Source organism: Calothrix sp. CCY 0018 (assembly GCF_963920925.1).
GTDB lineage: Bacteria > Cyanobacteriota > Cyanobacteriia > Cyanobacteriales > Nostocaceae > Rivularia.
The window spans coordinates 1-57,671 of the sequence record NZ_CAWUDI010000014.1 but is presented as its reverse complement, the minus strand read 5'-3'; the positions used below and the strand labels follow the sequence as shown (position 1 = coordinate 57,671).

Genomic DNA, 57,671 nt, shown 5'->3' with positions numbered 1-57,671 from the left:
TTGTTAACTTGGAATTGGCAGCGTTGGGTAACGGTAAATCCGCGATTTGCTCAAATATTGAATCGAATGTTGAGTCACAAACCCGGAGGGCGCTATCAAAGTGCTAGCGAAGTTTTAGAAGTATTAGACAGTTTGAATCAACCTACCGTAGCAAAACCCGACGTATCAAGAATGCAAACAGTCGCTGTCGGTGGCAAACCAGAACCAGTACAGCCGCCACAACCGCCACCCCGCCGCCGACCAGAGCCAGTAATTCCACCACCACAGAAAGACCCAATTATAGATAGTCCGATATCAGTAATAGTAGTCGGTGCGGCGGTAGTATTATTAGCGGGATTGGGTTCCTGGGCTTTAGTTACAAGTATCAAAAATTCATCTAATTCGCGATCGGAATCACCTCCCCCAGAAACCTTTGCAACTCCATTTCTTACGCCAACACCAACACCCAAACCAGGTGAACCAGATGTTTTTAGCAAGCGGTTGAATTTTGGACTTTCCGATACAGTTACCGTTAAAGGTAATTTAAATGAAAATCAAACCGTGCAGTATACCTTTAGAGGTGATGAAGGGCAGGTACTGACAGCGGTTTTGGTTGAAGAAAATGGTGTTTCGTTAACGGTATTAGGCCCCAATAAAGAAATTATTGATAACGTAGCGCGGCAGGTAAGCTCTTATAAAGGCGATTTAGCTTTTACTGGTAGATACACTATTGAATTAAATAATCTTCCAGAAATTAAGCAAGCCGAATATACCTTAAAAGTCAGTTTGAAAGATCCAGTTACAATACCAGAAATAGAACCGACACCAACACCCGACGAAATAGAACCTACACAACCACCTGTAGAAGAGACACCAACACCATCCGCAGAGGAAAAACGCAAGCGACCTAATATAACTATTCCAACTAGTTTTCCTACTAGTATTCCCACTAGCATTCCAACTAGTATTCCAACTAAAATTCCCGACGTAAAACTACCACCAATAAAGTTTCCTTCCATCAAAAAACCAACTCCTTCTCCAGAGGAAGTAGAGCCAGCACCGGAACCTGAATCTAATTCTGAGGGAAATTAGGAGTGGGGGAGTGGGGGAGGCTCGCAACTCATAACTCCTAACTCCTACTCCCTACTCCCTTGTCATGTAAGATAATTGAAAATCTTGTTAAAATCTAAAATTGCTTAAGACATTATTTATAACTGGAACCGATACCGACGCGGGTAAAACTGTTTTTACCACAGCCCTTGCTGCTTATTTACAAAAATATCGTCCCCAACAAAGCTTGGGAATCATGAAACCAATTCAGTCGGGAGTGGGCGATCGCCAACTTTACCAAAAGTTATTTTCACTATCGCAATCGGAAACGGAAATTACACCTTTATATTTTCAGGCACCTCTGGCACCTCCCCTCGCAGCAGCCAAAGAAAATCGAGAGATAGATTTAGGTGTGGTATGGCAAACTTTTACTCAGCTACAGCAAAGCCGCGATTTCCTTTTAGTGGAAGCCTTGGGAGGTTTGGGTTCTCCGGTAACAGATGAATTTACGGTAGCCGATTTAGCCGGTGAATGGCGTTTACCTACAGTATTAGTTGTGCCCGTAAGATTGGGAGCAATTTCTCAAGCGGTGGCGAGCGTGGCTTTAGCAAAACAAGCCAAAGTGCAGCTTTTAGGAATTATTTTAAATTGCTGCTCGGAAATGACACCAGAACAAATCGCCGATTGGGCACCAGTAGATACAATCGAATCCTTTACACATATTCCCGTATTAGGTTGCTTACCCTATTTAGAAAACCCCGAAGATTTAGATAAGTTAGCGCAAATCGCATCCGACTTAGAATTAGAAAAATTGTTTAATTAAGTTAGGAGTTAGGAGTTAGGAGTTAGTAATTATTTTATCTTCCCCATCTCCCCCCTCTTCCCCCTCTTCCCCCTCTACTCCAACTGTTCACTGCTCACTGCTCACTGTTTAAATCATGGTTTCCACATTTCCCAATGCATCTGCCGATTTATCTCAGGTTCGACTCGATATTCGTTCGTTACATCCGCAAATTATAGAATGGCGCAGGTTAATTCATCAAAAGCCAGAATTAGCTTTCAAAGAAGAGATTACCAGTAAACTAGTTTCCCAAAAGTTAACAGAATGGGGAATCGAACATCAAACTGGCATCGCTAAAACGGGTATTGTTGCATCTATCAAAGGTAGTAAACCAGGCGAATCAAATCATCAAGTATTGGCAATTCGTGCGGATATGGATGCTTTACCAGTTCATGAGATGAATGAAGTATCTTATAAATCGCAACATGAAGGAGTAATGCACGCTTGCGGACATGATGGACATACTGCGATCGCGCTGGGTACGGCTTATTATTTACAGCAGCATCGCCATAGTTTCGCAGGTACTGTCAAAATTATCTTTCAACCCGCAGAAGAAGGGCCAGGTGGTGCTAAACCGATGATTGAAGCGGGTGTATTAAAAAATCCTGACGTAGATGCAATTATTGGTCTTCACCTGTGGAACAATTTACCTTTAGGAACTGTAGGTGTTCGTAATGGTGCCTTGATGGCGGCGGTAGAATCGTTTCGCTGTACAATTTTGGGTAAAGGTGGACATGGTGCAATGCCCGATCAAACTGTTGATTCGGTGGTAGTTGCGGCTCAAGTTGTCAATGCTTTACAAACTATTGTTTCTCGTAACGTTAGTCCAATTGAATCTGCCGTTGTTACCGTAGGAGAACTTCACGCGGGTACAAAGGGTAATATAATCGCCGATACAGCCAGAATGAGCGGTACCGTCAGGTATTTTAATCCAAAATTTGCAGGCTTTATTCAAGAGCGAGTTGAGAAAATAATTGCCGGTATATGTGAAATTCACGGTGCAAATTACGACTTAGAATATTGGGGACTTTACCCACCCACAATTAATAATGTCGAAATGGCAGAATTAGTACGAAGCGTAGCAGAAGAAGTAGTAGAAACCCCTTTAGGAATAGTACCCGAATGTCAAACAATGGGTGGCGAGGATATGTCCTACTTCTTGCAAGAAATTCCCGGTTGTTACTTCTTCTTAGGTTCGGCAAATCCCCAAAAAGACTTAGCCTATCCCCACCATCATCCCCGCTTTAACTTCGACGAAACAGCATTAGCAATGGGTGTTGAAATGTTCGTGCGTTGCGTCGAGAAGTATTTTGACAGGGAGTAGGGAGTAGGGAGTAGGGAATAGGGAATAGGGAATAGGGAACAGTAAGAATATTAAGTAGTGTTCCCCTTGTCCCCTTGTCCCCATCCCCTACGGAACCTTCATCCCCCGCTGCACTGCTGGACGATTTGACACGGTGTCGTGCCATCTTTTTAGGTTGGGATGGTTATCGAGTGTCATTCCTTGCATTTCGTAGATTGTCACCCAAGGATAGGTGGCTATGTCGGCTATGGAGTAGTCACCACAAATATATTCGTTGTCTGCAAGCTGTTTGTCTAATACTCCATAGAGTCGGAGGGTTTCTTTTTCGTAGCGTTGAATGGCATAGGGAATCTTTTCGGGGGCATATTTCTTGAAGTGATTTAATTGTCCGAACATTGGTCCTATGCTACCCATTTGCAGCATTAACCATTCTATTACTTGATAGCGGGGTTTTTGCTCGGTTGGTAGAAATTTGCCGGTTTTATCAGCCAAGTACATCAATATTGCACCCGATTCAAATACAGTTATATCCGTATCTTTATCTACTATGGCGGGTATTTTACTGTTGGGGTTAATCGCTACATATTCAGGTGTAAATTGGTCGTCTTTAGTGATATCAATTGTATGGACGTTGTAGGCAAGTTCAATTTCTTCCAACATTATGGAAGCTTTGCGTCCGTTTGGTGTGGTAAATGTATAAAGGTCAATCATGCACGTATATCCCGGTATCTACCGAAAAGAGAACTACTTCATATTTAATTAAAGTAGTATTTTTGCGGCTGTATGTATATAAAAGTTTTCTTCATAACATAAATATACCCAAATTGTGTAGGGTCTAAAGATTAATCTTTAAAAAGAGGATAATAAGTATTTTTGTTTAGTAAAAACTACGGATAAAACCTGTGAATTATGGAAAAGGTTATGCCAATATTGACAAACAATCAACAACATCTTTGAAATCAACGTTTATATCGGTTGTGTCAAAAATATTATTTAGCACGCACCATTCCCCTTCATGGGGTTGCGATCGCGTAATTTAGCATCATTTCATAAATTAATAAATTTTAAAATTAGGAATTAATATGCGCTCTAGAATCCAAGCTCCCGGAACAAATATTTCTGTTTGGACTCCTGGTAGAATTATACTTAGTACTGCAATTCTGACTTTATTTATAGTTGGTGGTTCTTGTACGGTAAACTCTATAGTATCTTTGTTTCTAAAATCTGCTTCGGTATTTCCCACATCAATTCCTTAGATTCACCAAGAATCTGAATGCAATCATACGAATAGAACCTGGGAAGATGGTAAATGCTGGGATTACGAACATGGTATTACGTTTTAGGAGTTAGGAGTTTAAGGATTTTAGATTTTGGATTTTGGATTATTTTCCTATGCCCAATGCCCAATGCCCTATTCCCAATCTTAATGAAGAGACAGCTAATTTAATTATTTAATTAATTTCAATTTCAAGAAGGTAAGCACAAATGGTGGCAAGCACCCTGGTAATTAAAATGAATTAAACGAATTAAACATTAAAATGATGTGCCAGGAAATGGTAGATGGATGCAATTGCGGCGAAAATTATTAACGATTAGTTTAATATTCGCCCATAGCGATTTTTTGCAACTGCGGCTGTATATTTTTGGCTCCTTTAAGGATTGTTCCTTCAAGATTTACGGCGTAGCAGTCGCTTAAGGAAAGATTCGCAGCTGTTAAGTTGGCACCACTAAGGTTAGTTTCATAGAGAATGCATGACTGAAAATCGGTTCCCATCAAGTTTGCTCCGGAAAGATCCGCCTCTCTTAAGGAAGCTCCTGAGAAGTTAGCAAAAAAGACTTCTGCGTGTTGAAGTTTAGCTGCATTAAGGTTAGCTTGTCGCAAGTTAGCTCCATTAAGGTTAGCTTGCTGCAAATTGGCTCCAATTAAACCAGCTTCGTGCATTTTAGCTTTGTCAAGCTTTGCTGACTGTAAGTTTGCCAGAAATAGTTTTGCTCCTCCTAAGTTAGCTGCTTTGAGGTTAGCCCCCATCAAATTAGCTTTATATAGGTTAGCCCCCATAAAATTGGCTCCTCGTAATGATGCTCCCGCTAAGTTGGCATCTCGGAGATTCGCACCATAAAACAAACCTTTATTAGCAATCGATCCCGCTAAATTAGCACCACGGAGGCTTGCTTCTTGCAGGATAACTTGATAAAGATTGCACTGTGCAAGTTTAGCACCATCGAGGTTAGCTTTAAAAAGGTCGGTACCTTGTAAACAAGCTCCACACAAATCGGAATTGCTTAAATCTGCTCGTTGTAGGTTTGCATTACTAAAATCTACTCCCCGAAGTTGAGCATTCCTTAAATCAATTTTTTTATCTGAAGGATCTTGAGAAGTATTTCGTCTACCAATTACAGTTACTGCTGCTTGAATATCCGTGGGAACTTTAATTTCTTCGGTACTTACCTTGAATTTTGTCAATTTCGGGGTAACACCATTTTCTCTTACAAAAGCTGTAAGAATTTCCATAATTGTCCAATGCTCTTGGGGAGAGTCTTGAGCAACTCTTTCTAAAACATAAATAGCTCCGGTGCGAGTCGCAATACTATCGTGCCCAAGTTGGGTAATTGCGCTCATAAAACGTTCAGCTAGCAGCCTTTGCTCGTTGACTTCTATATTTTTTTTATTTATTCGGTTATCTTTCTGAGCTGCTAACAAGGTTTTTTCTAATAATACAGCACGCTTGGCTCCATAATAAGCATTGATAATTATTGCCAATCCAAGAAACAATCCGCCAGAAGTCATTAAGCCTTGACTTTTGTATTCGATTCTTTCTTCATTTGACAATCCTTCTATTTTTGAAATCGCTGTGAAAATAAGAATTGGTGAAACAGAAAAAAAGATTGTTATTCCTATTAACCAATTCGTTAATGCGTCTGTGTTTTTAGCAGACATAGAATCAGTATTCCTCACAACACAGAATTATTACCGATACGATCGGGATTAAAGAGTATACCATTTGTCAAAAAAATGCAATATCTGTCTCAAGTTGCAGTTACAATCTGTAATGCCAGTAGATAGCTAGTAAATAGTCTCTAATATAATACTAACTTTATATTCTACGGCACGGTAATATTACTTAGATGACCCCCAGACAGTGATGTAGAAACACCGTCTTTTCATGATAAATGTAAATACTACGATTTTTAATTTTAAGCTTCAGGAGTAGCCTTATTACCGCTAAATTCGGCTTCTCTTAAATTAGCCCCATTCAAGTTAGCACCGCTGAGATTTGCTTTTTGCAAATTAGCTAAAAACAAGTTAGCACAACGCAAATCGGCATGGGTAAGATTTGTTCCATAAAGATTTGCTGCATTTAATATAGCACCACATAAGCTAGCCCAAGCAAGATTTGCACCTTTTAAATTCGCTGCACTTAATACCGCACCAGTTAAATTAGCATTTTCTAGGTTTGCGTCAATTAAGTTTGCTCGATAAAGAATCGATCGCCGTAGATTAACTTTCTTTAAATTAGCCCCACAAAGATTTGCTCCTCTAATGTCTACATAACTTAAGTTAAATCTATCTCTACGCAAGTATCGATCAATATCCGGATTAGTTATGATATTCAAAGCAAGTTGAACATCACTATTAATTTCGCTTATGGGATTAATATCAGAATCCTTTAAATTATTCAATGACCGTTCTTTTATTATAAAGTTAGTCATAATTAAAATAATATTATCGTATTGTTCGGGATATTTGCTACCTAATTCTTTCAACTCATTGATTGCTATTAATCTCTGTTCTATTTGAGATACACTTAATTTATCGACGGCATTTTTTAAAAACTTATTTATATTTTTATATTTGGGTAAATTCATTGTTCTTGTTAAATAAGTATATAATCGCAAAGTTTTATTGACAGCTAATCCTTTTTCTGCTTTTTATAAAGGATATGAAAAGTACAGCATTAGTTTTACATTTACTACAATAAACATTTTTATTATTTGATATATGTATTTTAGAAAGCAAAATAACTATATTTCTTGGAATAAATATATAAGTGATAGGAGAGGGGGAAGAGGGGGAAGATGGGGAAGATGGGGAGATGGGGAGAAATAATTAATAACTCGCTACTCCTAACTCATAATTCTTAACTCCTAACTCCTAAGAATCCAAAATCCAAAATCCAAAATCGATAAGATGCAGCAAAATATACAGCCTTTTCTCAAAGACCTGGTGTTGATTGGTGGAGGACATTCTCATGCCATCGTGCTGAAGATGTTTGGTATGAAGCCTTTGCCGGGTATCCGAATAACTTTAATTACGGCAAATAGCAATACTCCATATTCAGGAATGCTACCAGGACATATTGCTGGATTTTATACTCATGATGAGTGCCATATCGATTTGCGGAAGCTGGCGAGTTTTGCTCAAGCACAACTATATATAGATAAAGTAAATGATATTGATTTAGAAAATAATCGAGTTATTTGTGCAAATCGTCCTGATGTCGGTTTTGATTTATTATCTATTGATATAGGGTCTACTCCTGCTACTATTTCTGTACCGGGTGCTACAAAATATGCAATTCCAGCAAAACCTGTAGGGAAGTTGCTGCATCATTGGGATGAATTGCTTGAGAAAATTTTATATAATCCTCAAAAAGCGGTAAAAATCGGAATTGTTGGTGGTGGTGCTGGTGGTGTTGAGTTAGCGCTATCGATGCAGGGCAATTTGCAGCAATACAATCTAAATTTAGATATTCATCTATTTGGAAGAGATAATCGATTAATGCCCGATAGTAATCCTCTTTTAGGAAATCTGTTGCGGCGCATTTTGATTGAGCGCGGTATAATCTTGCATTTGGGTGAGACAGTATGCAAAGTTGCACGGGGAGAAGATATCGAAAAATATATTGTTATATGTGAATCGGGTAAGACGGTTGAGTGCAATTATATATTTTGGGTAACGCAAGCATCTGCACCGAAATGGTTAGAATCAACGGGAATTACAACGGATGAGCGGGGATTTATTTTAGTAAACGATTATTTGCAGTCGTTATCGCACCCCCAGGTGTTTGCTGCTGGTGATATTGCCACAATGAAAAATCATCCTCGTGCGAAAGCTGGGGTATTTGCAGTACGTCAGGGAAAACCTTTATTTGAAAATTTAAGACGTAGTTTGTTGGGAAAAAATCTCAAAAAGTATGTACCGCAGAAAGATTATTTAAGTTTGATAGGTACTGGAAATGGAAGTGCGATCGCAACTCGCGGATCTTTAACTTTACCACCCAGTAAACTATTGTGGCATTGGAAGGATTATATTGACAGGAAATTTATGTCAAAGTTTCGGGATTTACCGGAAATGGGGCATGGGACATTGGGCATTGGGCATTGGGCATGGAATAATAAAGAGACAATCCAAAATAATTTTTGCTCTGGATGTGGTTCTAAGGTTAGTGGTAATGTTTTAGAAGCTGTTTTACGTCGGATTCAAGTATCGCAAACGGTTACGGAAGGGGAAGATATTATTATCGGCTTGGATTCTCCCGATGATGCTGCTGTGGTGAAGGTACCCACGGGAAAGGTGATGGTACAAACGATTGATTATTTTACTAGTTTAGTTAATGACCCCTATATTTTTGCACAAATTACTGTAAATCATTGTTTAAGCGATATTTTCGCGATGGGTGCGCTTCCGAGCAATGCTTTGGCTTTGGCTACTATTCCCTACGGTACAACTTCCACAATTGAGGAAACTTTATTTCAATTATTATCGGGTGCGGTAAAGCAGTTAAATCAAGCACGAGTATCTTTGATTGGTGGACATACTATTCAAGGGCATAAATTAGCATTTGGCTTATCCTGTAACGGTTTAGCTGATGAAAATAAACTTTTACTTAAAAGCGGAATGCAGGAGTCTGAGGTTTTAATTTTAACTAAAGGATTGGGTACGGGAATTTTATTTGCTGGTGAAATGCGCCGTCAAGTAAAAGGAAGTTGGATCGATAATGCTATAAAATCAATGTTGTTATCGAATCAAGCTGCTGCTGAATGTTTTTTGCAATATGAAGCGACTGCTTGTACTGATATTACAGGTTTTGGTTTAGTTGGGCATTTATTGGAAATGGTAAAGGCTTCTCAAATCGGAGTTGAGTTGAAGTTATCTGAAATTCCGATTTTGGATGGTGCTAGGGAAATTTCAGCAAAGGGAATTTTTAGCTCGCTTTATCCGGATAATTTACAAGCTTCGAGCTATATTAGGAATTTAGAAGAATTTGAATCTGATAGTAGTTATCCCTTATTATTCGATCCACAAACTTCTGGTGGTTTATTAGCTGCGGTTTCTCATGAGCAAGCTGATGGTTGTGTGGAGAGGTTGAAGGAGCTGGGTTATGAAGAAGCTGAAATTATTGGTAAGGTAGGAGGAGAGGGGATAAGGTTGGTTTAGAAACGCAGAGTGTCGCGGAGGTAAGCGCGGAGTATCGCGGAGTTTTTGTCAGTTATAGGCGATGGCCAAAAGTATCAGATTCTTGATTTAACAGCTTCTGTTTTCGTTCAATTCCCCAACGATAACCACCAAGACTTCCATCATTTTTAACTACGCGATGACAAGGTATAATCAAAGCGATCTGATTAGCACCGCAAGCTTTACCAACTGCACGAACAGATTTTGGTTTATTAATTTGATTTGCAATATCTTTGTAAGTACAAGTTTCACCGTAGGGAATTTTTTGCAATACTTGCCAAACTTGTTTTTGAAAGGTTGTTCCTCGTACATCTATAGGTAAATCGAGATGAGGTTGATTGCCATCAATGAAGTTGAGAATTATTTTTACCCAATCTTGATGGATATGGCGATCGCAAACTAACTCCCCTCGATCAAACTCTTTGTAAATAATCTTTTCTAATTCTTGCTTTGTATCTCCCAATTTTACAGTACAGATTCCTTTTTCGGTTGTCGCTACTAATATGTTACCCATCGAGCAGGGAATTATCGTGTAATTTAAAAGCATAATTTGATCTTATTTTTATCCCAGCTTACCAATATTTATCTGGTTTCCTAATTTTTGGGATTAATTTTAATCATGATTTGTAGCACCACTCTAACGCACCAAATACTTGTTGATGGTGCCCTGCTGGCTTCCCCACAGCTAAGAGTGATAATTAATTCCTTTATATTTAAGGATAATTCTATGAATAAAATCGCTTCAATACTCCATCACAATGAAGATGAAATATGTTTTAAAGTTGATTATGTAGAAGTTTTTAAAAACCTTTTGCCCTTACAAAGTTGTTTTAAACAGTTAGAAAAAAAATGAATTCGTCATTAATTGCTTTTAGTCACGAAGATTATTTTCAAGTTGTCGAACAATCTAAGAGGGTGTTTGTAAAATAATTCTTTCATTAGGGTGTGTTATGGCTACCTTCGTATTTGAAACTTCGAGTCAATCAGGATTTGCCATAACGCACCAAGCCCTCTTATGGTGCTGCCTTACCGATTCAATATTATCATAAAAATCCGATTTAATCGTAGGTCTAACACACCCTACAAGAATTTTATTTTTTATTTATAAACACGCTCTAACAAAAATATTCTGGAAGATGCGCGCTCATTTATATTCCCTTGTAAACGTCGTGCATCAAGCTTTTGCAGAGTATCGTCCTTTAATTATAACTCAGTACGGCTATCTGGATGGCGATCGCGATCCGGTTTTGCTCAACATATCAATTTACCAATTACCAATTACCCATTACCAATTCCCCCTTACTTTTTCTGCGGAATCCGCAATCTCTCCTTCATAAAATAAACCTCCGTCACACTTCCTAAAACATCTTGCTCATCACTTCCTACATTCACCAAAATATGAGCGGGATTGATTTTCGGTAAGGGAGTGGGATGTTCGAGAGTAATTTTATTGTTGATAGATATCTTATTACCTTCTTCCTTCCACTTTCTAATCGAGTAAACGGTAGCATCGCCATTCTTATAACAGAGTCTACCAAAAGCCAAACCCTTAGCACCCTCCGGGACTTCGAGTAAATAAAAATAATCCGGACTCAACCATTCTCCCAAACTCTTACCATCTCCCCCCTTACCAAGAAATTTAATTGCCGATTGGGGAACTTTTGACCATCTTTTTCCGTCTAAAGCTTCCGGAAATATTACTACTGGAACTACAGGCTTAGATTTAAAAGACACTTGTCGATAAAACGTTCCTTCCCGCTCTTTCAGTCCGTTTTTATCGTATTTTTCCGGCTTTACTTGAGTTAGCTGTGTACTTTTACCGCATAATTCAGCGCGTTTAGCCTTTTGGGCTTGATTATCGGTGAATAACTTCAAACTAGTTCCAATTACTGCGACTAATGTCGTTAATAATAATGCCTTAAATATTAAGCCAGATTTCATTTACCGATACAAGTATAGTAGTTATAAGTACGTTATAGCTCGATCGCTCCGGTTCCATACAAGTATGTTTCAATACTTCCATATTTTTTGTTAACTATTCAAGTGCTGAGGGTGGTAGGCGATCGCACTAATTCAAAATACTTCGTTTTCCTCGTTCACTGTAGGTGCGGCTCAATCTGGAGACATAGCAGTGCGGAAGTCTCTACATCTCATCTGGCAGAAATTAATCAAATTTTAAATTGAACTATTTGCAGCATTTTTTACAAATCATATTTATATAAACCCAGCTTTTTCTCAATATAAATACTATTTTTTTGTTTTCAGAGTAAAATACAATACTGAAAATATAGCGTATCGCGAACAAAATTATTTACTGCAATTCCGAGAAATACAGCTTTGATTAATATCGGTTTTTTTCAGTTAAAATACGGTTGAAATATTTTTATTACTATCTAAAACACTTTAGATACTGAGAAAAAGCAACAATTCGACATCTGAACGCCAAAAAAATTCCGTATTTTGCTATAAGAATTAACAAAAGTACATTTAACTTAAGATATTACTAGCTACTAATGAGAATACTGTCAATAAACTTACGAAATTAGGTTGTTTTTTTTATGTTATCTAAGTCACTTTTAATGTAAAATATTTTTTGGATATAATCTGTTTGGACGTATTTTAGTTACTTTACAAAGATAATTTTAAGAGGTGAGTGAAAACGAAAATAGTAAATTAAATTATAAAATTAAGTTACAATTATTTTTGTTTTGAAGTGATTTGATGAAAAGCAGCGTTTGGAAAACTATCTTAAATAATATCAAGCAAAAAAGACTCACCTTGAAGAAATTTAGGAATGTGTTTTTGAGCTACATATTTAACGGTATTTGAAAGCCATTCATGTTCCTTTGGATTGTTGGCATGAAAAGCGAAAACCTCTATAGATGCCATGATAGAAAATCCTTCTGTTATTTGTAGATAATTATCGGGTAAATTACGAATAGTTTGATAACCTGCAAAAAATGAGCTTCTGATTTGGGGAAGGAAATGATCGATAGATTGAGCAAGATCGTAAAGGTAATATCCAAAGCCGCAGCGAGAAAAATCAATTGGTCGAATTTGTTGGTTGTCAAATAGATAGTTGCTTTCATGTAAGTCAGCGTGAATTAATCCCCAATGTTGCGATCGCCCCAAAGTTTTCATTGTGGTTTCAATATAATGGGTAGCTGTTGTAAGTAGCTCGTAATGCTCTGCTGAAATTAAGTTATTAGATACTGCTGGGTAAAGTGCTTCAAGTGCTGCATGGAGACGATTTTCATCATATGTTGGACGGATAAAATTTTGTGGTAACTTCCACTGACTGCTGTGTTGATGTAGTTGAGCGATGATTAAGCCGAGTTGATGAGCTTGTTGTGATGTTCTTCGAGTTTCGGAAATATTGCCATCAATCCAACGTAGCAACGAGCAACAAAATATATCTTTATTATCTGCTAAAACTTGAGTTACCCATTCACCTTGTTGATTTTGGATTGGTTTTTGGACTACAACATTAATATTGCGATCGCGATGCAAAGCAGCAAGCCATAAAAGTTCTGATTCGATAATATCTGGTTGTTGCCATATATCATCTTGTGACGCGGAAACTGGTTGATGAATGCGGAGGAGGAATTTTTCTGCTGCTGCTTCTACACAAAAGGTAACGTTTTCGCTATGACCTAGAAATTGAATTTTTTCATCAGCTAGATCGTATTGATTAAGTGCAGCTTTAGCAATTGATTTATAAGCGTAAATTTGTGTCATTGTTGTGGGAAAGAGAGTAGGGAGTAGGAAATTGATAATTGATAATTGATAATTGATAATTGATAACTGATTAACATAACTCTTCCCCCTTGAGATGTAAACTACTTTTACGAAGGTTGATAAAGGATGGGGCTTTGGAAAAACTATTAAAAATATCGCGAATCATTGATGCTTTGAACGAAATTATCGGTAAAATTACCAGTTGGCTTGTATTAGTATTGGTAGTTGTGGGTGGATGGAATGTTGTCGGCAGATATCTAGGACGCTTAATTGGCACTAATTTGAGTTCCAATGCTTATATTGAAGCTCAATGGTATATTTTCGATTTAATATTTTTCTTTGCTGCTGCTTATGCACTCAAATATAACGAACACGTGCGGGTTGATGTATTCTACAGTAAATGGAATCCCCGCCGTCAAGCACTTATAGAAATTTTAGGTACTCTACTCTTTTTAATTCCTTTTTGCGGTTTAGTTATCTTCTATTCGTGGGAGACTATTGTTAATTCCTGGTCAATTTTAGAAAATTCTCCAGATCCAGATGGTTTACCAAGATATCCGATCAAAACTACGATAATTATCTCTTTTGCTCTGCTGATATTGCAGGGAATTTCTCAAATTATCAAAAACGTAGCTATTTTAAAAGGTTTACAACCCCAGGAGGAAAGCGGTGATTATTGATTGGTTAGGGCCATTAATGTTTGCTGGTGCTTTGGCTTTATTATCCTTGGGTTATCCGGTAGCATTTTCTTTGGGTGGGGTTTCGATTCTTTTCGCTTTGATTGGAAGTGCATTAGGAATTATCGATCTGCAATTATTCGGTTTAATGCCACTGCGAATTTTCGATATCATGAAGAACTATACCCTATTAGCAATACCCTACTTTATCTTCATGGGTTCGATGCTGGAAAAAACGGGTATCGCCGAACGACTTTTGGAAACGATGGGAATTCTCCTCGGAAGAATACGGGGTGGTTTGGCTTTGGCTGTGATAATTGTTGGCGCTTTATTGGCAGCAACTACCGGAGTTGTAGCAGCGACAGTAGTTGCAATGGGTTTGATATCTTTACCAATTATGTTGCGTTACGGTTACGATAAAAAATTGGCAACTGGGGTGATTGCCGCATCGGGTACCTTGGGACAAATAATTCCCCCATCGGTAGTATTGATAGTACTTGCAGATCAATTAGGGATATCGGTAGGAGATTTATTTATTGGTTCGATAATTCCCGGTTTGATGATGGCGGGTGCTTTTGCTTTATACGTGTTGATAATCGCATTCTTAAAACCAGAAATTGCTCCACCATTGCCTCCCGAAGTTAGAAATATTGGTGTTTCGGCTTTAATAGCGAAGATTTTTCAGGTAATGTTACCGCCGTTGATTTTAATATTATTAGTATTAGGAAGCATCTTTTTTGGATTTGCAACACCCACCGAAGCGGGAGCAGTAGGTTGTGTAGCAACAATAATTCTTGCTGCTGTATATGGCAAACTGACGTTAACAACCTTGAGTCAAGTTTGTAACGCGACTATGCGAATTACCAGCATGGTGATGTTTATATTAATTGGTTCAACTGCCTTTGCCTTGGTGTTTAAAGGATTGAATGGTGGCATTTTTATGGAGAATGTTTTAAGTAATATTCCCGGCGGACAAGTAGGATTTATGATAGTGAGTATGACAGTAGTATTGCTGTTAGGCTTCTTTATCGACTTTTTCGAGATTGCCTTTATTGTCGTACCATTGTTTGTTCCAGTAGCGCAACAGTTTGGCATTGATTTGATTTGGTACGGGGTTGTTTTAGGAGCGAATTTACAAACTTCGTTTTTAACACCTCCCTTTGGTTTCGCTTTATTTTATTTACGCAGTGTCACACCCGAAGAAGTGAGTACGGTAGATATTTATAAGGGTGTGATTCCGTTTATTTTGATTCAGTTATTGGTATTGGGATTGATTATTGTATTTCCGGGGATTGTCAATTTCTTACCTTCCTTGATGAAGCCAGTGCCGATTGAAGTAGTGAGTTCGTTCGTAGTTGCGCTTTAGCGCCTCCGGATTCCAGATGCGAGTACAACGCGCTACTACAAACCCGTCAAGGTTTAAGAGCCGATTAATTAAGAGTTAAATTATTCGTTTGACTGCTTCCAATCTGCTCTATTCAAACGATAAACAAAGCAGTCATCATCACCAAACCATCGGTGCTCAATAAATTGAAAACCAAGACGTTTGTAAAAGCGGTGAGCGCGGGTATTACTGGCAAGTGGATCGATCAATATAGCCGTTACAGCAGCATCTGCAAAACATCGCTCAATTGCCATCTGCATCATTTTCGTTCCATATCCTTTACCTAAATCAGTTTCTTCCCCAATCCAGATGTCAATAGCGCGAAGATTAGCTGGTACATCACCCCAATAATGGCTATCCTCCCGTGCCGGATCGATAATCTGGATAAATCCAATGGGGCGATGACCAATTTGGGCAATCAATTGTTCTCTCCAATCAGGGGTGCGTTGAAGTTCTACTTCCCAGCCCCAGTCATCGTTAGGATCGGATAAAATTACATGAGGTTGCTCATCCCAGTGTTGCAGCAATTCTAAATCATCGTAAGTAGCAAAGCGCAAGTTAATCATCAGGTTGCCTATAATTAAACACTTTTACTCACACATCCTTAATTCCATCCCAAATCTCAGCAGCAGGAATAGTTTTTCCGCTCATAGCTTCACTCCAAGCTTGACGAAAATTCTCTTTAATTACCTCTAATGGTGTATCATCTTCATCTATTTCCACCTCTTCCCGAATCAAGACAATCACTTCAACTTGACTATTTTTATCTGTAGTTATCGGATTATCTAAAGTAAGTTGTCTATCTTCATCAATATTTCCCATCATTTTTATTGCTTTCATTATTTCTCCCAATCATTATCTTAAAAATACTTTGATATTATCCTTATGAACAACCGCTTACCAAACATCCACCCTGGTGAAATCTGACAGCTAGAATTTCTCCAACCAATGAACATTAGCGCTTACCGTTTGAGTAAAGATATAGATGTAACTCAAACAAGAATTAGCGAAATCTTATCTGGAAAACGCAGCATTACAGCCGATACAGCTTTGCGTTTATCACGTTATTTCGGTAATAGCGCTCAATTTTGACTCAATTTACAAACACAATACGATTTACGTCAAGCTATTAATGAAAATGCTCAAATTTACAATCAAATTGCTTTAATTAGGTTTAATCAAGTTGGAAATTAAATTAAATAAGTCGGCGCAAACAAAACGGCGCTATGTAACGAAAGGTAAAAAGCTCGAAATGACTGGGATTGCTTCCTCGTACCTCGTCGCAATGACAAAGCATAACTATATTTAATCCACAACATCTCTCATCTTCCGTCTACGCTTTCTCTTGGCAATAAACTTGAGAATACGACGAATACCGTAAATTAGCAGAAAAATAACCAGCAGCGTTGATAAAATAGGTAAAGTAATTGCCAAAATCGAGATAACAATAGAAGAAATCGCTTCGACAAATCCAATAATTGGACTACCCATACCAGCCGTTGATACAGATGCAGCTAACCTGGTGACAGATGTGGTTAATTCCACAGTTTCCGCAGTAGCTCCCCCAACAATAACCGTCAAAATCCACCAAAGAGTAGGATCGAAATCTCCAGCCATTGATAAAGTGGATGCAGTCATAAACATTCCAGCTATGGGAGCAACAGCTATTTCGATAGAATCAAGAGAATTGCTCACCCAAGGAATAAAGTAAGCAAATACTTCAACTGTTGCAGCAACACTTAAAATAGTAATTGCGTTTTGAGTTGCCAACCATTGCCACTCAGAAGAAAGAGTAAGCATTCCACCATGAGCAGCCATACTCAGCGCTAAAGGTGGAATAAACACTCGAAACCCACAAGCAGCGCTCAAACCAATACCCAAACACAATGCCGCAATAATATTCATGCTGCTGCTACCGATATTTTCATGTATTGTAGTGATTCAACCGATGAATTGAGCAATTACAGTTGAATCATCTTATTTTTAACTTAACTTTTAACAGATATTGCAAATCTAGTATTTCGCTAACTCAAAATTGCCCGATGAGTTAGGAGTTAGGAATTATTTATTCTCGCTATTACCAATTACCCATTACCCATTACCCATTACCTATTTTTGAATAAATGCAAATCTCTAAAAACGTAATTATTCCCGACAGCGAAATAGAAATCAGCGCAATTCGTTCTCAAGGTGCTGGCGGACAAAATGTAAATAAAGTTGCTACTGCTATTCATTTACGCTTTGATATTCAAGCTTCTTCGCTACCAGATTATTATAAAAATCGACTTTTGAAATTAAAAGATAAACGGATTACCCAAGATGGGATTATTGTAATCAAATCTCAAAAATACAGAAGTCAGTTACAAAACCGAGAAGATGCGGCTTCTAGATTAAAACACTTGATTAAAACTGCGATGCTAGTTAAAAAGAAACGTAGAGCTACTAAACCTACAAAGAATTCGCAAAAAAGGCGTGTTGATAATAAGAGAAAGAGGAGTCAGGTTAAAAATAATCGGAAGAAGGTTGTTGATGAGTAGATTTTGGGTTGAGGTTTCTGTGACTATGTTACCCTTTTAAATATAAATAAGTATTCAACTGCTTGAAGAAATGGATATCACAGCGACCTTAAACGAAATAAACGCTTTAAAAGTTGAAGATAGAATTCCTCTAGTACAAGCAATCTGGGATAGTATTGCAGCCGAAGAAGCATATCCCGAACTCTCAGAGGAGCATAAGCAAGAACTTGATAATCGAATTGCTGAAAGTGAAGCGAATGCTGATAATGTAATGACATGGGAAGATGTTAGAGATTCTATCGGCAAAAGATGAATTATGTATTGGTATTTCGTCCGCAAGTTCGCGATGAATTAGACGAAGCGTATAATTAATTGGTATGAAAATCAGCAATCGGGGCTTGGTGAAGATTTTTTAGATTGCATTGATGAAAAACTAAATGCTATTTGCTTGCTTCCGGAATCGTATCCTGTTGTTTACCGCGATGTGAGACGAGCAGTTGTGAAACGTTTTCCCTATGCAGTGTATTACAGAATTGTATCAAGTAGAATAATTGTTACGGCAGTTTTTCATAGTAGTAAAAATCCCAAAGGATGGCAGAAGCGAAATTGATAATTTTCTTAATTTAGATGTTAAATTATTTGGTTTAGAAGCAGGGTATGAATTAGACAGTCTTTCTCAATCGGTTCTAGAAACTGTCAATATATATGTAAACTACTAATAATAAATATTAGTTTCACTAAAAACAATGACCGCTATACTTAAGATATCATTTTCCTGCTACTTAATTACAGCCATTGTCTCTATTATATTTGGGATTATTTATCTAACCCGCTCGGAATTCATGCCTTATCATGCAGTAGCATTAGAAAGAGAATGGACGGAATTAGATATAAGAATGCAAACTTTAATATTGGCATTAATGCGAGTTGCTGGAGGTGGCTTTCTTGCAACTGGTATGGTAGTGATTTTATTAATGTATTTATATATAAAAACAACGGAAGAATGGATAATTTTTATCATTCCAACTATAGGTTTTGTGACTTCATTATCTTCACTTTATGCGACACTTCTTGTGAAAAATCGGACACCAGGATTACCTCCGGTTAACTTAACTTTACTATCGATAGATTTGATGTTAACCGGGTTTATTTTGTCGCTCGGCGCTTGAATTTTTGCTACTGCTATGAATTTATTTATGAAAATTAACTAAGGCTCAATCCCAGCATCTCTCAATCGTTGCTCCAATTCTTCCAACCGCTTCAAAGTATTTTCCTTCGCTTCTCTTTCCTGCTCTTTAGCTTCTCTTTCTTGCTCAACTAACTCAGTTCCCATAACAGCAAATTACCTGCTTCATCCCACCACCTTAACCAGTAACCTTCGCGATTTTCTCGTCTTCCCTGCCAAACCCCGATAAATAGCTGCATCTCATCCAACCAGTAACAATTATTTTCCGAAGGCGATCGCAAATCATATTTACCCGATTCATCCAATTGATGCACTTCCAAACAACCGCTTTCCGGCTCAAAAATAATATAGTTAGGGATTTGCAAAATTTGCTCGTAATAAAACCACTTTCCGGGGGGATAGGTGCGTTTGCTAGAATATTCCGTTCCTTCCGCATCCGAAAGAAATTCCATTACCACAACTGGAATATCACCTTGTAAATTGGGGGTATAGCTGCGTTTAACTTCTTCTCTAGCCACGTTTATTTGCGGCACGTAAGCCCAATCGGGAGCTTTTACGATAACTTTGTCATTTACAGTGGCGCAAATGCCGTAATTCGTCGTAATCAAAGCAGTGGACGGTAATCTACCAGCTAATTCTAAACTTTCAGTAAGTGCCGCAGCAATAGGTGGTTGATTGACATTATCCACAGGTTCATCGTCTAAAATGAAATCTTCGGGTAATAATTCCCAAGTAATATTATAGGGACGAACGGTAGCAATCATGGTAACTGCAAGCGAAGGGATTGAATTCTAGTATAGCGATATTAGTTAGTTGTTAGTCGCTAAGAATAATTTTCTACCCCCTCTCCTCACTCTACCCCCTCTACCCCCTCTCTCCCTAAGAAAGCGCTTGCGGCCGACTATACTCAGTAATATCATCAGATGGCAACGGAATAAATTCGTCTTCTCCAGGTACTTTACTAAACTTTCCTTCCTTCCAATCTTGTTTTGCTTGCTCAATTCTTTCGGGGCTACTGGAAACCAAGTTCCACCATTTGTAGCGATCGCCTACTGGTTCTCCACCGAAAACTATACATCTTGCTTCTGTATTTGCACGGATTTTAATTTCACTACCGGAATTCAATACCGCTAGCTGATGTTGTTTTAAAGATTCTCCATCAATGCTCAAACCGGAAGTAATGCTGTAAACTGCTCTTTCGCTATACAAATCGGGTAATACAAACTCTGTATTCGGCTGTAGCTGCACGTCTAAGTAAAACATCGGCGAAACAGTTTCAACTTTGGAAGCACGATTGAAAGCTTCTCCCACAACTAAGGTTATCGTCACACCATTTTCATTCCAAACGGGTAAATTATCTTTTGGATAATGACGAAACCAAGGTTCGGTTTCTTCGTGTTCGTTGGGGAGAGCAACCCAAATTTGAATTGCGTGTAAAGTTGCTTCGCGATTTCTAAAGCTATCGGGGGAGCGTTCGGAATGTACAATACCCTTACCCGCACTCATCCAGTTAACAGCACCGGGTTGAATTTCTTGAACCGTACCGACACTATCACGATGCAGTATTTCCCCTGACAATAAATAAGTTACAGTTGCCAAATTTATGTGAGGATGAGGTCTTACATCTACACCTTTACCAGCAGGAAACACGGCAGGCCCCAAATGATCGAAAAAAATGAAAGGGCCAACCATTTGACGCTTATCGTGAGGAAGACAGCGACGAGCTTCAAAACCGCCTAAATCTTTGAGGTGAGGTTGGATAATTTGACTGATGCTAGACATACAATTCCTGTGGTAGATGCTTCAAATAAATATTACTAAATAAAACGTACATAAAAAAAAATTTATGGTTGTTTCGCGATCGCACCTGATGTATCCAATTCGTATATTACAGGAGCATTTTGTTTAACATCCACAGCTACGTTCCAATAAGTTCCCCGACTTGAATCAATTTGTTCTGCACTTAAAATATAAAGGCAAAATTAATTACAACAAACTTTTTTCGTAGCAATCTATATTTTGCTGGATTTCTTGCCAAGAAAGACCATAAGGTGTCGGATTTGGAATCTTTTTCATCAACTGACGAGCAGCATCAATGCGTCCGGCTTTTGCATAAAATTCCGCAGTTGAAATCATAAGATAAAGGTTAGGTTCCTTTTGGTTATTAATATATTTTGCAACTAGATCGAGGATTTTAATTGCTTCTAGGGGACGATCGCGATCGAGGTAAGCTTTGATAAGTAGGGATGTTGGATCTATAAATCTTAACTGTTCTTTGTAAACATCTCGTAAATCAAACGCTTGTTGAGCGATGGATAAGTTACCAGTCTCTAAGGCAACAGATACCCAACTATCAATGTGCAAGTTTTGATAAATTTCACTATCTCTAGGAATTTCCTGCAAGGTTTTCCAGGCTGCTTCAACTTGGTTGGCATCCAAAAACTGTTGCGAGATCGACAACAGCATATTGTTAGCAGTAACGGTAGGCAAGGATGAAGCCCATTTGACAGCGGTTTGACGAGATTTTTCCGCAGCGGCAGTTTCTCCAGCATTGGTATAAGCGCGGGCAATTGCTGCGTAAGCTTGAGCGCGGGTATCTACTTCTTTGATACTTGATGACAAGTTTGAAGCTCGATCGAATATCATAGTAGCTTGAGTTTTTTGTCCGCTTTTTGCAAATACTGTAGCAACCTTTGCCAATGTATCAATGGCAGAAGAATAATCTGGGCTTCGACGCGGAATTTTTTGGGCAATAGAGACAGCTTTATCAGCTTGCTGCTGTTCGGCATAAGCGATCGCTAAAGATTGGAGCAATTCAATGCGGCGATCGGGGTTTTTCGATCGTTGAACAAAGGGTGCGATCGCATCTAAGGCATTGATTTGAGCCGCAAAGTTAATCGGTGGTTCAATTTTTGTGAATGCGTTCCCGGCAAGCAGTTGCTCAAAGGCTGTTTTAGCTTCTGGGAGATAGCCATTCTTAATCGCTGCCATGAGAACGGTTTCAAGATCCACATTTTTAGATACTGCAAGCTGTACAAATTGCGCGATCGCTCTTTGGGCTTTTTGAGGTTGGTTGCGTCGGCGATATTCACCCGCAGATCGTAATAAATATTTTTCGCGCAGATCGATGATTCCAACACCCTCAAGCGTCGGCAGCCCTACGAAAAGGCGATCGGGATTGCCTCCAGCTTTTAAGTAGCCGGACAAAAAGCGATCGACAAAAAGCGCACGAGCTAACGGATAAAATCCTTCTTTAAAAAGTTTGTCAGCAATAGCTGGTTGTTTAGCGCGATCGTAAGCAGCAACTAAGCGCCCGTAGGAAGCATCATCATCGGGAGGAAATCCTTTGAGATAAACACTGGCTCGTGAGGGTTGATTGAGTTGCAGGTACAAACGGATTAAGTTTGGGGAATTGAGGTCTTTTGTGGGTGTAGCTTTGGCAACGCGATCGGCTTCTAAGAGCGCTAGTTGCAATTGATTGGTGTCGGCATAAGCGCGAGCTAAAGATAAAGTTGGAGTGTTTAAGAGTGCGGCTTTAATTTTGGGTAACTGTGGGGCAATAGCTTTGGACAGTCCAAGCTCCACAACTGCATCAAGGAGCTTGGTTAATTGAACGGTACGGGCTTGCACATTGGTAGATTTTAATGCCAAACCGATCGCACGGTTGAGAAGAAGGGCAGCGCGATCGGTGCGTTCTAACTGTTGATAATAATCTGCTAATCTGCCAGTTAACAGCGCCCTTTCCATACGCGATGGCAATCGTTCAATCCGATTTGCCAATTGGTCAAAAATAGCAATGAGTTGAGGTTTCTGGCTGTTGGGTAATATTTTCAGCAATTCATTCATTTGAGCCGCTCTTCCGATGTCAGCCCCACCTGGATCTGGCTTTTCTGTCAGCCACAGGATTAACCTTTCCTGCACGGCTAAATCTAAGGAACTGGGCGATAGTGCGATCGCTTCAAGTTCGTTTAGCTGGCGTGCCACTGGATCGGTTGCAACAAATTCTGATAAAGGCTTTACCGGATACCAGTTGAGATTGTAGCGATCGTTCTCTAATATAGTTTGGCAGGTTTGATTGGGGACTTGTGCTTGTACCAATGTTAAGGGTAACAAAGCAGCAAGCGAATAACTGAAAATCGGAACTACTTTAAACAAAGGGTGCATTTAAGCCTGACTTTATATAGGTATAAAATCGATTATCACCATAAATTATTTAGTGATAATACGTAAGCTCTGCATCATACCGAAGATAATCAGCCATGTCCGGATAAAGTAGCGGTTATTAACTTACAAAATTTTCAGTTTTTTTTGTAAAGTATTATACGTTTATGTTTAAGTAGTAAAGCAGGTAAAGTCAAAGTAACTAAGGTTCAATCCCAGCATCACGCAATCGTTGTTCTAATTCTTCTAACCGCTTCAAAGCAGCTTCTTTGGCTTCTCTTTCTCGTTCTTTAGCTTGTCTTTCTTGTTCTTTAGCTTCCCGCTCTTGCAAAACTAACTCAGTTCCCCATAGCAACAAATTACCCGCCTCATCCCACCAACGCAACCAGTAACCCTCGCGGTTTTCTCGTCTTCCTTGCCACACTCCGATAAATAACTGCATCTCATTCAACCAATAACGGTTATTTTCATCGGGGGGACACAAATCATATTTACCTGATTCATCCAATTGATGCACTTCCAAAGATCCGCTTTCTGGTTCAAAAATAATATAGTTGGGTATTTGCAGAATTTGCTCGTAATAAAACCATTTTCCAGGGGGATAGGTGCGTTTACTCGAATATTCTGTCCCTTCTGCATCCGAAAGAAATTCCATTACTACAACTGGAATCTCACCCTGTAAATAAGGGGTGTAGCTGCGTTTGACTTCCTCTCTAGCTACGTTGATTTGCAACACGTAAGCCCAATCGGGAGCTTTTACGATAACTTTTTCATTAACGGTAGCGCAGATGCCGTAATTCGTCGTAGCTAGAGCAGTAGACGGCAATCTTCCCGCTAATTCTAAACTTTCAGTAAGTGCTGCTGCGATCGGCGGTTGATTGACATTATCCACAGGTTCATCGTCTAAAATGAAGTCTTCGGGTAATAATTCCCAAGTAATATTATAGGGATGAACGGTAGCAACCATAGTAGCTCTAAGGAAAGGGTTTAATTCTAGTATAGCGAAATCGTTGTTAGTATGAATTTACTTAATTATCAATCACTTTTTAACAATCCCCAACAAAGAACATCAAATAAACCATTTCGAGTTTTGGTATGTTGTCTCAAACATCCTTCTAATGTAAATTTATTCTTTTCTAAAACTCTTGCTGAAGCTTTATTAAAATCAAGAGTATGAGCGGTAAGACGAGTTACTTCCAGATTATTAAATGCATATTCAATAAAAACACCGAGCGCATCACTTATTAAACCTTTACCTCTATAAGCTGGTGCTAACCAATAACCAACTTCTGCTCGATGTGTTCCTGCTATATCTAAGTCATCCACACCCATTGAACCAATTAAATAACCATTCGGATTGCGAAGCGCGAAAGATATTTCCTTTGCATTCCGATGAAAAAAATCTATGCGTCGCTGTATCCACCAAACTGCCATAGATTCGGTATAAGGGTACGGCATAAGTGGAATTGTATCTGAGATAGTTTTATCATTAAGATGCTCTAGATAAGCAGCTTTATCATTTTGACGAATACTGCTCAAATAGAAACCATCACGAACCTTGAGTTTCATTTCACCAGATTAAAAGTTGATAAATCAAATAATAAATCAAATAATAAATTAAATATCTAATTCAATTCAACATTTAAAACAAAAACATCCGTTGTTAAAATTTAAAATCTAATATTCTTAACTCCTAACTCCTAACTCCTAACTCCTAACTCTTTGAGCTACTCCATACCACCTCAGAACCTTGTCCCCAGAAGCCATCATACTTAGTAACGCGAACATCTCCTAAAACTTTAGTTTGACAAGATAAACGGCGTAAGCTATTACCAGAATGAGGAGGAAGCCCCAATCTTGCTTTCTCTTTCCAACTAGCTTCTGATACTTCCCCTTCTACTCCAACAGCACAAGTACCGCAAGTGCCAAGCCCCCTACAATTAATGGTTTTTGCGTTGCCGTTATAAACGTCAATATTGTTATCTAATAAGACTTGACGCAGATTGCTACCGGATTCGCATTCAAAAGTTTTCCCTTGAGCAGTTACTGTAGGCATTGGTAAATGTCCCCTGACTAAAAAAAATTACAAATTAATACCCATCATAGAGTAAACGATTAGTTATGGGATAGGGATACCGTTATTATTGCACTCTACAATTATTACAGTATATTTCTGCTGCAAGGTTTCAAGTTCTTTTCTTCTTTGCTGTAAAATTTCTTGATTGAATCCCGCACCTCCACATGATTGAAGGCGATCGCTAAAGACGATTTCTGTACCTTTTGCATCTACAAGCCGATTATTTGGGCAACTTGCTTGTAATTCTCTGAGTTTGTCAGATATAGTAACTGTTTTCAAATTGTTACCAGAATCTTCTGCCACAATAACATCTGTTAGCTGTCTTGATTTCGGTAAGCAGGTGTTTAGGGTTGATCGATCTCGACGACAAGCACCGACAAGAGGTAGCGATATAAATACAATTACCAATATCTTTAATACGAATCCAGTTTTACTGCTAAAATTTTTCATCTTACTTGTAGCCTTAACACAATGTACTAACTATTTTTCCGTAATTTCAGTAGTAGGTTCAAAAGAATACAGCTACAGCATATTTAATTAAAGTGAGGTGTATTTGGACGGGCAGGGATGCCCCGCCCCGCAGTCGCTACAACGGGGGGAACCCCCGCAACGCGCTGCTCTCCATCCCACAAGAGATTTCTAATTGATGGCTGTACCTCATTTATCTGCAAAGTGCTGTATCTTCAAATTATTAAAAAATTAATTAAGTCTATAAAATACTATGTTTCGCTTCCACAAAAAATATTTTTACTTGACGCTGATACTCTTTTCTATCGAGGTATTTATTGCTGTGTTTATCAATGACAACTTTATACGCCCTTTTATCGGAGATGTTTTAATAGTTATTCTAATTTATTGCTTTATCAAGGCTTTCTGCAATATCAATTCATTCATCACGGCTTTATCAGTTTTTGCATTTGCTTGTATCGTCTAAATTCTCCAATATTTTAATCTGGTAAATCAATTGGGATTGCAAAACAATAAGATTGCTACTGTAATTATCGGTAATACATTTGATTGGAAAGATATTTTTGCTTATGCAATAGGTACTCTAATAATCATTATTTTGGAGCATATAAAAAATAAGTAACTGATAACTGCTCACTGTTAACTGATAACGGCTTCTACTGCACGACGAACATATTCTTCCCAAGATTCAGATGTCGGTGGAAATATCAACCCATAAAGCATCATTCCACTCATTACATCAAATACAAAATTGGCATCTAAATCTACTCGAATTTCATTTCTAATTTTCGCTCTCTTAATTACCACAGCAAAAGCTTCTCTTCTTGGCTGCAAATATTTTTCAGCATAAATCCGAGCAAATTCAGAATTACTTGATGCACTACCAATAATCGTAGCTACAGCTTGTCTTCCTAAAGGATTGAAAGTAATTTTTGCGGCATTTTCAATCAAAGCATCAATATCACCCCAAAAATTCCCCGTATCTGGAATTACAACTTCTTCCCTAATGCTTTCAATTGCATCGGCAACTAATTCTTCTTTTCCCTTGTAGCGTCGATAAATCGTGCTTTTCCCAACTTTTGCATTTTGGGCGATCGCCTCAATGCTCATCCGCTCGTATCCCACTTCTGCAAGCAATTCCAAGGTTGCTTTCAATATAGCTTGATGCGATATCAAACTTCTAGGTCTTCCTTGCGATTTATTGTCTTTATTCATAAATATGATTATAACTTACGAAACGCTACTGTATCGAAAATAAGAACAAAATGAAAAAACGTCCTAACTACACGAATAAAAATAGCACTCAAACAGTTAAAGAGGGATTAGAAGAATACTATAAAATTAATTACGATTTAACCAATCCAAATACACAACCAGATGATTTCGGTAAAATCCTGTTAGCTCACGATGTCGGACATATTATATATGGCTGCGACATCGATATGTACGACGAATTAAAACTGCTACCTTTATCTTGGTGGACGAGCGAATGTACTTTTCAATAATATCTGAAAATGCGAAAAAATCCCGCTGTTGATGTAATGTACGAGGATTTAATTAAGCGTCACGGTGTAATTTGGCTGTATTTATCAATTTTTACAGTTTTACCCAGATTGCTTCCAGAATTGATTTTAATTTACTTTAAAACTCGTAATCGTAGTGATAGAGTTCCCTTTCTAGAATTTGAATCATTGCTGAATCGTCCGCTTCTAGATATTCGTCAGGAATTCGGAATTTTAGATTTGATCAAATAGGTAAAATTGAAGAGAAACTAATATAGTAAGAAAAGAAAATAAAGTAATGGTAGATGTCTTTTGAAAAGTTGATTAATCTGACTGACAACTAACTATGCAGCAAAAAAAATCGCATTTTGTTAGTTTTTATCTATACTATCAGTAAAGGAAGATTCAGTATAAAAGTTGCGATTTACACCTAAATTTCCGTATAGTTTTGCTTGTTTAGGCGATCGCTAGTTGCTTGATGCTCTGAAATATTTAGCTTTGTAGAAAAATTCGCAGTGGCGATCGTATGTCTACATCCAAATCATACCTCGATTCGGAAAAGGTATTTTGTCGTTTTTTGAGAAACCTATACTTCTAACCAAACTTTCGGCTAGTTTCTCAGAGCTTGAAAAAGGGATATTAGGAATAACAGCCAAGAGGTTATAGATCAAACAGTATCATGAATTTCCCAATTATTGCAGCAGGTACTCGAAGCATCTTTGCATTGCTAAGTGGGTATGCAAAATTATTTGTGTCATTGCGTTAGCGCAGCGTGTCCGATAGGACATACGACAGCGTTAGCGCAGCGTCTCCCGAAGGGAGACGCTGCGCTAACGTTTCACTCCGTTCCACTCGCAATGACAAATGTACAATTAATTTTGCCTAAGTACTTACAGGTTTTTTTTAGCTGGGTTAGTTGTTTCTGCACGATTTAAAGATAAAGTCGGGATTGGAGATGGAGGAAATGGAAATTTAATTGAAAATGCGCCGATTTTATTGATTTTACTAACTCTTTTGGAACTTAACGGTATTAATGAGACTACAGTAGCTATTTTGGGTGGAATTATCATTTGAGAAAAATCTGACATTTTTAGACTTGTGCCTCCGGAATAAGTACATTCAATAGTGGTATTAATTATGCACTTACTCAAATATGGAATATTAAAAATGCAATTAACTATGAACACCACTTCTGTATTGCTTAAAAAAGGTTCAAAAGGTACAGAAGTAACTAAGCTGCAAGAAGCTTTGAAAAAGCTGAATTTCGATCCAGGTATTATTGACGGTATTTTTGGCTCAAAAACCGAGTCAGCTGTGATTAATTTTCAAAAATCCCAACAACTAATTGCCGATGGCATTGTGGGAGAGAAAACTTGGTCTAAATTAAATGCAGCATTACAAGAAAGCAATCCACGTTCTAATTTTCGAGTAGTTAACGTACAAGAGTTTATCACTTCTAATCGAATTAAAGATTTTAACCCAAAATCCGTAGCTGTACAATTGTTTAGCAGTGTAGAGGAAGGAGAAGGAAGACGCTCGGAGGAAATTTCACTTACCTATCCAACTGGAGAAACGGCTGTAATCGTACACACCATAGTAGGTTTGGCTGATGATTCAGTGAATGGAATACGAAATCGCCTCGAATTAAAATGCAACCAAAATAAATGGGAAATTATCTGGGTAGGCATGCAAACCAAGTGTCACCAAAATCGAGGACATCAAAACTGGGCTGACGGTGTTTGCTCTTAATCGAGTTTTTTAATCTTTTTCGAGACATCATTATTTGGTTGGGTATAGGGATATCGGATTATTGTGAGGATGAGGTTCAGTTTGTATTCCGCTATAAACCCGGTTTCTATTCGTGAAAGCATGAATGAATCTTTATGCAACCGACAAGAAACCGGGTTTATGATATTGCCCCAAGATGTAAATAAGTCGGCACTTCAGAGAATTTATTCTACTAAAAACGAATTTTAATTAGTATTTATAGCAGTTCTTTATCTTGAATAAACTGATAATTTATTGCTGCTTCATAGAAAAATAATATGGCTTTAGTTTAAATACATAGAGACAAAAAATATACATAATCTTCATGAAAAGGCTATATAACGAATTGATTAATGTTGTTATAATCACTGATGTTATTATCTGCATCTAATCAAAGATTTATGTTTAGCTTTCGTGCATTGACAATTGTTGTTAATTTGCTGGGGAGGCTCTGATATTTCTACCTTTAAAAAATTTAACTAATTATTTTTTAGTTAACTTTAGAGGTTGAAATTCCGATTAGCTCCGATAAATTTAATTGCCGATTCGACATTTGAGCCTGAGAAACGTTAGCACTCAACTATTTTTTATTTGCAAAGTACTATGGATCGAAATACTATCAAAATAATGACTTTAGGAGATTCCATTACTCAAGCGGAGAATGGACAGAATTCTTACAGAAAAGAACTTTGGGAACAATTAACTGTAGCTGGATATAACGTTGATTTTGTCGGTTCTGAAAATAGAAATAAAGATAATAATAACTTTGAAGATAGAAGTTTCGATCCCGATCATGAAGGTCATTGGGGATGGCGAATAGATGAAATAATCAATGGTAGAGGTGGAGAAGGTAAACTATCAGATTGGTTGACTGGTTATACTCCAGACGTGGTTTTAATCCACCTTGGCAGTAATGATGCTATTCAAAATAATTCTGCCATCACTTCTGTAGAGGAACTTAATCAAGTTATAGATATCCTCAGACAAGATAACGAAGACGTGACTATTTTTCTGAGTCAACTTATTCCAGCAGTTGATGGGGGTTTCAATAGTAGAATACAAGATTTAAATAACCGAATTCCCGGAATAGTTGCAGATAAAAATCAAGCTAATTCCCCTGTTATCTTAGTCGATCAAAGCTCTGGATTTAATGCCAGTACAGATACTTATGATGGGGTGCATCCCAACGATACAGGTGAAGCCAAGATGGCTCAAAAGTGGTTTAACGCTCTGAAAGATTATTTAGATCCTGTTGATGTTAATCCTCCACAAAATAAACCCCAGGCTATAGATGATAGTGTCACGACTAATGAAGATGCCCTTCTGAGCATAAATGTCTTGGCAAATGACAGCGATGAAGATGGAGATAATTTAACTGTTAGCTCGGTAAACTCCGGAAATAAGGGAACTACGGCAATTGTTGATAATCAAATTGTCTATACTCCGGCAGCTAACTTTAATGGAATACACAGTTTCAGCTACGAAATAAACGATGGCAATGGTGGAACTGACACAGCTACAGTTACCGTTAACGTTGTTCCTGTAAACGATTTACCCGTAGCTAAAAACGATACTGCCACTACTAATAGCGATACAGGTGTAAGCATCAATGTTTTAGCAAATGACAGCGATGTCGATGGGGATAACTTAACTATTGCTTCAATTACACCAGGGAGTAATGGAAATACAACAATTATCGACTCGGAGATTGTTTATATTCCCGAATCTAACTTCACTGGAGAAGATAGTTTTACCTACTCTGTAGATGACGGTAAGGGTGGCACAGATACAGCACAAGTCAGCGTCAAAGTTATAGATTCCGGTTCTAATAATAACCCTAGCGCTAGAGTAAGCACCGGTTTGCTGGCTCTCTACAACTTTGATGAAGGCAGCGGCAATACAGTATTTGATGTATCTGGAGTTGGTACAGCCTTAAATTTAGAGATAAATAATCCAGCCAGAGTTAATTGGGGAGACGGAGTACTTAACTTAAATTCTCCAAGTTTAATAGCCTCCGTTCAAACCGCCGATAAATTAATTGATGGTATCACTGCAACTCAAGAAATTACTCTGGAAGCTTGGGTAACTCCAGGCAACACCAGTCAAAATGGCCCTGCTAGAATAGCCACACTTTCAAGCAATACTGCCAACCGTAACTTTACATTAGGGCAAGCCGGGGATGATTATAACGTCCGCTTGCGTACTACCACAACTGGTAACAACGGCGTAGGAACAAGCGTTTCTTCCCAGGGAGGATTGCTGAAAACACAACTCACCCATGTAATTTACACCCGTGAAGCTGATGGTGATGCTTTCCTCTACATTGATAACAATTTAGTTGCCAGTGAAACAATCGGCGGAAACTTCTCAAACTGGGATGACAGCTATCGCCTTGGTTTAGGAAACGAATTTAACGGCTCGCGCCCTTGGTTGGGAAGTTTAGATTTATTCGCTGTTTACAATCAAGCCTTTGATGCAACCGAAGTAGAACAGAATTTCTTAGCAGGTGCATTATACTCTCCATCTCCCGCAACTCCACCTCCAGCAGGTAATATACCAGTTGCAGTCAATGACAGCATCGTTATTGATGAAGATACGCAGATAAACATAAATGTGTTGGCAAACGATCGCGATGAAGATGGAGATAATTTAACTGTTAGCTCGGTAAATCCTGGAAATAACGGAGCTACGGCAATTGTTGATAATCAAATTGTCTATACTCCCGCAGCTAACTTTAATGGAATAGATAGTTTCAGCTACGAAATAAACGACGGTAACGGTGGAATTGACACAGCTACAGTTTCCGTTAACGTTGAAGGTGTGAATGACTTACCATTCGTTCAAAATGATACTGCTACTACTAACGAAGATACACCTTGGAGTATAAATGTCTTAGCAAATGACAGCGATGTCGATGGGGATAATTTAACTGTTAGCTCGGTAAATCCCGGAAATAATGGAACTACAGAAATTATTGATAATCAAATTATCTACACACCCGAAGCGAACTTTATTGGAGAAGATAGTTTTACCTACTCTGTAGATGACGGTAACGGTGGAACAGATACAGCAGAAGTCAGCGTAAAAGTTACACAATCCAATTCTAATTCTAATTCTGGCGAGCGGGTAAATGCAGGATTGCTCGCTCTCTACAACTTTGACGAAGGCAGTGGCGACACTGTATTTGATGTTTCCGGAGTTGGCACAGCTTTAAATCTGGAAATAGATAATCTAACCGGAGTAAGTTGGGGAGATGGAGTACTCAACGTAAATTCTCCCAGCTTAATTGCTTCCAATCGAGCAGCCGATAAATTAATTGATGGTATAACTGCCACTCAAGAAATTACTCTGGAAGCTTGGGTAACTCCAGGCAACACCAGCCAAAATGGACCTGCAAGAATAGCCACACTTTCAACCGATATTGGCAACCGTAACTTTACATTAGGGCAAGCAGGTGATGATTATAACGTCCGCTTGCGTACTACCACCACTGGTAATAATGGCGTAGGAACAACCGTTTCTTCCCAGGGAGGATTGCTGAATACACAACTCACCCATGTTGTTTACACCCGTTCATCAGATGGGGAAGCTTCTCTCTACATTGATAATAATTTAGTAGCCAGTGAAACCATTGATGGAGATTTCTCAAACTGGGATGAAAATTATCGTCTTGGCTTAGGAAACGAATTTAACGGCGATCGCCCTTGGTTGGGAAGCTTAGATATGTTTGCCGTCTACAATCAAGCCTTTGACGCAAGCGAAGTAGAACAGAATTTTCTGGTAGGTTCTGATTTTTAATTAGATTGTAGAGACGCGAAATATCACGTCTTAATAGTCAATTGTATTAATTTTGACGGGTTCGTTTTTATCGCAACCGTTGGGAGACGTAGCACTGCTACGTCTCTACATTATTTTTTCCCAATTACCAATGCCCAATTACCAATTACCAATTCCCTATTTCTTAGTCACAAAATTAGCAAAACTATACTCATTAACGCGATTCCAGTTGTAAAGCTGCTCTCTAAAACCTTTCCACTGTTCGTAAATTTTCTTAAAAGTTGGATCTTGACTAGCGCTGGCTTCTAATTCTTGGATGGTGGCTTTTTGTGCTGCTTGTAAAATCTCGTCACTGTAAGCAACTAATTTTGTACCGCTTCGAGTTAAGTTAGTTAATGCTTCTCCATTCAAAGCTTCATACCTTGCAAGCATATCCATATTCGCTTCATAAGCCGCAGTTTTAAAGATTTGCTTGTATTCTTCGGGTAATTTTTCCCAAGCGCCACGGTTAACTAATACATCCAAACTTGAACCGGGTTCCCACCAACCGGGATAATAGTAAAATGGAGCGGCTTTATTTAAACCCAGTTTCTCATCATCATAAGGCCCAATCCATTCCGCTGCATCAATCGCACCCCTTTCCAAAGCTAAATAAATTTCTCCTCCCGGCAATACCTGCACGTTAACACCCAAACGCGCCATTACTTTTCCACCCAATCCGGGAATCCGCATTTTTAAACCTTTCAAATCGGCTACAGATTTAATCTCGCGCTTAAACCATCCTCCCATTTGAGTTCCGCTATTACCAGCAGGGAAATAAACAATATTAAATTTATCGTATATTTCCTGTATCGCTTTTTGTCCGTCACCGTAATACAGCCAAGCATTCTGCTGCTGTGCGGTTAAACCAAAAGGTACGGAAGTTGCAAAAGCCAAAGCGGGGCTTTTACCAATATAAAAATAACTCGCCGTATGTCCGCACTGTATGGAACCAGTTTGTACTGCATCGAGAACTTCAGTTGCACCTGCTAACTCTCCAGCAGCAAAAGGAGTTATAGTAAAACGTCCGTCAGTCATCTCCTTGACGCGCTTGGCGATCGTCTCCGGGCCGGTGTAAATTATTAGAGACTTAGGCCAACTTGTCGCCATTTTCCAGCGCACGTTAGGTAAACTTTTACCTGCCGCAGTTGTGTTACTACCACCACCACTACAGGAAACAATAGTTGCAGCAGTCGCACTTGTAATAGCAGCTTTCTTAATGATTTCTCTACGTTTCATATGGCTTATCTAAAAAAACCTTCCCAAAGTTATAGTTGTTGCATTTTAGAACAGATTTAGTGGGAAGATAAGCAATTTTTACACAACAGAATGGGGAATTGGAGATGGGGAGATGGGGAGATGGGGGGATGGGGAGACAAGGGGAAGATAACTCTTAACAATTACCAATTACCAATTACCAATTACCAATTACCAGTGCCCATGCCCAATTCCCTATGCCCAATCCCCCATGCCCTATGCCCTACTCCCAATCAAAAATCTAAAACCCATCAAACCAAAAAGACCAAATATCAAACTTGGTTCGGGTACGGATTTAGTTGGATTCATCGCAGAAGCAATCGGAAGTTGACGAATTGTAAAGGAATTATAGAAATCCTTTCCATCTAAATCATCGGGAACACCTAGCGAAAACGTAAAATCAACGCTTTCACCGGGTGCGACAGTACCATCAGACCAGTTAAGATTAAATGAACCATCGGGGTTGACTTGAGAGAATTTTGACGAAGTAAGTTGAACGTTATTAAAAGTAGGAATTGCAAAGCCGGGTGGAACTAAAATTACCGCAGGAGATGCAAAGTTATCTTCACCAAAAGGATTATCAGATTGAAACCCAATTTCAAAATTAAAGCCATTCCAAATTGAATCGGTACTATTTACAACTGTTTCGCTCAGTAAATACTCTGTAGTTCCACCAGAAGCTTCAACGAATAATTTGGTGTCAATGGGGGCTATTTCTTGGAAGGTTTTAGGAGTACAGGATAAACCGGGAAAGTTGTTAATTTGATTTCCATCACTATTGGGAAAAGCAGTATCCACAGGAGTTTGCACCTGCGTACAGAATACATCTCCTTGACCTGCACCCCCCGGAGGACTGATGCTAGTAATTATCCGAGCTTGTGCCGTGCTGCTAAAAGCTAGAGATATAGTTAAAGTCGTTGCCAGAGTTTTAATAATTTTTTTCATGAATGATGAAGTTTATCTTCAAAATCGGTTTGACTTTCATGGTATTCGCTGAGTCTAAAAAATACCACTTAATTCGGTATTTACTTAATAATTCGTCTAATAAACATGAAGCAAAGATCGAAAGGTATGGCTCCGCTAACGTAGTAAGAACTAAAGTTCTCTGAGGGTTAGAGCCACTTACTACAAACAAAAATCAAACAAGGCACAGATTTAGAAAAATGAATTTAAAACAACCGCTTACTGAAGAAACATTTACCCTGGGTTTAAAAGAACTTGCTACCAAAGACAAAGATTTTTTGATGGTGATTAATAAATGGGGAAATCCGCCAAAGTGGGAAGAAGATGCGGGTTTTTCGGGATTGGTGCGGACAATTTTAGGGCAACAGGTTTCCGTAAGCTCTGCAAGCGCTACCATGAAGCGTTTGTGTGAAACCGTCATACCCTTAACACCAGAAAACTTACTTGAATTTGATGATGCTCAATTAAAAGCCTGTGGAATCAGCCGTCAAAAAATAACTTATATAAAAGAGTTGGCGATCGCCCTTAGTCGTGGGGATTTAGATTTACAAAAATTAGCTGTTGCTGACGACACAACCATCAGAAACCAACTCAAGCCTATTAAAGGAATCGGCGATTGGACAATTGATATATATTTATTAATGTCATTACAACGCCCAGATGCTTTTCCCAAAGGCGATTTGGGAGTAATTCTTGCATACCAAAAGCTAAAAAAATTAGAAAAACGTCCCACAGCAGATCAACTTGAAATCATAGCCGAAAACTGGCGACCTTGGAGGGCGATCGCTGCTAGGATTTTATGGCACTATTATTTGAATGGGGAATAGGTAACTGATAACTGATAACTGATAACTGATAACTAATGATAATTAATCCTGAAGAAGTACCAATTGAAAATAGTACAGACTATCCAGATGAATTTAAGTCGATAGTAGCAGGAAGATTTCGGCAACGTTTGGGGAATTTTGCCGGGTTAAAAAACTTTGGCGTAAATCTCGTTAAGTTATCTCCTGGAAGCGCTTCTGCATTAAGACACTGGCATTCACATCAAGATGAATTTATTTATATTTTAGAAGGTGAACTTACATTAATAACCGATGCGGGGGAAGAAGTTTTGACACCGGGAATGGCTGCTGGATTTCCGGCGAATGAAGCCAACGGACATCATTTAGTAAATCGCTCAAATCGAGATGCGGTTTATTTAGAAGTTGGCGATAGAACATCAAATGATACTGTAAACTATCCCGACAAAGATTTAATTGCTAAACCTGGTGATGATGGGGAATCTAGTATTTTTACACGTAAAGATGGTACTGATTACTATTAGTGATTATTGATTATTGATACAATATCAAACTTTAGAACGAGGATAATGCAAATTAAAAAAAATATTATAAATATAGTAATCCAAAACAAAACATCCGTTGTTAAAATCCAAATGACTTATCCTCCCGCACCTTGGAATCTCAAAGGTTATGCATTCCAAACCTTACAATTAGTTGATATCGAGCAAGCTTCTAAGTTTGTTCCTTCAGAATTAGAAATAGTTTCGCTGTTACCGGGAAAAACTTTAGGAAGTATCTATATATCTTCTTACGAAAGCGGTTCGTTATTAACATACAACGAATTGATAGTAGTTCCAGGATTAGTACGCTATCAGGGAAAAATTGGCGGTTGGATTTCTCACATTTATGTTGATAATCCAGATTCAGTAGCTGGAGGTAGAGAAATTTGGGGATTACCTAAAGAAATGGCAGATTTTTCTTGGAATAACGGTAGTGTAAGCGTTAGTCAAAATAATCGCGAATTATGCAGTTTAAGCTATCAAAAAGGTTTCTTAAATCTTTCTACTTGGTGGCAACAAGAATTAAGTGTTGGTAGCTTTGCTGGTTTGGGTGAGGAATTACTCTATTTTGAAAATCAGTTTAAAACGCAAGTTGCTTTGATGGAAGGTAAATTAGAAATTCATCAAGACAGTTATTTTGCATCTTTGAATTTAGATAAACCGCTGTTTACTTTGAATTTACAAAAGCTAGAATTAATCGCTGGTGTTCCCAAAGTTGTAGGAGAAAAAGCACCAGAGTTAAGTTTTAACCGATAATAAAATATGTTTGTATTCGTTATCTGAAATTTTCACTAAGCAAATCATGAAACTCAAATACCCAATTAATCTGCATAAAGGATCAACATCTATATTTGTTCTAGCATTAATGGTAATCTATCAAAATTTTACTATTGGTGCTTGGGTTTATTTAGCACTTCACGGAACTTATGGGATATTATGGCTGTTGAAAGATCGAATTTATCCAGATAAACAATGGGAGCAAGAAGTTTCTCTAATAGCTGGAATATTTGGCTTTTTCTTTGTAAGCCTATACTGGGTAGCACCATTTATCTTAATAAGTAGCGGTACAATTCCTTCGCCACCATTGATTGCTGCGGCAATTTCTATCAATATATTAGGAATATTCCTCCACTACAGCAGCGATGCTCAGAAATACTACACTCTTAAATATAAATCTGGCTTGATAACAGAAGGGTTTTTTGCTCGCTGCCGCAATACTAATTATTTAGGAGAAATTTGTATTTATCTTGGTTTTGCTTTATTAGTTCAACATTGGCTACCATTTGCAATCTTAGGATTATTTGCAACGGTAGTTTTCGTTCCCAATATGCTTAAAAAAAATAAATCCTTATCTCGCTATCCAGAGTTTGAAGAATACAAAGCTAATTCTGGATTATTGTTACCTCAAGTTTAGGGAGATAATTCTCAAGCAGATACAGCAGAGGTTCAAGGTTAAAAATAATAACAAAAGTCTTGTTACAAGGCTCTGCTTTGTAATGATATTATAAGAGGCTCCGCCTCATTTTAAACTTAATTATTGAAGCTTGTATGAATATTAAAAATAGTTTCGATATCACCGTTTCAGAAACTTTGATTCAACGCTTGCAGCAAACTAAAAAAGCTGCAAAAGAAAGCCTAAATCATTTTACCGATAAAGCACAGCAAGTTAGCGATGATTGGCAGCAAACAGCAACTCAAAATACTGAAAATGCTGTAGATATATTTAATAATACTATAGAAAAAACTAAAGATTCTTTAGCAGAACATTTCCCACAAGTATCAGTACAAACTGCTGTGAATTCTTCGATAACAAATTGGTTTGAACAACATCCGGCTTTTTTAGGAATTATCAAATCGTTTAATTGGGCTGAAAATCATCCTATTATCAGTTTAATCCTTTTTATAGTTGGTTTAGCTATATTATGGACTGTTATAAAAGCAATCGGTCGTTTAATTGAAAAGGCGAGTTTATCAGTACTGCAAATACCTTTAAAATTGCTCGGCTCTTTAATTAAATATGGTTGGCGATCGCTCAGTCGGTTTAGTGTTTTTGCAGCTAAAAAATTTACCAGCAAAAAAGCGATTATAGAAAAACCAGAATTGCAATTAGAACAGCATACCGCCTTTGAAATAATTTCTTATAATAAGCAGCAAAGATTAAAAGATATTTCTGCAAGATTAGAACAAATTCAGGTGGAGCAACAAGAACTTTTAAAAGAAGCCGCAGATATTCTTGATTTAGAAAAAATAAGTACTATTACCTCACTACATTAGATATCTCCGGAAAACATTTATATGCTTTTAAATTTAGACGCAGAACCTAACCCCCAGCCCCTTCCCTGCCAGGGAAGGGGGGGTAATAAAGCCTCTCTCCCTATGGGGGAGAGGTTTGGAGAGGGGTCTTTTTTCATTTCCGGAGATGTCTATTAAATCTCTGAGTTCGTAGTAGCGCTACTACGAACCTTTATTACCCTCTTCCCCTTTTTATATTAAGTTTTGTAAAGATTATCGTTTTCATCCCGAAAACTCCAGATATAAAATTGTAGCTTTCAAATATAAGCGGTTACGCATAGTTTCAGATAGGTTCAACCGTGAAATTACCGTAAAAATGGATGACATTCAACAGTAAGCAGATTAAAGATAATAGTTAAACTGCAACTATTGACGTTGACTTTAAAGTTGGATACAAACAAACAATGATGAACTTATTCGTAGTTGCTCTAATTGCAATTGCTATCGGTATATTTTGCGGTGCTGTTATCGTCTTACTGATAGTCATCCAGCGTCGCCGACAAAAAGTAGATAGTATGCGTTCTACTAATAATTTAATCGGTCTTTATGGCACGGTAGAAGTTCCTTTTGATAATACTTGTAAAGGGAAAATTAGAGTAAATATACCGGGACAAGGTTCGACAGTTGATTTTATAGCCTGTACTGATGATTCTATAAGTTTTCAGCCAGGAGATAAAGTTTTTATTGTGCAAGTAAAGAAGAATCAATTATGGGTTATTAGCGAACAGTCTCTGAATAATACTTAGCGATTAAATATCTTTCAATACAGGGAACAGGGAACAGAAGAAAATCAAAATATTAATATTGATTATTTTTACTAACTTAGTACCGATCTGATACTTTTTGATTTATCTATCAAAGCTAATAAAATTATTGTAGCTTTTAGACTTTAATTGTCACTTTATTTAAGCTTACACTGCGGAGGACACAAGATATAATTTGCTACTAACTACTAACCACTAACAACTAACAACTAATAACTAACTTACAAAAATGTTTAAATCAGTCTTAAAGCAAGATGTTAAAAGCTTGCAAATCGCGCAAGTTGAAGCAAATCGTCCGGTAGAAATTCAGCAAAGTAATCTTGGTGGACTTTTTGGAACTAGTTTATTAATTGCTACGGGAATATTCAGTACCGTTTTAGCAGCTTGGTTTCTGCAATCCTGTTTATGTATTTGTAAACCGAATGAAGTACTGGTTATTTCTGGGCGTAAGCGCAAGACGAAGGATGGGCAAGAAATTGGATATCGCGTACTCTCTGGCGGGAGAGCGATTCGCATTCCTATTGTAGAGAAAGTTCGACGCATGGATGTAACTACTATGCCCGTACCAGTGGAAGTTAAAAATGCTTATTCTAAGGGAGGTACGCCGTTAAATATTCAGGCGATCGCTAATGTAAAACTTTCCAACAATCCTAATATTATCGGTAATGCGATTGAAAGATTTTTAAAAAGCGATAGAAAGGATATTTTACGGGTAGCGAGAGAAACGCTTGAGGGTAATTTACGCGGTGTTGTTGCAACTTTAACTCCGGAGCAAGTTAACGAAGATAGACTGCAATTTGCCGAAAGTATCACTTCTGATGTTAGTCGCGATTTAATGAAGTTAGGATTGCAAATCGATACTTTAAAAATTCAAAGTGTTTCCGATGATGTGGATTATTTAAGTTCGATTGGAAGAAAGCAGATTGCGGCGATCGTCAGAGATGCAGAAATTGCTGAATCCAATGCTCTGAGGGAAGCAGAAAGCATAGAATCGCAATGTCAGCAGGAATCAGAAGTCGCTAAAACTCAAAATCGCATTACTATTTTAGAGAAAGAAAACGAACTCAGAGAAATCAAAGCCAAATTAGAACAAAAAGCCCGCTCTGAAGAAGAAATTACCACCGCAACAGTCAGGGAAAAACAGGCTTTCTTCGAGCAGAAACTGCAACAATTACGAGCAGAATTAGAACGTCTGCGTTTAGAAGCAGATCAAGTATTACCCGCACAAGCACTACAGCAAGCCAAAGAATTGAAAGCAAAAGGACAAGCTTCTGTAATTGCCGAAAATGCCAAAGCAGCAGCTTTAGTTAACGAAATGCTTGCTCAAGTTTGGCAAGAAACCGATACTGATGTCTCCGAACTATTCCTGATTCAGCAGTTAGAAACTATTTTAAATGAAGCCGTAGAAATTCCCAAACGACTTTATTTAGGCAAAATTAACGTAGTAGATAGCGGTGACGGTAAATCTTTAGCAAGTCTAGTCAAAGTTTACCCAGAAATCCTCAATCAGTATCTAGAAAGCATCAATCAAACTTTAGGAATTGACGTATTAGGAACTCTTTCTGGAAACAAGAAGCGAGAGAGGGAGATGGGGTGATGGGGTGATGGGGAGACGAGGAGAGAGGGGGAAGAGGGGGAAGAGTGGGTAGAAAATTATTCTTAATTCTTAATTCCTAACTCCTAACTCTTTTCTATCCCCAATTACCAATTACCAATTACCAATTATTAGAGAAAATCATGTTACCACTTATCGGTTTATTTTTAGGAATTCTAGGTTTCGGTTCGAGTGCTGGCTATTGGTTGATTCGCTATTTTTATCATATTTGTCAGCCTAGTGAAGTACTTATTTTTGCTGGTGGTACTCATAAAACTTCTGATGGGCGGGAAGTTGGATATCGTTTGGTGAAGGGTGGAAGCAGTATTCAAACTCCTTTATTTGAACGTACTTTTCGGATGGATTTGGGTAACATTATTATTGACCTTGAGGTTGTTAATGCTTACAGTAAAGGTGGTATTCCTTTGAATGTTCAAGGAGTTGCTAATATTAAAGTTGCTGGGGAAGAGCCTACTATTCATAATGCAATTGAAAGATTGTTGGGTAAAAGTCAGCAGCAAATTAAACAGTTAGCTAAAGAAACTTTGGAAGGAAACCTTCGGGGTGTTTTGGCTAGTTTGACTCCGGAAGAAGTTAATGAAGATAAAATTGCTTTTGCTAAAAATTTGTTGGAAGAAGCGGAAGACGATTTAGAAAAATTGGGTTTGATTTTAGATAGTTTACAAATCCAGCAGATTTCTAGCGATACTAAATATCTGCAAGCTATGGGACGAAAACAACGTGCTGATTTGTTGCGAGATTCGCGAATTGCTGAAGCTGAAGCTCAGGCTAAATCGGCAATTTGTAGTTCTGAAAATGATAAACTTGTCGCTTTAAAACGTACTGAAAGAGATTTACAAATTGCAAAAGCCGAAGCAGAAAGAAGAGTTAGAGATGCTATTACCAAGCGGGTGGCAATGGTTGCTGAAGTGGAAGCTGAAGTTGGTGCTAATATTGTTAAAACTCAAGCGGAAGTTGCAGTACAGCACGAGCGCATCAAACAGGTGGAACAGCAATTAATAGCTGATGTTGTAGCACCAGCAGAAGCCGAATGTAAAAGAGCGATCGCCAAAGCTAAGGGTGATGCAGCAAGTATCATTGAAGACGGTAAGGCTCAAGCCGAAGGTACCAAAAAGTTAGCTGAATCCTGGCACAATGCCGGTAGTAATGCCAAGGAAATCTTCTTGTTACAAAAGTTTGATGTGTTACTTAAGGCAATGGCTTCAAGTATTCCAGAGTTGGAAGTGGAGAAGGTAACTATAATTGATAGCAGTCAAGGCAACAATGCGACTAAGATGGCATCTTTTATCGAGCAACTCCGTCAAACTACTGGTTTGGATGTGCCCGAAATTATTCAGAGTTTCATGGATAATCAATCTATCAAAAGTGCGGAAGTTCCTAATGCAAATCTTCCTAAAATAAAAATTCGGGAAGAGGGAACGGGAAAAGAATGGTAAAAACTTAAGTTGCTCAGAAACCCGGTTTATTTTGGGACTTACGCAACGCAAAGCCCCCCTTTTTAAGGGGGGTTGGGGGGATCTTAAAGTTGGGAATGCCTACTTTCCGGTTGCGGTTGCGTAAGTTCTGTATTTGAAAAAACCGGGTTTTTCTACTTGTAAAATATTGTACTACAATTATAGTACGCTAATTTTATATATTTATATAAGATATTCTATGGCAGAAATTACCTTTGAACAAATTGAAACAACTTGGGGAATACATCCAGCAAGAAGAATTCCTTTTGATGAACTTTATCAGGGGCTTTTAGTAAATGTCAAAGCGAGAAATATTGTTCGTGCTGTTGATGGTGATTTAGAACTTTTTAACTATACTACTCACGCACAATACAGCGCTAATTGGAATATTTTTACGTTAATTGCCAGGGGCTTAGTTATTGATGTTAAAAAGCAAGCTGTAATTGCGACACCTTTCCCAAAGTTTTTCAATTTTGGTGAAGCAAAAGTTTGGGGTGCTGACAAAGTATCTGGAGAAATTTTAGTTTATCAAAAGTACGATGGTTCTTTAGGTGTAGTGTTTTTTGATGGTGAAAAATGGCGGGTTGCTACGCGAGGTTCGTTTGATTCTGATGCAGCTATTTGGGGTCAAAAATGGTTTGATGAAAATATAGATCCTAGTTTCTTAGAAATTGGCAATACCTATCTTTTTGAAATTATTTATTTAGGGAATCGGGTTGTTGTACCTTATGATTTTCAAGGAATGGTTTTATTAAGTGCTTACGATTTGAGTGGATATGAATATACTCGGAAACGAGTTGAAAATTTGGCGGATAAACTTAAAATACGAGTTACCGAAGTAGAAAAGTTTGAATCCATTGATAATTTAGTTAAAGCAGCCCAAACCCTTGATAGGAATAGCGAAGGATGGATAATTCGGTTTGCTAACGGACATCGTTTGAAGATAAAAGGAGCAGAATATTGTCGTCTTCATCGTCTAACATCCAAAGTGACACCCTTAGCAATATGGGAAGTTTTGAAAGAGGGTGACGATTTGGAAGAAATACGAAAAGAGTTACCGGAAGAACATTTACAGGAATTCGATAAAATATGCTCTATTCTATCAGCTAAGTTGGAATCTCTAATTAAAGATGTTGCAGAAATCTGTCAGCGTAAACAACATCTTTCTGATAAAGATATCGGTTTGGCTTTGAATAAAGGCGAGTGGTTAGATGCTACCCCAATTAATCTAATAGAGAGAAAGTTTATATTTGCCGTTAGAAAACAAAATTTCTTGGATAACGTGCGTGAAGGAAGACACGGCTGTCGCAGAATGGCTTTTGAAAGCTTCCGCCCTGCGGGGAATTTATTGGATTAGCAGTTACCGAAAGCCCCCCTTTTTTAAGGGGGGGTTGGGGGGATCTTAATTTCTAGGTTATTATTTCTACTCTTTAAAAGTTTAAATACACAATTAATTTGATAACTGCTCACTTTTCACTGAAAAACCTTTGTGGAGACAAGTTATTAATAATTTCATCTTCATTACCAGCTAAATAGTTCGCAAAACGTCGCGCTAAAGGTGGAATAAATACTAAAGGATTGCTGAAACCTGAAAACACATGAATATTATGACTTTGAGTAACTTTGCCAATCAAAGGTAAATTATCTTTACTAAAAGTTACTAAACAATGATGGCAAGTTCCCGCTACATTTTTTAATTCAGGTAATACTTTACCAATATTTTCTCGCAGTGCAGCTTCACTTTTTACAGCATCTAAATCGGCTTCAGGATTTGTATTTACAAAACTAATTTGTCCTAACCGTAAACTTTTATTTTTAAATTGAACCGCACCTACATCCAAAATCCAACCAAGTTTATTATTATCGCGCCATAATTGATCGTTTTTACTAGATTCAGCTTCTAATTGAGAGCGTTTCAAATTTGCCGGCATTATTAACGTATTTAATCTCAAATCTACGGTTGGAGTTTCGATAATTTCTGCATGAGTAAAATATACTTGGATCGGAATACCGGATGTTTCAATTAACTTTCGGCTAAATCCACCAGCACAAACCACAATATTTTTACAGCTAAATGTATCGGTATTTGTTTTAACTAATAAATCTTCTGACTGTATTTCTAAAACTTGGCTAATTTGCATCTTTCCTCCAGCCAGCAAAAAAGCTTTGATATAAGCTTGTGTTGTTTTCTCTGGATGAATATGTCCGTGTTTTACAGTCAAAGCTCCAGATATTACTTCTCTATTTAATAAAGGTTCTAATTCACAAGCTTGATTAACATTGAGTAATTGCGGAGGTGTTGCAAAACGTTGGTAATTAGCAGCAATTTCTTCTGGATTGCTATCTTGAAAAATAGTTAATAATAAATCTAATTCGCGAAATTGAATATCACTATTTAATTCTTCTGGTAGACTTTGATAAAGTTTTTTTGATTCCTCACACAATTGACGAGTTAAAGAATCAGTACCGCTCCAAAAAGCCAAACCACCATAACTATAACGAGTAGCATTTTGTGGTGTGGTGTGTTGTTCTATTAAAAGTACCGAAAAGCCTTTTGTAACTAATTCATAGCTAAGTGCAGCACCCGCAATACCAGCACCAATAATAATAATATCGTAGGTTTTCATAGAAATATAGGGAGTAGGGAGTTAAGAGTTAGGAATTAATACTTTGTTTTGATTTTATATCGTTGTTGTTGAAAAGCGATAAATCAATAATAGGAATTTGAGACATATTGTTCGTAGTAAGGAATTTACTCCTTATTCTAAACTTTTTAGGCTCCTAAGATTACGGAGATAAAACCGTAGAGACGCAGAGGGCGCTGAGGAAGAAAATATAGAGAGGTAGGAGTAAGAAAGCGATAAATAACTTACTACGAACAAAATGCTTTTATCCGTATTTTCACTAATTGATGAATATAAAATTGCTGAATAAACTGAATTTACTGATTAACTGATTTTAATATGAAAGATACAAATATTTCTATTTCTTTAGATTGCGATGATGATGTAGTGCTTTTTGAAAAAGATACTTTTAAAGTAAGTCGATTGAAGGAGTTGATGAGAAGAGAAGTAATAAAGGAAACGCACTTCTATCATAATCATTTAGGACAAACACCTAAATTTTCAGCAATTACTATAGGAGAAGAAACAGTCAAATTTAATTACATCAAATATGAAATTATTAAAGACTGTCAAATTATTCAAGTTAATAATCAAGGCTGGCAGAAAGGAACACTAAATATTGAAATATGTATATCAACCGATGTTAAGAAACCCGACAAAATTAATCTATAATTCTTCCCCGAACAACCTATTCAACCAGAATCACCTCTAGATGATATGCGTGAGATGATTCAAACAAATTAATTTTTTTTACAAATAAAAGATGGTGCGTGACGCTATTTTCAAACTTGTAATTACTAACAAAATTTGTCGCAGCGTCACACACCCTACAAAATTATTAACCCGCGCAGGCGGGTTTTGCCTGTGTAGCCGTGGTTTCAACCGCCAGGTATTTTCAACCTGTTAATTAGTCAGAAATAACATTACATCACCTTCTTTAACAATATAAGCTTTCCCTTCAGCACGAACTAAACCTTTTTCTTTTGCTGCACCCAAGGAACCAGAGGTAACTAAATCTTCGTAACTAACGGTTTCTGCACGAATAAATCCTTTTTCAAAATCGCTGTGAATTACTCCTGCTGCTTGCGGTGCTGACATTCCGGCTTTTATTGTCCAAGCGCGAGTTTCTTTTTCACCAGATGTGAAATATGTCCGCAATCCTAATAAATCGTAAGTAGCGCGAATCAAAGATTTTAAACCACCTTCTTCTACACCCAAAGCTTCGAGAAAATCCTTTCTTTCTTGATCGGATAATTCTACTAATTCCGATTCTACCTGTGCGGAAACTATCACTACCTGAGCATCTTCTTGGGCTGCAATTTCTCGCACTTGCTCTACATATTCGTTTCCAGTTGACAAGTCATCTTCGGAAACATTGGCAGCATAAATAATCTTTTTCGCACTTAATAATGTCAAAGGTTTAATTAATTCGGCTTCTTCTTCGCTTAATTTCATCTGACGAACAGATTTACCTTCGTTTAAGTCTGCTGCAACTTTTTCAAGCACTGTCATTTCATATTGAGCATCTTTATTTGCCCTTGCTTGCTTGCGAGTACGATCCATGCGACGCTCAACTTGGGATAAATCTGCTAAAACAAGCTCCAAATTAATCACTTCAATATCTCTTGCTGGCCCCACCGAGCCAGAAACGTGGATTACGTCGTCATCTTCAAAACAACGCACCACGTGAACGATCGCATCAGTTTCCCGAATATTCGACAAAAACTGGTTTCCCAATCCCTCGCCCTTACTTGCACCCTTCACCAAACCGGCGATATCCACAAATTCCACACGAGCGGGGACAATTTGCTTTGCAGAAGAAATCTTCGCTAAAACTTCTAAGCGCTCATCCGGTACCGAAACAATGCCGACATTCGGCTCAATGGTGCAAAAAGGAAAATTAGCAGCTTCAGCCTTAGCATTCGCCACCACAGCATTAAATAAAGTAGATTTTCCTACATTAGGAAGTCCGACAATCCCGGCTCTTAGCATTTTGGATTTTAGATTTTAGATTTTGGATTTGTAGTTCACAGCATATCTTAAAGCTAAGAGCAAATTGTTTCAAACAGGTTTGGGAATTGGTTGCGGCTCCGGAGTCGGAACTGGTTGAGGCATAGGAGAAGGTACGGGTTCTGGTACTGGTGTTGGTGTCGGTTCGGGTGCTGGTGGTGGTGCGGGTGCTGGTGTCGGATTTGGCCCTGGTATGGCGATTAGTTTGGGAAAAATCATTTTTAATCAAGTTAATTCTTCTATTCCAACTTAAATAATTATTAGCCCCTTTAGCATCTTCCTAACAGACTATGCCGATTGGGCATGGGGCATTGGGCATTGGGCATTGGGTTAAAAGTACCTGATATCTTGCACCATTCTTAGTCAGCTTTCACAACCGCCTTGGAATAAATTCCCAGGCTAATAAGCAAAGTCTGATAAATCAGACTGGGTAAGAATTTTAGTGCGTTTTAACGTACTTTCTATATAAGCCTTGAAATTGATTTCTCTGCGAGAAAGCCTCCGGCTTACAAGGCGAGAATGTGGGCTTATTAAGAATAATGCAAGATGTGAAAAGTACTCAAGACAAAGATATTCTTAGAGCAAGGGAGTATTGGGTAGACTATGAAGAAAGTAAAAATGGCAACGAGTGATAGTTACCAAAATTATTTAGTAAGTAGGTAGGTACAATTAAATATGACTATGTAACAGAATGTAAAAAAAGCTGAAATCCTTGCGATTACTTCGTCGTACCTCCTCGTAATGACATCATTATAGTTATGTTTATTTACACCCAGGTACTTAGAATCTCTCAAAGATAGTGAAGAAGCTGCTGCTTATAAAGAAAAGTTAATAGAAATTGGGAAGTTGGTAATTGGTAATTGGTAATTGGGCATTGGGCATTGGGCATTGGGCATGAAAAAATTATGAGTTAGAAGTTAGAAGTTTTTTAGCTCTAAACTATTCCCTATTCCCCGTTCCCTGTTCCTTTAAATTCTCAACATGAATCAAAACCAAACTCCTCTACTCGATGCAATCATATCCAACGCCAAACGTCCCCATGCTGCCTTCTATACACCGGGACACAAGCAAGGAAAAGGAATTTCATCAAAACTGATAGAATATTTCGGTAAAGCTGTATTTAGCGCTGATTTAACGGAATTAACCGAATTAGATTGTCTTTTCGCTGCCGATGGTGTTATCCAACAAGCGCAACAACTCGCCGCCGAAGCATTTGGTGCAACACAAACTTGGTTTTTAGTTAATGGCTCCACCTGCGGAATAGAAGCGGCAATTCTGGCAACCTGTAGCGATCGCGATAAAATCATTCTTCCCCGTAACGTTCATTCTTCGGTAATTTCAGGTTTAATTCTTTCCGGTGCAATACCAATTTTTATTAATCCCGAATACGATGCAACTTTAGATATTGCCCATAGCATCACAATTCAAAGTTTAGAAAAAGCACTACAAAAACATCCCGATGCCAAAGCCGTGATCATGGTTTATCCCACATATTACGGCGTATGCGGAGATATTAAGGCGATCGCCAAACTCACCCACGAATACAATATTCCCTTAATAGTAGACGAAGCCCACGGCGCACACTTTGCCTTTCATCCCGAATTACCCATCTCAGCTTTAAATGCAGGAGCCGATTTAACCATACAATCCATTCACAAAACTCTCGGTGCCATGACTCAAGCATCGATGCTCCACGTACAAGGTAGCAGGATAAATATTAACCGCATCAACAAAGCCTTACAACTCACTCAGTCAACCAGCCCCAGCTATTTACTATTAGCTTCCCTAGATGCAGCACGGCAACAAATAGCACTCCAAGGCAAAGAATTATTAACTCAAACCTTACAGCTAGCACAAGAAGCCAGAAACCGTATTAACAAAATTTCAAGATTATCAATTTTAAACTTCCCCCCATCCCCCCATCCCCCCATCTCCCCCTCTCCCTCTTCCTTAGACAAAACCCGCTTAACCGTAACCGTTTCCGAATTAGGAATAACTGGGTTTGAAGTAGAAGAAATTTTAGATGAGAAATTTAACGTAACACCAGAATTCGCTTCGTTGAAAACTGTCACATTTATTATTAGCTTGGGTAACACCGCAGAAGATATAGAACAATTAGTAAAAGCTTTTATTACCCTAGCCAAAGAATATAAAAAACCCCTTCTCGCAGTTGAGAAAGGGTTAGAAAATAATCATCAAGAGGCAGAGCCTTTAAAACTTGGTTCCCAGAATTTCGCATTATCTCCCCGTCAAGCATTTTTTAGTTGTACAGAAACCGTACCCATCAAAGAAGCAATTAATCGTATCAGTGCTGAAACCATTTGTCCCTATCCTCCTGGAATTCCTTTATTAATCCCCGGAGAAATCATAACTTCCACAGTTGTGGAACATTTATTAAATGTGAAAGCTATGGGAGGATTGATCGGTAATTGTGCTGATACGAGTTTGCATACTTTAAAAGTGGTAGAAGAGTGAGGGGGGAGATAGGGAGAAATAATTACTAACTCGCTACTTTCTACTCCTAACTCCTAACTCCTCATTTTTAACCTTTAACCTTTAACCTTTAACCTCTAACCTTTGACCTGTTTTTCACCTTCTCAAAACCACTTGAAAAGAATTCAAATATCCGCGAATGCTTTTACCAAGGTATTTTTCTTGTTCTTCGGTGGTGATTACCATTGCTTGATATAAACGCCCTTCAGCAAAAAACATCCGGTTTCTAGTAATTTTTCCGGCAGAATTGACGTATTCGATTTCTTGCCCAGGCTGATTGTTGTAGCTACGAATGTCTTGTTGACTGACTAATCTGGATTTAGTGGTTTTTAGCGCCATATCCCGCGCATTATTCAGCACTACTTGGGGATCTGCGAGTTTACCGTAACTATGGGGAAAGTCGTTGTAAGCCACGACGTAAGCTACTTGCTGTTTTTCAGGTTTGGCGAGAAAGATATTTAAGTTAATTTCCCCCATAAATGTTTTCTTAGTTTCGCTCATGGATTTAGGCATTCCCGGCATTAATACCTTAAAACTGCCATCGGGGGAATTAAATATTTTCCATTGTGACTTCTTGGCTGCTTGCGCTGTAGCTGTTTGCTGCTTGTTTACTTCTACTGCTGCGAAACTGCTAAACACCAAACCGGCGGCGATTAGGGGTAAGAAAGCTTTTTTTGTCATAGTTATTGCTTAAGAAGATGCTGATATTACTTATCTGGTTCGCTCCCGTTATAACCTAGAAGCACTAATAGCAGCACCTATTAAACCAACTTGCGAGTTAAGAATTATATGTACGGGTATGTCTTCCAAAATGCTTCGCATTCTACCTTTGCTACTGAAATTCAGCATAAAACTACCCTCTTGCATCAAGGGAAGTATTTTGGCTGCGATTCCACCAGCGACGTATAAACCACCGTAGGGTAATAGTTTTAACGCTAAATTTCCGGCTTCGGCTCCGTATATTTCCACGAATAACTGCATGGTTTGCTCGGAGAGGCGATCGCTCTTTTTAACGGCAGCCGTACCAATTGCCGCACCTGGATCTACGCTTTTTTCTTTTCCTGCTTCTCGTTCCCACGTTGTCACCACTTGAGCAATTTCTGGCGATTCAGCAGCAATTTTTCTATCTCGCATAAATTCATAAATTGATACTATTCCCATACCGGAAACTACTCTTTCTACCGATACCCGCTGGATATCGTGTTTATCAAGCAGATATTTCAACAGTTGAAATTCTAATTCTTTACGGGGAGCAAAGTCGGAATGTCCCCCTTCTGAAGGAAATATCTGATACATATCTCCGGCTTTAATTAAAAATCCTTGTCCCAAACCAGTACCCGCACCAAGAATACCAATCGGTGCTTCAAGATTCGGTTTACCTTCTTGCAAGGTTAATATATCTTCTTTTTTCAAACCTAAAATACCATAACCAACCGCAGCAAAATCATTGATTAAAGTAACGTGGGCAATACCCAATTGTTCTTGCAAGCGGGAACTATCCAGAAACCAAGCTAAATTGGTCAACTTCGCAGTATTGTTAACTACAGGGCCAGCAATTGCAAAACAAGCTTTTTGAGGAATATCTTTTGTATTTGCTGCGGCTAAAAACTGCTGTACTATCGGCACTAAATCGGCAAAATCTTTACTTGAATAACGTTCTTCATGCAAAGTACGTAATACAGGCTTTTCCGACGCTTCAACCAAGCGCAAAATAGTTTTCGTACCGCCGATATCACCCGCTAATAATAATGTCATAGTTAGTTGTTGGTTGTTAGTGGTTAGTTGTTAGTTGCTTGCTGTATATCAGCATAAGCCAGTTTACTGATTCCTAGACTCTGGCTGGGAACCAATATGCATGAGGCTCCGCCTCCTTTATGCTAGTACTCCACCACATTAATTTTAAAGGGTTCGTAGTACCGAATTCCGAAGCTGGAGGCGAGTACAGCGCTACTACGAACAATGATTTACCCAACAGAATTAATATGGTTGACTACTAAAAATACGTTACAAGTCGGAGGCTTGTAACGAGAAAAAAACTCCTAACTCCTAACTATTACCAATGCCCAATCCCCAATGCCCTAATATTCAATTAAATCTGACCACTTCTTCAACTTCTGTCAAATGAGAAGTATCTCCAGTAAGTTCCAATAACCAATCTGGCTCTTGATGAACGATTTTCACCAAGCTGCACAAGGAAGCTTTGACTTTTCCTATAGCCGAATTCCCGACAAATCCCATCGCAGCACCCAGTACCGATGCACCATGAGCGATTAATAAAATATTTTCTGGAGAATATTCACTTGCCAAACATCTGGCAGTTTGTGCCGAGCGTTGGCGCATTTGTTGGCGAGTTTCGGGATAATTAACTGCTATTTGTGGCGTATAGCTAACGTCAATATAAGGATATATTTCTAATAATTCTTGCATTGAATGTCTTTCTGGTTCTTCAGTCATCCACTTAGGATTTAACCATTCACTCAATCCCGTTTCTAACTTTATCGGTAAATCCAGAACTGATGCAACTGCACTTGCTGTTTGTACGGTGCGTAAAAATGGAGAAGCAAAAATGTGATGAATTTTTTCTGTCTTGAGACGATTTGCTAATTGCTGTGCCTGTACCATACCATCATCTGATAGCGGTGGATCGTAACGTCTTTCCGCTGTTAAAAACCAGTCGGGGTTTACAAAGTCAAGACGATTGGCGTGTCTGGCTATCCAGATGATTTGCGACATTGAGATAAAAGCTGAAATTCATGCAGAATAAATATTATCGCATTAATTGTAATATCTTTTAATATTCTTTGTGCAAGGATTGATCGATTAGGTGAGCGGATTAATTGTATCTGCCGAATTGCGTTGGGCGGGTTCCCCGACAAAAGCGGCAACGTGCGGTTTCAACCGCCAGGTACTCTTCCTATTCCCCAATACATTTGGTAGACGCTGACAACATTAGTTAACAAAATTAATTAATAACCATATCCGTTATTAGGATACTGTATTTGATTTTGCGGAGAATATGGTGAATTAAACTGCTGCACGTTGGGTTGTTGGAAACCTGTATTTATATTGTTATTTGGTGCAGTATAAGTATTACGGTTTGCTGCGCTAGGGAAATCCTGATTAACTAATTTATTGTAGATATTGTTAATTCTTGTTTGTGTTTGCGGGCTATATCCATTAACGCTTGTTTGAGTATTATTAAAGTTGTTATAGGGATTTTGTACCCGATTATTTGCAGGTGCTTGATTCCCATTAAAGTTGCTGTAAGGATTTTGCTGGGGATTATTGTTGAAATTATTGTTGAAATTATTGTTGGGTGTCGGTTGAGTGTAGTTGTTTCCAGGTATTTGAATATTGTTAAAGTTGCCGTAGGGATTTTGAGATTGATTGTTTAATCCCGGCTGAGTGTAATTATTTGCCGGATTTTGATTGTTGTTAAAATTGCCGTAGGGTTGAGATTGAGTATTTAATCCCGGTTGAGTGTAATTATTTGCAGGAAATTGATTGTTGTTAAAGTTATCGTAGGGTTGAGATTGATTGTTAAATCCTGGTTGAGTGTAATTATTTGCCGGATTTTGAGTTTGAGTATTTAAAGGTTGATTAAAAAGATTTGTATTAACAAGGTTGGAAGTTTGACTTTGAGGCAGATTTTGATTAGCTGATGAATTCTGCGGAGGTGCCTTTTGATCGTTTTGGGATAATGTATTTTTTGGTGAATTTTCTTGGATTTGTTGATTTTTATTAGATTGATTTATTGCTTTTTGCAAAACACTTTCAGAATTAGCAGAATTACTATTATTAATGCCTAAATTAAATGAGTTTTGAGAAGTTTGTGAATCAGTAGAAAATGGAGACAAAGTATTTACATTTCCGTTTGTATTGCCGGTATCAAACTGAAATTTTAATAAATCTTCAGCTTGTTTCAAAAATGGATTTTGCTGCGATGTTGATGGAGTGTTAGCTGTTTGCGATTGAGTTGTATTTGGGTTGATTTCGTTTGCTTCCTGACTTTTCTCAGCTAAATCCAATATCTTATTTAATTGAGCATCGTTTTGCTCTTTAATTTTCTTACTATCGTTAAGATTTGTGGTTATAGGTATATTTGCCTTTTGTTTATCGTAATCAAGCACCGATAAATTATCAATATCAGCAGCAATAGCTCTATCTTCCTCAGAAAGCGAGGATTGATTTGATGGTGTCAATGACGGTGCTGATTGATTTTGGGTAAATTTCAGAAAATCAGGATTAGTCCAGTATTCTTTAACTACAAATCCTAAACACGATAAAAAAACCAGCGCTGCTAAAAAACTAGGACGAGTAAAAATTGATAATCGAGCCTTAAGGTAGCGTAAGCGAGGAGAACGGTGAGAACGTGACATGAGCAACTTAAAATGAGATTATTCCTTAATCGTAACCTTTTAAAAATGCCTACGTCATAATTCCTATATAGATTATTGTTAAATATTTGACTTATGTATTGATTTTTACATTGAATTAAGAATGATGGGCATTGAGCATGGGGGATTGTGCATGGGGCATTGGTAATTGGTACTACTAACTCCTAACTCCTAACAACTAACCACTAACCACTAACTTCCCCTTACCGTTTTGCAACTCTTCCTAATAAAAATAAACCGATTCCTAATCCGAAAAAGTTGGGAAACCAAGCTCCAACAAACGGAGAAAAAACACCAGCTTGCGCTAATCCACCGCTAATAAAACTGAATAAATAGTAACCAAAAATAATTATTACGCTAATACCAAAACTTTTTGCAGAACCAGTTCTTCCTGGTATGCTTCCCATTGTGGCACCAACTAAGCCAAAAACCATACAAACAAATGGTAAGGCAAATTTCTGCTGAATTCTAACCTCAAGTTTGCGAATTTTTTGTTCGTCACCGCGCAGCTTTTCTACTTCTAATTGTTCTAATGCTTGGAGAATATTCATTTCCCCGTAATCGCGGCTTTCTTTTGCTAAATCTAATGGAGTGCGGGGTAATTTTAACTGTTGACGTTCAAAGCGGACAATATTGCGATAAGATTTGTCTGGAGATATTAAATAAATAGTACCGTTATAAAAGTCCCAAACATTATCTTTTACGTTCCATTCTCCCGATTCTGCCTGAAGAATTTGACTAAAATCGTCTTGAGAACGATCGATAATTGTTAGACCTATCATCGTCTTACCATCAAATTTATCGGCATAAAATAGCCGCGATAAAACCTTTTCTTTACTACCGTCTTCTCGCTTAACTTTTTTGAATTCAGGATAAATTAAATTTTCTCTTTTAAAAGAAGGTTGTTCGGTTTTTAAAGCTTTTCGCATCGTCAAAGTCGCTTGGTACTTTGCCGCTGGTGCAATCTGCTCGTTAAATAAAAATGTTAATCCAGTTACCAGAAAACTTAAACATACAGCTGTCGCCACCATCCGATAAACGCTAACGCCACAGCTACGCAATGCAGTCAATTCGCTTTGACTAGAAAGACGACTGTAAGTCATTAAAGTAGCTAACAGCGTAGACATCGGGAAAGCTAAAACAATAAATTCGGGGAAATTTAAAACAAAAACTCTAGCAGCTATCCCAACAGGTAGCCCAGATTCCACTACCTTACGTACCAATTCAAAAACCGCACCAATTGATACTCCCAACGAAGAAAAAGCAGCAACACCGAATAAAAATGGCGGTATCATTTCCCTGGTTAGATACCGATCCATGATCGAAATCGGCAGCAACGAAAAAGAACTTGTAGATTTGTATGGCATCAGTGAACAGTTATCAATTATCAGTTATCAGTTATCAGTTATCAGTTAAGAGTTGGGAGTTGGGAGTTACCAATTACCAATGCCCAATGCCCGATGCCCTATTCCCAATTTATTAAACTTGAAAATTTTCACCTAAATAATATTGCCTTACAAGAGGGTTATCATAAAGTTCGTCGGAGGAACCGGAGGCTAGTATTTCTCCTTCGCGCATGATATAACCTCTATCGGTAATGTCAAGGGTTTCGCGGACGTTGTGATCTGTAATTAGGATTCCCATGTTGCGATCGCGAAGTTGTGCAATAATTCCTTGAATTTCGGCAACTGCGATGGGATCGACTCCAGCAAAGGGTTCATCTAAAAATAAAAATGAGGGGCCATTCCTTCCAGACGCTAAGGCTCTAGCTAATTCAGTTCTGCGTCTTTCTCCTCCGGAAAGTTGAATTCCTTTACTGTTAGCAAGTTTTTCTAAGCTAAATTCTCGTAAAAGTTGATAAAGGCGTACATCCCATTCCCGACGCGGTACTTGGGTTTGTTCAAATACTAATAAAATATTTTCCCTGACGGTTAATTGACGAAAAACGCTGGCTTCTTGCGCTAAATAACCAACACCAAGACGTGCCCTGCCATGCATCGGAATACTAGTAACATCGCGGTTATCAAGCCAAACCGTGCCTCGATCTGGTCTTTCTAAACCAGTTGCAATATAAAAAGTCGTCGTTTTACCAGCACCATTAGGTCCTAATAAACCGACGATTTCACCGCTCGCTACTGTTAGGTTGACGCGATTAACAATAGTTCGCTTACCGTAGGATTTGTGAATGTTTTCTAAAACAATTTTCACGATTTGCGCTCGTATTTTTCTTTAATTATTACGTCTTAAGTTTGGTGTGGAAGGGGCTTGATTAGATTGAGTAGGAACATCATCTACAATGTATATAGACTCTACTCGACCACCGCTTTTAGGTGAAGCGACAAATCTTCCTTCATCAACTAAATAAGTAACTGTCTCTCCCCGAATGCTATTTTTACCATCTTGCAAAATATACACGCCACCACTAAGGATAATCCGACGTTCCCGATTAAAAAATTGTGCTTGAGCAGCCGTTGCCTTAATCTGACGAGAGGGATATGAAAGCTGTACGTTACCACGCCCGGTAGCTATCTCAGTATTGGAATTGTATTCTTGCAAGTCCGCACGGATAGTAAGAGGGCCATTATTTGCCGCTGCCTGGTTACGAGCATTTGCATTATCGTCTACAACATAAGTAGACACTACTTGACTACCGCTTTTAGGTGTAGCGATAAATCGTCCTTCATTAATCAAATAGCTGGCTTTGTCTCCTCGAATGCTATTTTTACCCCCTTGCAAAATATACACGCCACCACTGAGGTCAATTTGACTTTGCCGAAAAAAATATTGTCCTTGCGCTGCTGTCGCTTTCAACTGACGAGCCGGATAGGTAATTTGTACGTTGCCGCTTACAGAAACTATCTCATTTTTAGCATTGTATTCTTGTTGCTCAGCACTGATACTAAGAGCGCGATTATCTGACGAAGTTTGGGCTGTAGCAGTTTGTAGCCTCGGAGGAAGCACTACCGCGCCACACAGCGCAACAGGCAGCATTAAAGCCAAACCCAAGCGGCGTAATTGAAATTTAGGCAATCGGTAGTTGTATGTCATAGCAGTGTAGGAGTGATAATTTTAACTCGTACTTTAATTATCTCAAGTACTAAATAAAAAGGTTATATATACTGGCGATCGACTATTTAATAACAAATAAATAATCTCCACAATACCTGACGCTTCAATAACTGCCAAAGTTTCGCTCTTTCAGTTAGGAGTTATGAGTTACGAGTAGCAAGTAGCGAAATAGTTATTTATCCCCTTGTCCCCTTGTCCCCTTGTCCCCTTGTCCCCTTGTCCCCTTGTCCCCTTGTCTCCCCATCCCCCCATCCCCCCATCCCCCCATCTCCCCCTCTACCCCATCACCCCATCACCCCATCAATCTTGCTCAACTCGCACAACCCTCGGAAGAGGTAAAGTCTCTGCTTCAAAGGAAGAAGAATCAATTTGTTCGAGTTGTTTTTGCTGTAGCGCTTTTAATAAAGCTATGCTGGTTGAGTCGATGGGGAGTATTATCTCCCGCACCTCTCAGTTAGATCCGGAC

56 protein-coding genes and 4 pseudogenes (1 of these 60 running past the window's edge) are annotated in these 57,671 nt (G+C 38.3%); 29 read left to right on the top strand and 31 right to left on the bottom strand.

Features of this window, described 5'->3' with window-relative positions:
- From ACM03V_RS12390 to ACM03V_RS12380, 3 genes are all read left to right on the top strand, one after another.
- Positions 1-1,071, top strand: the 3' portion of a protein-coding gene (locus tag ACM03V_RS12390; RefSeq protein WP_414621084.1) for a protein kinase domain-containing protein. It extends 696 nt beyond the left edge of the window; the window shows 1,071 of its 1,767 coding nt (coding positions 697-1,767); its start codon lies beyond the left edge, outside the window; it ends in the stop codon at positions 1,069-1,071.
- 100 nt (positions 1,072-1,171) lie between these two features.
- Entirely contained in the window at positions 1,172-1,852 is a 681-nt protein-coding gene (gene bioD / locus ACM03V_RS12385; RefSeq protein ID WP_414621083.1) for a dethiobiotin synthase, read from the top strand.
- Positions 1,853-1,967: 115 nt separating this feature from the next.
- Positions 1,968-3,194 carry a M20 metallopeptidase family protein gene (locus ACM03V_RS12380; protein ID WP_414621082.1) on the top strand — a complete coding sequence of 409 codons (1,227 nt, stop codon included), beginning with the start codon at positions 1,968-1,970 and terminating at the stop codon, positions 3,192-3,194.
- 87 nt (positions 3,195-3,281) lie between these two features.
- On the opposite strand, the gene ACM03V_RS12375 is transcribed toward ACM03V_RS12380, so the two are convergent.
- Entirely contained in the window at positions 3,282-3,884 is a 603-nt protein-coding gene (locus ACM03V_RS12375; RefSeq protein WP_414621081.1) for a glutathione binding-like protein, read from the bottom strand.
- A 371-nt stretch (positions 3,885-4,255) separates the two neighbouring features.
- Between ACM03V_RS12375 and ACM03V_RS12370 the strand changes: the two genes are divergently transcribed.
- The gene (locus tag ACM03V_RS12370) at positions 4,256-4,429 is read left to right on the top strand and encodes a hypothetical protein (RefSeq protein ID WP_414621080.1); all 174 of its coding nucleotides are present in this window, start codon (positions 4,256-4,258) and stop codon (positions 4,427-4,429) included.
- Positions 4,430-4,770: 341 nt separating this feature from the next.
- On the opposite strand, the gene ACM03V_RS12365 is transcribed toward ACM03V_RS12370, so the two are convergent.
- Positions 4,771-6,111, bottom strand: coding sequence for a pentapeptide repeat-containing protein (locus ACM03V_RS12365; protein WP_414621079.1), 1,341 nt, complete (start codon positions 6,109-6,111; stop codon positions 4,771-4,773).
- A gap of 257 nt (positions 6,112-6,368) precedes the next feature.
- Positions 6,369-7,040 (bottom strand): pentapeptide repeat-containing protein, encoded by a 672-nt coding sequence (locus ACM03V_RS12360; RefSeq protein ID WP_414621078.1) that lies wholly within the window; start codon positions 7,038-7,040, stop codon positions 6,369-6,371.
- A gap of 322 nt (positions 7,041-7,362) precedes the next feature.
- Here ACM03V_RS12360 and selD point away from each other — a divergent pair, with 322 nt between their 5' ends.
- Complete coding sequence (gene selD, locus ACM03V_RS12355) at positions 7,363-9,612, top strand: selenide, water dikinase SelD (RefSeq protein WP_414621077.1); 2,250 nt, start codon at positions 7,363-7,365, stop codon at positions 9,610-9,612.
- 52 nt (positions 9,613-9,664) lie between these two features.
- Here the strand turns inward: selD and ACM03V_RS12350 are convergent, their stop codons facing one another.
- Complete coding sequence (locus ACM03V_RS12350; protein WP_414621076.1) at positions 9,665-10,177, bottom strand: methylated-DNA--[protein]-cysteine S-methyltransferase; 513 nt, start codon at positions 10,175-10,177, stop codon at positions 9,665-9,667.
- A gap of 589 nt (positions 10,178-10,766) precedes the next feature.
- On the opposite strand from ACM03V_RS12350, the gene ACM03V_RS12345 reads away from it, so the two are divergent.
- The gene (locus ACM03V_RS12345) at positions 10,767-10,967 is read left to right on the top strand and encodes a hypothetical protein (RefSeq protein WP_414621075.1); all 201 of its coding nucleotides are present in this window, start codon (positions 10,767-10,769) and stop codon (positions 10,965-10,967) included.
- Here ACM03V_RS12345 and ACM03V_RS12340 read toward each other — a convergent pair.
- On the bottom strand, positions 10,930-11,571 hold the full coding sequence (locus ACM03V_RS12340) for a hypothetical protein (RefSeq protein ID WP_414621074.1): 642 nt from the start codon (positions 11,569-11,571) through the stop codon (positions 10,930-10,932). The two genes, ACM03V_RS12345 and ACM03V_RS12340, sit on opposite strands and share 38 nt — an antisense overlap.
- Before the next feature lie 807 nt (positions 11,572-12,378).
- Complete coding sequence (locus tag ACM03V_RS12335) at positions 12,379-13,368, bottom strand: phosphotransferase enzyme family protein (RefSeq protein WP_414621073.1); 990 nt, start codon at positions 13,366-13,368, stop codon at positions 12,379-12,381.
- A gap of 134 nt (positions 13,369-13,502) precedes the next feature.
- Here ACM03V_RS12335 and ACM03V_RS12330 point away from each other — a divergent pair, with 134 nt between their 5' ends.
- Both ACM03V_RS12330 and ACM03V_RS12325 read left to right on the top strand, forming a co-directional pair.
- A complete protein-coding gene (locus tag ACM03V_RS12330; RefSeq protein ID WP_414621072.1) occupies positions 13,503-14,048 on the top strand; it encodes a TRAP transporter small permease subunit in 546 nt (181 codons plus the stop codon).
- Between the two features lie 16 nt (positions 14,049-14,064).
- On the top strand, positions 14,065-15,411 hold the full coding sequence (locus tag ACM03V_RS12325) for a TRAP transporter large permease (RefSeq protein ID WP_414621164.1): 1,347 nt from the start codon (positions 14,065-14,067) through the stop codon (positions 15,409-15,411).
- A gap of 80 nt (positions 15,412-15,491) precedes the next feature.
- Here ACM03V_RS12325 and ACM03V_RS12320 read toward each other — a convergent pair whose 3' ends face one another.
- Together ACM03V_RS12320 and ACM03V_RS12315 are read right to left on the bottom strand one after the other, a co-directional pair.
- Positions 15,492-15,995, bottom strand: a complete 504-nt coding sequence (locus ACM03V_RS12320) for a GNAT family N-acetyltransferase (protein ID WP_414621071.1) — start codon at positions 15,993-15,995, stop codon at positions 15,492-15,494.
- A gap of 28 nt (positions 15,996-16,023) precedes the next feature.
- Positions 16,024-16,269 carry a hypothetical protein gene (locus tag ACM03V_RS12315; RefSeq protein WP_414621070.1) on the bottom strand — a complete coding sequence of 82 codons (246 nt, stop codon included), beginning with the start codon at positions 16,267-16,269 and terminating at the stop codon, positions 16,024-16,026.
- Between the two features lie 45 nt (positions 16,270-16,314).
- Between ACM03V_RS12315 and ACM03V_RS12310 the strand changes: the two are divergent.
- Positions 16,315-16,623: pseudogene (locus ACM03V_RS12310) on the top strand (HigA family addiction module antitoxin).
- Between the two features lie 111 nt (positions 16,624-16,734).
- On the opposite strand, the gene ACM03V_RS12305 reads toward ACM03V_RS12310, so the two are convergent.
- Positions 16,735-17,334: a DUF4126 domain-containing protein gene (locus ACM03V_RS12305; protein WP_414621069.1), complete on the bottom strand. Its 600-nt coding sequence runs from the start codon at positions 17,332-17,334 to the stop codon at positions 16,735-16,737.
- Positions 17,335-17,552: 218 nt separating this feature from the next.
- Here ACM03V_RS12305 and arfB point away from each other — a divergent pair, with 218 nt between their 5' ends.
- From arfB to ACM03V_RS12285, 4 genes are all read left to right on the top strand, one after another.
- The gene (gene arfB / locus ACM03V_RS12300) at positions 17,553-17,966 is read left to right on the top strand and encodes an alternative ribosome rescue aminoacyl-tRNA hydrolase ArfB (RefSeq protein WP_414621068.1); all 414 of its coding nucleotides are present in this window, start codon (positions 17,553-17,555) and stop codon (positions 17,964-17,966) included.
- A gap of 70 nt (positions 17,967-18,036) precedes the next feature.
- Positions 18,037-18,258, top strand: coding sequence for an addiction module protein (locus ACM03V_RS12295; protein ID WP_414621067.1), 222 nt, complete (start codon positions 18,037-18,039; stop codon positions 18,256-18,258).
- A gap of 51 nt (positions 18,259-18,309) precedes the next feature.
- A complete protein-coding gene (locus tag ACM03V_RS12290) occupies positions 18,310-18,555 on the top strand; it encodes a type II toxin-antitoxin system RelE/ParE family toxin (RefSeq protein ID WP_414621163.1) in 246 nt (81 codons plus the stop codon).
- A 232-nt stretch (positions 18,556-18,787) separates the two neighbouring features.
- Positions 18,788-19,114 (top strand): hypothetical protein, encoded by a 327-nt coding sequence (locus tag ACM03V_RS12285; protein ID WP_414621066.1) that lies wholly within the window; start codon positions 18,788-18,790, stop codon positions 19,112-19,114.
- A 38-nt stretch (positions 19,115-19,152) separates the two neighbouring features.
- On the opposite strand, the pseudogene ACM03V_RS12280 reads toward ACM03V_RS12285, so the two are convergent.
- The 7 genes and pseudogenes from ACM03V_RS12280 to ACM03V_RS12250 all read right to left on the bottom strand — a co-directional run bounded on the left by ACM03V_RS12280 (position 19,153) and on the right by ACM03V_RS12250 (position 25,819).
- Positions 19,153-19,895, bottom strand: a pseudogene (locus ACM03V_RS12280) (Uma2 family endonuclease).
- Positions 19,896-20,010: 115 nt separating this feature from the next.
- Positions 20,011-20,913 carry a pirin family protein gene (locus ACM03V_RS12275; protein WP_414621065.1) on the bottom strand — a complete coding sequence of 301 codons (903 nt, stop codon included), beginning with the start codon at positions 20,911-20,913 and terminating at the stop codon, positions 20,011-20,013.
- A 204-nt stretch (positions 20,914-21,117) separates the two neighbouring features.
- Positions 21,118-23,295, bottom strand: a complete 2,178-nt coding sequence (locus ACM03V_RS12270; protein WP_414621064.1) for a hypothetical protein — start codon at positions 23,293-23,295, stop codon at positions 21,118-21,120.
- Between the two features lie 199 nt (positions 23,296-23,494).
- A complete protein-coding gene (locus ACM03V_RS12265; protein ID WP_414621063.1) occupies positions 23,495-24,259 on the bottom strand; it encodes a Uma2 family endonuclease in 765 nt (254 codons plus the stop codon).
- 68 nt (positions 24,260-24,327) lie between these two features.
- The gene (locus tag ACM03V_RS12260; protein ID WP_414621062.1) at positions 24,328-24,861 is read right to left on the bottom strand and encodes a GNAT family N-acetyltransferase; all 534 of its coding nucleotides are present in this window, start codon (positions 24,859-24,861) and stop codon (positions 24,328-24,330) included.
- A gap of 145 nt (positions 24,862-25,006) precedes the next feature.
- The gene (locus tag ACM03V_RS12255) at positions 25,007-25,348 is read right to left on the bottom strand and encodes a 2Fe-2S iron-sulfur cluster-binding protein (protein ID WP_414621061.1); all 342 of its coding nucleotides are present in this window, start codon (positions 25,346-25,348) and stop codon (positions 25,007-25,009) included.
- A gap of 63 nt (positions 25,349-25,411) precedes the next feature.
- Positions 25,412-25,819 (bottom strand): hypothetical protein, encoded by a 408-nt coding sequence (locus ACM03V_RS12250; protein ID WP_414621060.1) that lies wholly within the window; start codon positions 25,817-25,819, stop codon positions 25,412-25,414.
- Positions 25,820-26,090: 271 nt separating this feature from the next.
- Between ACM03V_RS12250 and ACM03V_RS12245 the strand changes: the two are divergent.
- Positions 26,091-26,459, top strand: a pseudogene (locus ACM03V_RS12245) (DUF2809 domain-containing protein).
- Between the two features lie 17 nt (positions 26,460-26,476).
- Here the strand turns inward: ACM03V_RS12245 and ACM03V_RS12240 are convergent.
- On the bottom strand, positions 26,477-27,052 hold the full coding sequence (locus tag ACM03V_RS12240; protein WP_414621059.1) for a TetR/AcrR family transcriptional regulator: 576 nt from the start codon (positions 27,050-27,052) through the stop codon (positions 26,477-26,479).
- Positions 27,053-27,102: 50 nt separating this feature from the next.
- Here ACM03V_RS12240 and ACM03V_RS12235 point away from each other — a divergent pair, with 50 nt between their 5' ends.
- From ACM03V_RS12235 to ACM03V_RS12220, 4 genes are all read left to right on the top strand, one after another.
- Positions 27,103-27,342: a hypothetical protein gene (locus tag ACM03V_RS12235; RefSeq protein ID WP_414621058.1), complete on the top strand. Its 240-nt coding sequence runs from the start codon at positions 27,103-27,105 to the stop codon at positions 27,340-27,342.
- Between the two features lie 9 nt (positions 27,343-27,351).
- Complete coding sequence (locus ACM03V_RS12230; RefSeq protein ID WP_414621057.1) at positions 27,352-27,591, top strand: hypothetical protein; 240 nt, start codon at positions 27,352-27,354, stop codon at positions 27,589-27,591.
- A 927-nt stretch (positions 27,592-28,518) separates the two neighbouring features.
- On the top strand, positions 28,519-29,088 hold the full coding sequence (locus tag ACM03V_RS12225) for a peptidoglycan-binding domain-containing protein (RefSeq protein WP_414621056.1): 570 nt from the start codon (positions 28,519-28,521) through the stop codon (positions 29,086-29,088).
- A 621-nt stretch (positions 29,089-29,709) separates the two neighbouring features.
- Positions 29,710-32,904: an Ig-like domain-containing protein gene (locus ACM03V_RS12220; RefSeq protein ID WP_414621055.1), complete on the top strand. Its 3,195-nt coding sequence runs from the start codon at positions 29,710-29,712 to the stop codon at positions 32,902-32,904.
- Positions 32,905-33,060: 156 nt separating this feature from the next.
- Here the strand turns inward: ACM03V_RS12220 and ACM03V_RS12215 are convergent, their stop codons facing one another.
- Both ACM03V_RS12215 and ACM03V_RS12210 read right to left on the bottom strand, forming a co-directional pair.
- Positions 33,061-34,161: a TRAP transporter substrate-binding protein gene (locus ACM03V_RS12215; RefSeq protein WP_414621054.1), complete on the bottom strand. Its 1,101-nt coding sequence runs from the start codon at positions 34,159-34,161 to the stop codon at positions 33,061-33,063.
- Between the two features lie 234 nt (positions 34,162-34,395).
- Positions 34,396-35,124: a PEP-CTERM sorting domain-containing protein gene (locus ACM03V_RS12210; protein WP_414621053.1), complete on the bottom strand. Its 729-nt coding sequence runs from the start codon at positions 35,122-35,124 to the stop codon at positions 34,396-34,398.
- Positions 35,125-35,342: 218 nt separating this feature from the next.
- Between ACM03V_RS12210 and ACM03V_RS12205 the strand changes: the two genes are divergently transcribed.
- The 9 genes from ACM03V_RS12205 (at position 35,343) to ACM03V_RS12165 (ending at position 43,969) form a co-directional block, all read left to right on the top strand.
- Positions 35,343-35,969, top strand: coding sequence for a DNA-3-methyladenine glycosylase family protein (locus ACM03V_RS12205; RefSeq protein ID WP_414621052.1), 627 nt, complete (start codon positions 35,343-35,345; stop codon positions 35,967-35,969).
- A gap of 35 nt (positions 35,970-36,004) precedes the next feature.
- A complete protein-coding gene (locus ACM03V_RS12200) occupies positions 36,005-36,469 on the top strand; it encodes a cupin domain-containing protein (RefSeq protein WP_414621051.1) in 465 nt (154 codons plus the stop codon).
- A 111-nt stretch (positions 36,470-36,580) separates the two neighbouring features.
- A complete protein-coding gene (locus tag ACM03V_RS12195) occupies positions 36,581-37,243 on the top strand; it encodes an acetoacetate decarboxylase family protein (protein ID WP_414621050.1) in 663 nt (220 codons plus the stop codon).
- Between the two features lie 46 nt (positions 37,244-37,289).
- Entirely contained in the window at positions 37,290-37,901 is a 612-nt protein-coding gene (locus tag ACM03V_RS12190) for a methyltransferase family protein (RefSeq protein ID WP_414621049.1), read from the top strand.
- Positions 37,902-38,035: 134 nt separating this feature from the next.
- Positions 38,036-38,761 carry a hypothetical protein gene (locus ACM03V_RS12185; protein WP_414621048.1) on the top strand — a complete coding sequence of 242 codons (726 nt, stop codon included), beginning with the start codon at positions 38,036-38,038 and terminating at the stop codon, positions 38,759-38,761.
- Between the two features lie 422 nt (positions 38,762-39,183).
- The gene (locus ACM03V_RS12180) at positions 39,184-39,525 is read left to right on the top strand and encodes an NfeD family protein (protein WP_414621047.1); all 342 of its coding nucleotides are present in this window, start codon (positions 39,184-39,186) and stop codon (positions 39,523-39,525) included.
- 247 nt (positions 39,526-39,772) lie between these two features.
- Positions 39,773-41,140, top strand: a complete 1,368-nt coding sequence (locus tag ACM03V_RS12175) for a flotillin family protein (protein ID WP_414621046.1) — start codon at positions 39,773-39,775, stop codon at positions 41,138-41,140.
- Between the two features lie 140 nt (positions 41,141-41,280).
- Complete coding sequence (locus tag ACM03V_RS12170; protein ID WP_414621045.1) at positions 41,281-42,594, top strand: flotillin family protein; 1,314 nt, start codon at positions 41,281-41,283, stop codon at positions 42,592-42,594.
- Between the two features lie 217 nt (positions 42,595-42,811).
- Positions 42,812-43,969: an RNA ligase gene (locus ACM03V_RS12165; protein ID WP_414621044.1), complete on the top strand. Its 1,158-nt coding sequence runs from the start codon at positions 42,812-42,814 to the stop codon at positions 43,967-43,969.
- A gap of 109 nt (positions 43,970-44,078) precedes the next feature.
- On the opposite strand, the gene ACM03V_RS12160 is transcribed toward ACM03V_RS12165, so the two are convergent.
- Positions 44,079-45,239, bottom strand: a complete 1,161-nt coding sequence (locus ACM03V_RS12160) for an NAD(P)/FAD-dependent oxidoreductase (RefSeq protein ID WP_414621043.1) — start codon at positions 45,237-45,239, stop codon at positions 44,079-44,081.
- A 336-nt stretch (positions 45,240-45,575) separates the two neighbouring features.
- Here ACM03V_RS12160 and ACM03V_RS12155 point away from each other — a divergent pair, with 336 nt between their 5' ends.
- On the top strand, positions 45,576-45,908 hold the full coding sequence (locus ACM03V_RS12155; protein ID WP_414621042.1) for a KGK domain-containing protein: 333 nt from the start codon (positions 45,576-45,578) through the stop codon (positions 45,906-45,908).
- 231 nt (positions 45,909-46,139) lie between these two features.
- Here the strand turns inward: ACM03V_RS12155 and ychF are convergent, their stop codons facing one another.
- Complete coding sequence (ychF, locus tag ACM03V_RS12150) at positions 46,140-47,228, bottom strand: redox-regulated ATPase YchF (RefSeq protein WP_414621041.1); 1,089 nt, start codon at positions 47,226-47,228, stop codon at positions 46,140-46,142.
- A gap of 69 nt (positions 47,229-47,297) precedes the next feature.
- Complete coding sequence (locus tag ACM03V_RS12145) at positions 47,298-47,465, bottom strand: hypothetical protein (protein ID WP_414621040.1); 168 nt, start codon at positions 47,463-47,465, stop codon at positions 47,298-47,300.
- A 762-nt stretch (positions 47,466-48,227) separates the two neighbouring features.
- Between ACM03V_RS12145 and ACM03V_RS12140 the strand changes: the two genes are divergently transcribed.
- A complete protein-coding gene (locus tag ACM03V_RS12140; protein WP_414621039.1) occupies positions 48,228-49,721 on the top strand; it encodes an aminotransferase class I/II-fold pyridoxal phosphate-dependent enzyme in 1,494 nt (497 codons plus the stop codon).
- Positions 49,722-49,835: 114 nt separating this feature from the next.
- Here ACM03V_RS12140 and ACM03V_RS12135 read toward each other — a convergent pair whose 3' ends face one another.
- From ACM03V_RS12135 to ACM03V_RS12095, 9 genes and pseudogenes are all read right to left on the bottom strand, one after another.
- Positions 49,836-50,420: a hypothetical protein gene (locus tag ACM03V_RS12135; RefSeq protein WP_414621038.1), complete on the bottom strand. Its 585-nt coding sequence runs from the start codon at positions 50,418-50,420 to the stop codon at positions 49,836-49,838.
- Positions 50,421-50,468: 48 nt separating this feature from the next.
- Complete coding sequence (locus ACM03V_RS12130; protein ID WP_414621037.1) at positions 50,469-51,494, bottom strand: glucokinase; 1,026 nt, start codon at positions 51,492-51,494, stop codon at positions 50,469-50,471.
- Between the two features lie 330 nt (positions 51,495-51,824).
- Positions 51,825-52,472, bottom strand: a complete 648-nt coding sequence (locus ACM03V_RS12125) for a histidine phosphatase family protein (RefSeq protein WP_414621036.1) — start codon at positions 52,470-52,472, stop codon at positions 51,825-51,827.
- Between the two features lie 233 nt (positions 52,473-52,705).
- Complete coding sequence (locus tag ACM03V_RS12120) at positions 52,706-54,118, bottom strand: hypothetical protein (protein WP_414621035.1); 1,413 nt, start codon at positions 54,116-54,118, stop codon at positions 52,706-52,708.
- A 221-nt stretch (positions 54,119-54,339) separates the two neighbouring features.
- Complete coding sequence (locus ACM03V_RS12115) at positions 54,340-55,455, bottom strand: LptF/LptG family permease (RefSeq protein ID WP_414621034.1); 1,116 nt, start codon at positions 55,453-55,455, stop codon at positions 54,340-54,342.
- Positions 55,456-55,615: 160 nt separating this feature from the next.
- Complete coding sequence (gene lptB / locus ACM03V_RS12110; protein WP_414621033.1) at positions 55,616-56,344, bottom strand: LPS export ABC transporter ATP-binding protein; 729 nt, start codon at positions 56,342-56,344, stop codon at positions 55,616-55,618.
- A 21-nt stretch (positions 56,345-56,365) separates the two neighbouring features.
- Positions 56,366-56,692 (bottom strand): LptA/OstA family protein, encoded by a 327-nt coding sequence (locus ACM03V_RS12105; RefSeq protein ID WP_414621162.1) that lies wholly within the window; start codon positions 56,690-56,692, stop codon positions 56,366-56,368.
- Positions 56,693-56,707: 15 nt separating this feature from the next.
- Positions 56,708-57,184 (bottom strand): annotated as a pseudogene (locus ACM03V_RS12100) (LptA/OstA family protein); the annotation flags it as partial.
- A gap of 321 nt (positions 57,185-57,505) precedes the next feature.
- On the bottom strand, positions 57,506-57,652 hold the full coding sequence (locus tag ACM03V_RS12095) for a hypothetical protein (RefSeq protein WP_414621032.1): 147 nt from the start codon (positions 57,650-57,652) through the stop codon (positions 57,506-57,508).
- Positions 57,653-57,671: the final 19 nt, after the last annotated feature.

Excerpts from the sequence above, each read along its gene's own strand:
- ACM03V_RS12195 (WP_414621050.1), top strand. The coding sequence starts at position 36,581 with ATGACTTATCCTCCCGCACCTTGGAATCTCAAAGGTTATGCATTCCAA.
- ACM03V_RS12295 (WP_414621067.1), top strand. The coding sequence starts at position 18,037 with ATGGATATCACAGCGACCTTAAACGAAATAAACGCTTTAAAAGTTGAA.
- ACM03V_RS12320 (WP_414621071.1), bottom strand. The coding sequence starts at position 15,995 with ATGATTAACTTGCGCTTTGCTACTTACGATGATTTAGAATTGCTGCAA.
- ACM03V_RS12350 (WP_414621076.1), bottom strand. The coding sequence starts at position 10,177 with ATGCTTTTAAATTACACGATAATTCCCTGCTCGATGGGTAACATATTA.
- ACM03V_RS12190 (WP_414621049.1), top strand. The coding sequence starts at position 37,290 with ATGAAACTCAAATACCCAATTAATCTGCATAAAGGATCAACATCTATA.
- ACM03V_RS12125 (WP_414621036.1), bottom strand. The coding sequence starts at position 52,472 with ATGTCGCAAATCATCTGGATAGCCAGACACGCCAATCGTCTTGACTTT.
- ACM03V_RS12340 (WP_414621074.1), bottom strand. The coding sequence starts at position 11,571 with ATGAAATCTGGCTTAATATTTAAGGCATTATTATTAACGACATTAGTC.
- ACM03V_RS12270 (WP_414621064.1), bottom strand. The coding sequence starts at position 23,295 with ATGCACCCTTTGTTTAAAGTAGTTCCGATTTTCAGTTATTCGCTTGCT.
- ACM03V_RS12250 (WP_414621060.1), bottom strand. The coding sequence starts at position 25,819 with ATGAAAAATTTTAGCAGTAAAACTGGATTCGTATTAAAGATATTGGTA.
- ACM03V_RS12360 (WP_414621078.1), bottom strand. The coding sequence starts at position 7,040 with ATGAATTTACCCAAATATAAAAATATAAATAAGTTTTTAAAAAATGCC.
- ACM03V_RS12365 (WP_414621079.1), bottom strand. The coding sequence starts at position 6,111 with ATGTCTGCTAAAAACACAGACGCATTAACGAATTGGTTAATAGGAATA.
- ACM03V_RS12120 (WP_414621035.1), bottom strand. The coding sequence starts at position 54,118 with ATGTCACGTTCTCACCGTTCTCCTCGCTTACGCTACCTTAAGGCTCGA.
- ACM03V_RS12235 (WP_414621058.1), top strand. The coding sequence starts at position 27,103 with ATGAAAAAACGTCCTAACTACACGAATAAAAATAGCACTCAAACAGTT.
- ACM03V_RS12135 (WP_414621038.1), bottom strand. The coding sequence starts at position 50,420 with ATGACAAAAAAAGCTTTCTTACCCCTAATCGCCGCCGGTTTGGTGTTT.
- ACM03V_RS12170 (WP_414621045.1), top strand. The coding sequence starts at position 41,281 with ATGTTACCACTTATCGGTTTATTTTTAGGAATTCTAGGTTTCGGTTCG.
- ACM03V_RS12180 (WP_414621047.1), top strand. The coding sequence starts at position 39,184 with ATGATGAACTTATTCGTAGTTGCTCTAATTGCAATTGCTATCGGTATA.
- arfB (WP_414621068.1), top strand. The coding sequence starts at position 17,553 with ATGCAAATCTCTAAAAACGTAATTATTCCCGACAGCGAAATAGAAATC.
- ACM03V_RS12145 (WP_414621040.1), bottom strand. The coding sequence starts at position 47,465 with ATGATTTTTCCCAAACTAATCGCCATACCAGGGCCAAATCCGACACCA.
- ACM03V_RS12215 (WP_414621054.1), bottom strand. The coding sequence starts at position 34,161 with ATGAAACGTAGAGAAATCATTAAGAAAGCTGCTATTACAAGTGCGACT.
- ACM03V_RS12225 (WP_414621056.1), top strand. The coding sequence starts at position 28,519 with ATGAACACCACTTCTGTATTGCTTAAAAAAGGTTCAAAAGGTACAGAA.
- ACM03V_RS12200 (WP_414621051.1), top strand. The coding sequence starts at position 36,005 with ATGATAATTAATCCTGAAGAAGTACCAATTGAAAATAGTACAGACTAT.
- ACM03V_RS12185 (WP_414621048.1), top strand. The coding sequence starts at position 38,036 with ATGAATATTAAAAATAGTTTCGATATCACCGTTTCAGAAACTTTGATT.
- ACM03V_RS12260 (WP_414621062.1), bottom strand. The coding sequence starts at position 24,861 with ATGAAACTCAAGGTTCGTGATGGTTTCTATTTGAGCAGTATTCGTCAA.
- ACM03V_RS12315 (WP_414621070.1), bottom strand. The coding sequence starts at position 16,269 with ATGAAAGCAATAAAAATGATGGGAAATATTGATGAAGATAGACAACTT.
- ACM03V_RS12115 (WP_414621034.1), bottom strand. The coding sequence starts at position 55,455 with ATGGATCGGTATCTAACCAGGGAAATGATACCGCCATTTTTATTCGGT.
- ACM03V_RS12265 (WP_414621063.1), bottom strand. The coding sequence starts at position 24,259 with ATGGTTGCTACCGTTCATCCCTATAATATTACTTGGGAATTATTACCC.
- ACM03V_RS12175 (WP_414621046.1), top strand. The coding sequence starts at position 39,773 with ATGTTTAAATCAGTCTTAAAGCAAGATGTTAAAAGCTTGCAAATCGCG.
- ACM03V_RS12305 (WP_414621069.1), bottom strand. The coding sequence starts at position 17,334 with ATGAATATTATTGCGGCATTGTGTTTGGGTATTGGTTTGAGCGCTGCT.
- ACM03V_RS12370 (WP_414621080.1), top strand. The coding sequence starts at position 4,256 with ATGCGCTCTAGAATCCAAGCTCCCGGAACAAATATTTCTGTTTGGACT.
- ACM03V_RS12335 (WP_414621073.1), bottom strand. The coding sequence starts at position 13,368 with ATGACACAAATTTACGCTTATAAATCAATTGCTAAAGCTGCACTTAAT.
- ACM03V_RS12205 (WP_414621052.1), top strand. The coding sequence starts at position 35,343 with ATGAATTTAAAACAACCGCTTACTGAAGAAACATTTACCCTGGGTTTA.
- ACM03V_RS12375 (WP_414621081.1), bottom strand. The coding sequence starts at position 3,884 with ATGATTGACCTTTATACATTTACCACACCAAACGGACGCAAAGCTTCC.
- ACM03V_RS12230 (WP_414621057.1), top strand. The coding sequence starts at position 27,352 with ATGCGAAAAAATCCCGCTGTTGATGTAATGTACGAGGATTTAATTAAG.
- ACM03V_RS12210 (WP_414621053.1), bottom strand. The coding sequence starts at position 35,124 with ATGAAAAAAATTATTAAAACTCTGGCAACGACTTTAACTATATCTCTA.
- ACM03V_RS12255 (WP_414621061.1), bottom strand. The coding sequence starts at position 25,348 with ATGCCTACAGTAACTGCTCAAGGGAAAACTTTTGAATGCGAATCCGGT.
- ACM03V_RS12325 (WP_414621164.1), top strand. The coding sequence starts at position 14,065 with ATGTTTGCTGGTGCTTTGGCTTTATTATCCTTGGGTTATCCGGTAGCA.
- ychF (WP_414621041.1), bottom strand. The coding sequence starts at position 47,228 with ATGCTAAGAGCCGGGATTGTCGGACTTCCTAATGTAGGAAAATCTACT.
- ACM03V_RS12345 (WP_414621075.1), top strand. The coding sequence starts at position 10,767 with ATGCGCGCTCATTTATATTCCCTTGTAAACGTCGTGCATCAAGCTTTT.
- ACM03V_RS12130 (WP_414621037.1), bottom strand. The coding sequence starts at position 51,494 with ATGACATTATTATTAGCGGGTGATATCGGCGGTACGAAAACTATTTTG.
- ACM03V_RS12160 (WP_414621043.1), bottom strand. The coding sequence starts at position 45,239 with ATGAAAACCTACGATATTATTATTATTGGTGCTGGTATTGCGGGTGCT.
- selD (WP_414621077.1), top strand. The coding sequence starts at position 7,363 with ATGCAGCAAAATATACAGCCTTTTCTCAAAGACCTGGTGTTGATTGGT.
- ACM03V_RS12140 (WP_414621039.1), top strand. The coding sequence starts at position 48,228 with ATGAATCAAAACCAAACTCCTCTACTCGATGCAATCATATCCAACGCC.
- ACM03V_RS12275 (WP_414621065.1), bottom strand. The coding sequence starts at position 20,913 with ATGTCTAGCATCAGTCAAATTATCCAACCTCACCTCAAAGATTTAGGC.
- ACM03V_RS12165 (WP_414621044.1), top strand. The coding sequence starts at position 42,812 with ATGGCAGAAATTACCTTTGAACAAATTGAAACAACTTGGGGAATACAT.
- ACM03V_RS12155 (WP_414621042.1), top strand. The coding sequence starts at position 45,576 with ATGAAAGATACAAATATTTCTATTTCTTTAGATTGCGATGATGATGTA.
- ACM03V_RS12285 (WP_414621066.1), top strand. The coding sequence starts at position 18,788 with ATGCCTTATCATGCAGTAGCATTAGAAAGAGAATGGACGGAATTAGAT.
- ACM03V_RS12380 (WP_414621082.1), top strand. The coding sequence starts at position 1,968 with ATGGTTTCCACATTTCCCAATGCATCTGCCGATTTATCTCAGGTTCGA.
- ACM03V_RS12240 (WP_414621059.1), bottom strand. The coding sequence starts at position 27,052 with ATGAATAAAGACAATAAATCGCAAGGAAGACCTAGAAGTTTGATATCG.
- ACM03V_RS12220 (WP_414621055.1), top strand. The coding sequence starts at position 29,710 with ATGGATCGAAATACTATCAAAATAATGACTTTAGGAGATTCCATTACT.